The sequence below is a fragment of the Leucobacter sp. OH1287 genome, from assembly GCF_003859945.1.
Taxonomy (GTDB): domain Bacteria; phylum Actinomycetota; class Actinomycetes; order Actinomycetales; family Microbacteriaceae; genus Canibacter.
Map to the genome: position 1 here is coordinate 56,360 of NZ_RQYM01000006.1, position 57,062 is coordinate 113,421.

Annotated in this window: 55 protein-coding genes (1 of these 55 cut by a window edge); 19 read left to right on the forward strand and 36 right to left on the reverse strand. The window is 61.0% G+C overall.

Going from position 1 to position 57,062, the window contains the following annotated elements; translation table 11 throughout:
* Window positions 1-741, forward strand: partial view of an adenylosuccinate synthase gene (locus tag EII30_RS04575; protein ID WP_124886150.1) — the 3' portion only. 549 nt of this gene lie to the left of the window's left edge; the window shows 741 of its 1,290 coding nt (coding positions 550-1,290); its start codon lies beyond the left edge, outside the window; it ends in the stop codon at window positions 739-741.
* A gap of 32 nt (window positions 742-773) precedes the next feature.
* The gene (locus EII30_RS04580) at window positions 774-1,175 is read left to right on the forward strand and encodes a chorismate mutase (RefSeq protein ID WP_124886151.1); all 402 of its coding nucleotides are present in this window, start codon (window positions 774-776) and stop codon (window positions 1,173-1,175) included.
* Here the strand turns inward: EII30_RS04580 and EII30_RS04585 are convergent.
* On the reverse strand, window positions 1,172-2,080 hold the full coding sequence (locus EII30_RS04585) for a 3-methyladenine DNA glycosylase (protein WP_124886204.1): 909 nt from the start codon (window positions 2,078-2,080) through the stop codon (window positions 1,172-1,174). The two genes, EII30_RS04580 and EII30_RS04585, sit on opposite strands and share 4 nt — an antisense overlap.
* The gene (locus EII30_RS04590) at window positions 2,080-2,448 is read right to left on the reverse strand and encodes an RNA-binding S4 domain-containing protein (RefSeq protein WP_124886152.1); all 369 of its coding nucleotides are present in this window, start codon (window positions 2,446-2,448) and stop codon (window positions 2,080-2,082) included. Before EII30_RS04590 ends, EII30_RS04585 begins: the two co-directional genes overlap by 1 nt.
* Window positions 2,449-2,498: 50 nt before the next feature.
* On the opposite strand from EII30_RS04590, the gene EII30_RS04595 reads away from it, so the two are divergent.
* The 3 genes from EII30_RS04595 to EII30_RS04605 are packed head-to-tail and all read left to right on the forward strand — an operon-like array spanning window position 2,499 to window position 5,993.
* Window positions 2,499-3,122 (forward strand): YigZ family protein, encoded by a 624-nt coding sequence (locus EII30_RS04595; RefSeq protein WP_124886153.1) that lies wholly within the window; start codon window positions 2,499-2,501, stop codon window positions 3,120-3,122.
* Between the two features lie 45 nt (window positions 3,123-3,167).
* Entirely contained in the window at window positions 3,168-4,421 is a 1,254-nt protein-coding gene (locus EII30_RS04600) for a DNA polymerase III subunit delta' (protein WP_124886154.1), read from the forward strand.
* Window positions 4,422-4,427: 6 nt separating this feature from the next.
* Complete coding sequence (locus EII30_RS04605) at window positions 4,428-5,993, forward strand: alpha/beta hydrolase (RefSeq protein ID WP_124886155.1); 1,566 nt, start codon at window positions 4,428-4,430, stop codon at window positions 5,991-5,993.
* A gap of 155 nt (window positions 5,994-6,148) precedes the next feature.
* On the opposite strand, the gene EII30_RS04610 is transcribed toward EII30_RS04605, so the two are convergent.
* The 5 genes from EII30_RS04610 to galE form a co-directional block, all read right to left on the reverse strand.
* Window positions 6,149-8,986, reverse strand: a complete 2,838-nt coding sequence (locus tag EII30_RS04610) for a hypothetical protein (protein WP_124886156.1) — start codon at window positions 8,984-8,986, stop codon at window positions 6,149-6,151.
* Window positions 8,987-9,126: 140 nt separating this feature from the next.
* The gene (locus tag EII30_RS04615) at window positions 9,127-10,110 is read right to left on the reverse strand and encodes a glycosyltransferase (protein ID WP_124886157.1); all 984 of its coding nucleotides are present in this window, start codon (window positions 10,108-10,110) and stop codon (window positions 9,127-9,129) included.
* Between the two features lie 87 nt (window positions 10,111-10,197).
* The gene (locus EII30_RS04620) at window positions 10,198-11,187 is read right to left on the reverse strand and encodes a glycosyltransferase (RefSeq protein ID WP_124886158.1); all 990 of its coding nucleotides are present in this window, start codon (window positions 11,185-11,187) and stop codon (window positions 10,198-10,200) included.
* A gap of 26 nt (window positions 11,188-11,213) precedes the next feature.
* The gene (locus EII30_RS04625) at window positions 11,214-12,584 is read right to left on the reverse strand and encodes an LCP family protein (RefSeq protein ID WP_233569282.1); all 1,371 of its coding nucleotides are present in this window, start codon (window positions 12,582-12,584) and stop codon (window positions 11,214-11,216) included.
* Between the two features lie 11 nt (window positions 12,585-12,595).
* Entirely contained in the window at window positions 12,596-13,618 is a 1,023-nt protein-coding gene (galE, locus tag EII30_RS04630; RefSeq protein WP_124886159.1) for a UDP-glucose 4-epimerase GalE, read from the reverse strand.
* A gap of 123 nt (window positions 13,619-13,741) precedes the next feature.
* On the opposite strand from galE, the gene EII30_RS04635 reads away from it, so the two are divergent.
* The 4 genes from EII30_RS04635 (at window position 13,742) to EII30_RS04650 (ending at window position 16,704) form a co-directional block, all read left to right on the forward strand.
* Window positions 13,742-14,041 carry a Dabb family protein gene (locus EII30_RS04635; protein ID WP_124886160.1) on the forward strand — a complete coding sequence of 100 codons (300 nt, stop codon included), beginning with the start codon at window positions 13,742-13,744 and terminating at the stop codon, window positions 14,039-14,041.
* Between the two features lie 106 nt (window positions 14,042-14,147).
* Window positions 14,148-14,753: a LysE family translocator gene (locus EII30_RS04640; protein ID WP_199731570.1), complete on the forward strand. Its 606-nt coding sequence runs from the start codon at window positions 14,148-14,150 to the stop codon at window positions 14,751-14,753.
* 313 nt (window positions 14,754-15,066) lie between these two features.
* Window positions 15,067-15,345 carry an HU family DNA-binding protein gene (locus tag EII30_RS04645; RefSeq protein WP_124886161.1) on the forward strand — a complete coding sequence of 93 codons (279 nt, stop codon included), beginning with the start codon at window positions 15,067-15,069 and terminating at the stop codon, window positions 15,343-15,345.
* 141 nt (window positions 15,346-15,486) lie between these two features.
* Window positions 15,487-16,704, forward strand: a complete 1,218-nt coding sequence (locus EII30_RS04650) for a glycosyltransferase (protein WP_124886162.1) — start codon at window positions 15,487-15,489, stop codon at window positions 16,702-16,704.
* Window positions 16,705-16,820: 116 nt separating this feature from the next.
* Here EII30_RS04650 and EII30_RS04655 read toward each other — a convergent pair whose 3' ends face one another.
* Together EII30_RS04655 and EII30_RS04660 are read right to left on the reverse strand one after the other, a co-directional pair.
* The gene (locus EII30_RS04655; RefSeq protein ID WP_233569289.1) at window positions 16,821-17,438 is read right to left on the reverse strand and encodes a lipase; all 618 of its coding nucleotides are present in this window, start codon (window positions 17,436-17,438) and stop codon (window positions 16,821-16,823) included.
* Between the two features lie 272 nt (window positions 17,439-17,710).
* Window positions 17,711-19,195 carry an amidase gene (locus tag EII30_RS04660; RefSeq protein WP_124886164.1) on the reverse strand — a complete coding sequence of 495 codons (1,485 nt, stop codon included), beginning with the start codon at window positions 19,193-19,195 and terminating at the stop codon, window positions 17,711-17,713.
* A 143-nt stretch (window positions 19,196-19,338) separates the two neighbouring features.
* Here EII30_RS04660 and EII30_RS04665 point away from each other — a divergent pair, with 143 nt between their 5' ends.
* The gene (locus EII30_RS04665; protein ID WP_124886165.1) at window positions 19,339-20,640 is read left to right on the forward strand and encodes a hypothetical protein; all 1,302 of its coding nucleotides are present in this window, start codon (window positions 19,339-19,341) and stop codon (window positions 20,638-20,640) included.
* On the opposite strand, the gene EII30_RS08890 is transcribed toward EII30_RS04665, so the two are convergent.
* From EII30_RS08890 to EII30_RS04715, 11 genes are all read right to left on the reverse strand, one after another.
* The gene (locus tag EII30_RS08890) at window positions 20,637-20,786 is read right to left on the reverse strand and encodes a hypothetical protein (RefSeq protein ID WP_158608659.1); all 150 of its coding nucleotides are present in this window, start codon (window positions 20,784-20,786) and stop codon (window positions 20,637-20,639) included. The two genes, EII30_RS04665 and EII30_RS08890, sit on opposite strands and share 4 nt — an antisense overlap.
* Before the next feature lie 55 nt (window positions 20,787-20,841).
* Window positions 20,842-24,081, reverse strand: coding sequence for a fibronectin type III domain-containing protein (locus tag EII30_RS04670; RefSeq protein WP_124886166.1), 3,240 nt, complete (start codon window positions 24,079-24,081; stop codon window positions 20,842-20,844).
* Window positions 24,082-24,291: 210 nt separating this feature from the next.
* Window positions 24,292-25,104 (reverse strand): ABC transporter permease, encoded by an 813-nt coding sequence (locus tag EII30_RS04675; RefSeq protein ID WP_124886167.1) that lies wholly within the window; start codon window positions 25,102-25,104, stop codon window positions 24,292-24,294.
* Window position 25,105: 1 nt separating this feature from the next.
* A complete protein-coding gene (locus EII30_RS04680; protein ID WP_124886168.1) occupies window positions 25,106-25,876 on the reverse strand; it encodes an ABC transporter permease in 771 nt (256 codons plus the stop codon).
* The gene (locus tag EII30_RS04685) at window positions 25,869-26,918 is read right to left on the reverse strand and encodes an ABC transporter ATP-binding protein (RefSeq protein ID WP_124886169.1); all 1,050 of its coding nucleotides are present in this window, start codon (window positions 26,916-26,918) and stop codon (window positions 25,869-25,871) included. Before EII30_RS04685 ends, EII30_RS04680 begins: the two co-directional genes overlap by 8 nt.
* A gap of 149 nt (window positions 26,919-27,067) precedes the next feature.
* Window positions 27,068-27,847 carry an L-threonylcarbamoyladenylate synthase gene (locus EII30_RS04690; protein WP_124886170.1) on the reverse strand — a complete coding sequence of 260 codons (780 nt, stop codon included), beginning with the start codon at window positions 27,845-27,847 and terminating at the stop codon, window positions 27,068-27,070.
* A gap of 39 nt (window positions 27,848-27,886) precedes the next feature.
* Entirely contained in the window at window positions 27,887-28,279 is a 393-nt protein-coding gene (locus EII30_RS04695) for a hypothetical protein (protein ID WP_233569283.1), read from the reverse strand.
* Between the two features lie 59 nt (window positions 28,280-28,338).
* Entirely contained in the window at window positions 28,339-29,790 is a 1,452-nt protein-coding gene (locus tag EII30_RS04700) for a dihydrolipoamide acetyltransferase family protein (RefSeq protein ID WP_124886171.1), read from the reverse strand.
* A 52-nt stretch (window positions 29,791-29,842) separates the two neighbouring features.
* Complete coding sequence (locus EII30_RS04705) at window positions 29,843-30,865, reverse strand: alpha-ketoacid dehydrogenase subunit beta (protein ID WP_255409815.1); 1,023 nt, start codon at window positions 30,863-30,865, stop codon at window positions 29,843-29,845.
* Window positions 30,862-32,109 carry a thiamine pyrophosphate-dependent enzyme gene (locus tag EII30_RS04710; RefSeq protein WP_124886172.1) on the reverse strand — a complete coding sequence of 416 codons (1,248 nt, stop codon included), beginning with the start codon at window positions 32,107-32,109 and terminating at the stop codon, window positions 30,862-30,864. Before EII30_RS04710 ends, EII30_RS04705 begins: the two co-directional genes overlap by 4 nt.
* Window positions 32,093-33,196, reverse strand: coding sequence for a histidinol-phosphate transaminase (locus EII30_RS04715; RefSeq protein ID WP_124886173.1), 1,104 nt, complete (start codon window positions 33,194-33,196; stop codon window positions 32,093-32,095). The genes EII30_RS04710 and EII30_RS04715 overlap by 17 nt, the downstream gene beginning before the upstream one ends.
* 116 nt (window positions 33,197-33,312) lie before the next feature.
* On the opposite strand from EII30_RS04715, the gene purB reads away from it, so the two are divergent.
* Window positions 33,313-34,692 (forward strand): adenylosuccinate lyase, encoded by a 1,380-nt coding sequence (gene purB, locus EII30_RS04720; RefSeq protein WP_124886174.1) that lies wholly within the window; start codon window positions 33,313-33,315, stop codon window positions 34,690-34,692.
* On the opposite strand, the gene EII30_RS04725 is transcribed toward purB, so the two are convergent.
* A complete protein-coding gene (locus EII30_RS04725) occupies window positions 34,689-35,045 on the reverse strand; it encodes a hypothetical protein (RefSeq protein WP_124886175.1) in 357 nt (118 codons plus the stop codon). The two genes, purB and EII30_RS04725, sit on opposite strands and share 4 nt — an antisense overlap.
* 167 nt (window positions 35,046-35,212) lie before the next feature.
* Here EII30_RS04725 and EII30_RS04730 point away from each other — a divergent pair, with 167 nt between their 5' ends.
* Window positions 35,213-35,392, forward strand: a complete 180-nt coding sequence (locus EII30_RS04730) for a hypothetical protein (RefSeq protein WP_124886176.1) — start codon at window positions 35,213-35,215, stop codon at window positions 35,390-35,392.
* 115 nt (window positions 35,393-35,507) lie between these two features.
* Here the strand turns inward: EII30_RS04730 and EII30_RS04735 are convergent, their stop codons facing one another.
* The 10 genes from EII30_RS04735 to EII30_RS04780 all read right to left on the reverse strand — a co-directional run bounded on the left by EII30_RS04735 (window position 35,508) and on the right by EII30_RS04780 (window position 43,264).
* Complete coding sequence (locus EII30_RS04735) at window positions 35,508-36,161, reverse strand: ATP-binding cassette domain-containing protein (protein ID WP_124886177.1); 654 nt, start codon at window positions 36,159-36,161, stop codon at window positions 35,508-35,510.
* Between the two features lie 129 nt (window positions 36,162-36,290).
* Entirely contained in the window at window positions 36,291-36,611 is a 321-nt protein-coding gene (locus EII30_RS04740; protein WP_124886178.1) for an ABC transporter ATP-binding protein, read from the reverse strand.
* Between the two features lies 1 nt (window position 36,612).
* Window positions 36,613-37,167: a hypothetical protein gene (locus EII30_RS04745; RefSeq protein WP_124886179.1), complete on the reverse strand. Its 555-nt coding sequence runs from the start codon at window positions 37,165-37,167 to the stop codon at window positions 36,613-36,615.
* A gap of 98 nt (window positions 37,168-37,265) precedes the next feature.
* Entirely contained in the window at window positions 37,266-38,396 is a 1,131-nt protein-coding gene (locus EII30_RS04750) for an ABC transporter permease (protein ID WP_124886180.1), read from the reverse strand.
* On the reverse strand, window positions 38,393-39,583 hold the full coding sequence (locus tag EII30_RS08980; RefSeq protein ID WP_199731571.1) for an ABC transporter ATP-binding protein: 1,191 nt from the start codon (window positions 39,581-39,583) through the stop codon (window positions 38,393-38,395). Before EII30_RS08980 ends, EII30_RS04750 begins: the two co-directional genes overlap by 4 nt.
* Before the next feature lie 216 nt (window positions 39,584-39,799).
* Window positions 39,800-40,249, reverse strand: a complete 450-nt coding sequence (rplI, locus tag EII30_RS04760; protein ID WP_124886181.1) for a 50S ribosomal protein L9 — start codon at window positions 40,247-40,249, stop codon at window positions 39,800-39,802.
* Window positions 40,250-40,261: 12 nt separating this feature from the next.
* Window positions 40,262-40,519, reverse strand: a complete 258-nt coding sequence (gene rpsR, locus EII30_RS04765) for a 30S ribosomal protein S18 (RefSeq protein ID WP_124886182.1) — start codon at window positions 40,517-40,519, stop codon at window positions 40,262-40,264.
* Window positions 40,520-40,576: 57 nt separating this feature from the next.
* Window positions 40,577-41,140, reverse strand: coding sequence for a single-stranded DNA-binding protein (ssb, locus tag EII30_RS04770; RefSeq protein WP_370266982.1), 564 nt, complete (start codon window positions 41,138-41,140; stop codon window positions 40,577-40,579).
* On the reverse strand, window positions 41,141-41,500 hold the full coding sequence (gene rpsF, locus EII30_RS04775; RefSeq protein ID WP_233569284.1) for a 30S ribosomal protein S6: 360 nt from the start codon (window positions 41,498-41,500) through the stop codon (window positions 41,141-41,143).
* 231 nt (window positions 41,501-41,731) lie between these two features.
* Window positions 41,732-43,264, reverse strand: a complete 1,533-nt coding sequence (locus EII30_RS04780; protein WP_233569285.1) for a CCA tRNA nucleotidyltransferase — start codon at window positions 43,262-43,264, stop codon at window positions 41,732-41,734.
* Between the two features lie 69 nt (window positions 43,265-43,333).
* Here EII30_RS04780 and EII30_RS04785 point away from each other — a divergent pair, with 69 nt between their 5' ends.
* The 5 genes from EII30_RS04785 (at window position 43,334) to EII30_RS04805 (ending at window position 48,540) form a co-directional block, all read left to right on the forward strand.
* Entirely contained in the window at window positions 43,334-45,853 is a 2,520-nt protein-coding gene (locus EII30_RS04785) for a DUF6049 family protein (RefSeq protein WP_124886184.1), read from the forward strand.
* A 67-nt stretch (window positions 45,854-45,920) separates the two neighbouring features.
* Window positions 45,921-46,847 (forward strand): thioredoxin-disulfide reductase, encoded by a 927-nt coding sequence (gene trxB, locus EII30_RS04790; protein ID WP_124886185.1) that lies wholly within the window; start codon window positions 45,921-45,923, stop codon window positions 46,845-46,847.
* Window positions 46,840-47,217 (forward strand): thioredoxin, encoded by a 378-nt coding sequence (trxA, locus tag EII30_RS04795; RefSeq protein WP_255409817.1) that lies wholly within the window; start codon window positions 46,840-46,842, stop codon window positions 47,215-47,217. Before trxB ends, trxA begins: the two co-directional genes overlap by 8 nt.
* A gap of 422 nt (window positions 47,218-47,639) precedes the next feature.
* Window positions 47,640-48,365 (forward strand): ATP-binding protein, encoded by a 726-nt coding sequence (locus tag EII30_RS04800; RefSeq protein WP_124886187.1) that lies wholly within the window; start codon window positions 47,640-47,642, stop codon window positions 48,363-48,365.
* Complete coding sequence (locus tag EII30_RS04805) at window positions 48,340-48,540, forward strand: ArsR family transcriptional regulator (RefSeq protein ID WP_158608660.1); 201 nt, start codon at window positions 48,340-48,342, stop codon at window positions 48,538-48,540. The genes EII30_RS04800 and EII30_RS04805 overlap by 26 nt, the downstream gene beginning before the upstream one ends.
* A gap of 86 nt (window positions 48,541-48,626) precedes the next feature.
* Here EII30_RS04805 and nrdF read toward each other — a convergent pair whose 3' ends face one another.
* The 3 genes from nrdF to nrdI form a co-directional block, all read right to left on the reverse strand.
* Entirely contained in the window at window positions 48,627-49,649 is a 1,023-nt protein-coding gene (gene nrdF / locus EII30_RS04810; RefSeq protein WP_124886189.1) for a class 1b ribonucleoside-diphosphate reductase subunit beta, read from the reverse strand.
* Window positions 49,650-49,792: 143 nt separating this feature from the next.
* Entirely contained in the window at window positions 49,793-51,955 is a 2,163-nt protein-coding gene (gene nrdE / locus EII30_RS04815; protein WP_124886190.1) for a class 1b ribonucleoside-diphosphate reductase subunit alpha, read from the reverse strand.
* A gap of 148 nt (window positions 51,956-52,103) precedes the next feature.
* On the reverse strand, window positions 52,104-52,541 hold the full coding sequence (gene nrdI / locus EII30_RS04820; protein ID WP_370266983.1) for a class Ib ribonucleoside-diphosphate reductase assembly flavoprotein NrdI: 438 nt from the start codon (window positions 52,539-52,541) through the stop codon (window positions 52,104-52,106).
* A gap of 350 nt (window positions 52,542-52,891) precedes the next feature.
* On the opposite strand from nrdI, the gene EII30_RS04825 reads away from it, so the two are divergent.
* A complete protein-coding gene (locus EII30_RS04825; protein WP_124886192.1) occupies window positions 52,892-54,817 on the forward strand; it encodes a phosphoenolpyruvate carboxykinase (GTP) in 1,926 nt (641 codons plus the stop codon).
* Here EII30_RS04825 and EII30_RS04830 read toward each other — a convergent pair.
* A complete protein-coding gene (locus tag EII30_RS04830) occupies window positions 54,814-55,281 on the reverse strand; it encodes a thiol-disulfide oxidoreductase DCC family protein (protein ID WP_158608661.1) in 468 nt (155 codons plus the stop codon). The genes EII30_RS04825 and EII30_RS04830 overlap by 4 nt on opposite strands.
* Window positions 55,278-56,168: a hypothetical protein gene (locus EII30_RS04835; protein WP_124886194.1), complete on the reverse strand. Its 891-nt coding sequence runs from the start codon at window positions 56,166-56,168 to the stop codon at window positions 55,278-55,280. Before EII30_RS04835 ends, EII30_RS04830 begins: the two co-directional genes overlap by 4 nt.
* A gap of 237 nt (window positions 56,169-56,405) precedes the next feature.
* On the opposite strand from EII30_RS04835, the gene EII30_RS04840 reads away from it, so the two are divergent.
* Window positions 56,406-56,711 (forward strand): GNAT family N-acetyltransferase, encoded by a 306-nt coding sequence (locus EII30_RS04840; protein ID WP_124886195.1) that lies wholly within the window; start codon window positions 56,406-56,408, stop codon window positions 56,709-56,711.
* Window positions 56,712-57,062: the final 351 nt, after the last annotated feature.

Here is a 57,062-nt window from a genome sequence, read left to right on the forward strand (position 1 = left end):
GAGGTGATCGCCGACCTGCTGTCGTATCGGGAGCGGATCCGCCCAATGGTCTGTGACACCGGCCTGCTGCTGCACAACGCCCTGAAAGAGGGCAAAACCGTGCTCTATGAGGCAGGGCAGGCGACCATGCTCGACATCGACCACGGCACCTACCCGTTCGTTACCTCCTCGAACGCGACAAGCGGCGGCGCAATCACCGGATCCGGTGTCGCACCGCAGCATCTTGACCGGGTTATCGCGGTTGTGAAAGCGTATGCAACACGGGTTGGATCCGGGCCGTTCCCGACCGAGCTGTTCGACGAGTCTGGTGACTACCTGCGCAAACAGGGCTTCGAGTTTGGCACAACCACCGGCAGGCCACGCCGCTGCGGCTGGTATGACGCGCCAATCGCCCGCTACGCCGCGCGCATCAACGGTGTCACCGATTTTGTGCTCACCAAGCTGGACGTGCTCTCGGGGCTGGAAACAATCCCGGTGTGTGTTGGCTACGACGTCAAGGGTGAGCGTTTTGACGAGGTGCCAGTAAACCAGAGCGACTTCCACCACGCAACCCCGATCTATCAAGAGTTCCCGGGGTGGAGCGAAGACATCTCAAACTCCCGCGAGTTCTCTGACCTGCCAAAGAACGCGCAGGACTACATTCTCGCCCTTGAGGAGATGAGCGGCGCGCGCATCTCAGCAATCGGTGTCGGCCCGGAGCGGGAGCAGGTTGTTGTCCGCCACCCGCTAACCGACGACTAGCGGACACCCAGGTAAGAACCGTCAGGTGTGAAATGACCAAGGAAACAGACCGCGACGCCGGAGCGTCCGCGACTCCCCCGTCGGCCCAGGCTGCCCCGGCTGCCCCGGCTGCCCCGGCGCTTGACCCGGTTGCGGAGCTTGCCCGACTGCGCAGCAGCATCGACAACATTGACGCGGCGCTTGTGCACATGCTTGCCGAGCGTTTCCGCTGCACGCAGGCGGTTGGTAAGCTAAAAGCCGAGCACGCAATGCCGGCCAGCGACCCGGGCCGTGAGAAAGACCAGATTGCGAGGCTGCGCGAACTGGCGGCGAGCGCAAACCTTGACCCGGAGTTTGCCGAGAAGTGGTTTAACTTCGTGGTTTCTGAGGTGATCCGCCACCACCGCCAAATCGCCGACGCGGGCAGCGAGAACGCGGACGGCGAGAGCGACTAAATCGCTTCCCCGAGCTCCTCGCCCGCAACCCGGATGCTGTCGAGCACGCGCTCCCGGAGCCGGTTGCCGCGATCCGCAAACCCGCGCTGCAGCTGCGTGTACTGCGCCTTACCCGCAGCCGTCTCAATCGGGATCGCCTGATAGCCATAGTCGGTGACATCGTAGGGTGAGGCCTGCATGTCGACGAGGCGGATATCGCGTGCGAGCTCGAAGGCGTCAAGCACCAGTTCACCCGGCAAAAGCGGGGCGAGCTTAGTCGCCCACTTGTAAATGTCCATGCCGGCGTGCAGACAAGCGGACTGCTCAAAATCGGGCTGGGTTTCGCGGGTTGTCCGGATAATATTGAGCGGCGCCGCATCGGGTGTAAAGAACCGGTAGGCATCAAAGTGGCTGCAGCCGATCCGGTGCGCATCAACCACCTCATCGGTTGCCGCGTGGCCGAGCCGCAGTCGCAGACCGCGATGCCGCAGCTGTTCAGGGCTGAGGTGGTAAACCATCGCCCACTCGTGCAGCCCAAAACAACCGAACTGTGGTTTGCGCTCAAGCGTCTGCCGCAGCAGATTCGCGATATAGCGGACCGTGGCACCCCGGCGTTCCCAATACTCTGCGAGGTTGAGTGCGGCGGATCCGTCAGCTGCGACCGCGTAATATCTCACCGCGCTAAACTCCCCGGCGTCCCGCAAAACAACCCCAACCCCGGGGTACCAGCGGGCAAGCTGCGCGGGCGTGTGCGAATAGTAGGTGAACAGGAAGTCCCAGATCGGGTGTTTTTGGGCGCGGGCGCGACGCTCCAGGTGCGCGCTCGTCAGCGCTTTGGCGCGCTCTTGGTGGTTGCGCTGCAACCGCTGCCAGTCCGCACGCGCGAGCACGGTCGCACTGTGATCCGTGGCGGGGCGGGGCAGCATCACCGTTTAAACCCTCTCAGCTCGTCGAGTTTGCGGCGCTCCCGCTTGCTTGGGCGGCCAGCTCCCCGGTCGCGCACAACCGCAGCCGGTCGCTCCTCTTTCGGCAGCGGCGGCGGGGTGAGATCCTGAAACAGCTCGGCCGCCTCGGAGGCGCTGCCGCGTTTACTGGCAAACCCGGTGACCCGGTAGATCCGCTGGGTGCTGTGCTGGGTGGACAGCACCGTGTCACCGATTTTCAGCTGCTGGGCGGGTTTCGCGGTCTGGCCGTTCACCTTAATGTGCCCCGCCTTGCAGGCAGCGGTCGCCTGACTGCGGGTTTTTGCGAGCCTTGCCGCCCACACCCACACATCAACACGCACACCGCTCATAACCCTCTAATTTTAGCTCGCTTCGCTGTGCCTAGTGAGAGAATTAAAGGGTGCCCAGCTACAAAACCATTAAGCACCCGGTAACCGCGGAGATTGAGATCACCCGCTCCCGTTTCATCACCCGCCTGGAGCGGGTGAGTGACGAGGCGAGTGCCCGGGAGGTAATCGCCAGGGTTCGCGCGGAACACCCGAAGGCGCGCCACCACTGCACCGCCTTCGTCCTCGGGCCAGACCTGCGCACCCGCCGCCACAACGACGACGGTGAACCCGCAGGAACCGCCGGCGCCCCGATGCTGGAGGCGCTGCTCGCGGCCGAGGTGAGTGACGTGGTTGCCGTTGTCACCCGCTATTTTGGTGGAGTGCTGCTCGGGGCGGGCGGGCTCACTCGCGCCTACCGCTCCGCGGTTGCAACAGCGTTAAAGGAGGCGACGCCGCTGCTAAGGGAACTGCGCCAGAGCGTCACCGTCACAAGCGGTTACGAGCTGAGCACCGCGATTCAACACGAGGCGCGTCGCCGCGGCTTCGGGCTCGGATCCGCCGACTACGCAGAAACCGTTACACAGCAGTACCTGGTGCCGCCCAGCGACACCACCGGGTTTACCGCACTGGTTGCTGAGCTGAGCGCCGGCAGCGCGCTGGTTACGGCCGGCGACTCCGAGTACGTTGACCTGTAGCGTCAGCACTGTCTAAGTTCAGCATCACAGGGTAGAGTTTTTAGCATGAGTTTCTGGGGCGAGATAGTTGGCCAGGCGGACGCCGTCGAGCTGCTGCAGCGGGTTAGCTCCCCCGCTGGCAGGGCTGATTTAACGCACGCCTGGTTAATCACCGGCCCTCCCGGTTCTGGCAGGTTTAATGTTGCGCAGCGTTTTGCCGCCGCAATTGTCGCTGGTGGATCCGCCCCCGCCGCAGGCAGCAACGCCGCCCCAGGCAGCCCCACCGCCGATAGCAACCCCGCCGAGGCCCCCGAGGCTGGCCCCTCCGAGGAGGAGCTGACCGAGCAGCTGCGGCTCGTCACCGCCGGCACTCACCCGGATGTGAAAACCGTCCGCGCTGTCGGCAACGACATCAGCGTCGCCGCCATGCGTGAGGCGGTTGCCGGAGCCTACTTCGCGCCCGCCCAGTCTCAGCGCCGCGTCATCATCGTCGAGGACGCCGACCGCATGAACGTGCAGGCCGCAAACGCAACCCTGAAAGCCCTCGAAGAACCTCCGGCGACAACGGTGTGGATCCTCTGCGCACCCAGCGAGGCAGACCTGCTGCCGACGATCCGCTCCCGCACCCGCACTGTCCGCCTCACAACACCGAGCGTCGCCGAGGTGAGTTCACTGCTCGGCGAGCGCGACGGCATTGATCCGGCGCTGGCCGCCCAGGCGGCGAAACTCGCGCAGGGGCACATCGGCATGGCCAGGCACCTGGCGAGCTCACCGGAGGCGTTTGCGAGGCGCGCTGAGATTGTTGAGACGGTTTTGCGGATCCAAACCCTCGACGCCGCAATGGCCGCCGCCGCCACCGTTTTTAAGCTCGCAAAGGACGACGCCGCTGGCCTGCTTGAGGCGCAGGCGGAACAGAGCGAGCAAACGCTCAGGCAGAGTCTTGGGCTGAGCCCGACACAGGCGGTGCCGCGCGAGTTCCAGTCACACTTCCGGGCGCTCGCGGCCGACGAAAAACGCCGTCAGAGCCGCAGTATTCGTGACGCGGTGGATCGGATCCTGCTCGATATTTTGACGGTTTACCGTGACACCGTCTCGCTGCTCTTAGAAACAGCGCAGCCGCTGATTAACGAGCAGCACGAGAGCGCGATTAAACGGCACGCGGCCGATCTCACACTGCCGAAGGCGCTCGCGATCGCAACAGCTTTTGAAACCGCACGCACCCGACTGGCGCGCGGTATCACCCCCGAACTGACTCTGGAAGCGGCGTTTGCCAGTCAAATCGCGCTGCGGCACGGAGCTACTCTGGTAGAGAGAGGATAACCCTAAATGAAGCGAAAAATAGCTGCGGTTTTTGCGGCCGCTTGTGCGTTGAGTGTGGCGCTGAGCGGCTGTCACCTGTTTGTGCAGGAGAAGCGCGGGGATTCACAAAACGCCTTAGAGGACGCCTTTGACGGTGAGCTTCCCGCGTTTAACAGCTATGAGGGATACCAGTCACAGAAACTAAAGTGGGCTGAGTGTGACGAGTACAACCTGCAGTGTGCGAGCATTGCAGCGCCAGACAACTGGGATGAGATCGGCGAAAAACAGAGCATTCAGATCGCGCTTGCCCGGTTGAAGAGCTTCAGCAGCAAGCCCAGGGGATCCATTTTTATTAACCCGGGCGGGCCGGGCGTTAGCGCTATCGAGTTCCTCGAAAACAGCAACGACCTGTTCACCGAACTGCTGGAGGAATACGACATTGTGGCGTGGGATCCGCGCGGTGTTGGAAACTCAACCCCGGTTGACTGCCTGACTGACAAAGAACTCGACGACTATATTTTCTCTGACCCCAGTGAAACGGGTGAGCCGGGCACCGAAGAGTGGCTGAGCGAAATCGAACAGCAGAACCGGGAATACAGCGAGAAGTGTGGCGAGAACACCGACGCGCCATCGGGTGCCAGCCAGATGGACACAGTCTCGACAGTGAAGGATCTGGAGCTGCTGCGGATCATTGTCGGCGACGATAAACTCAACTACCTGGGCATGTCATACGGCACCTTTATTGGGGCGCTCTACGCGGATATTTTTCCGGAAAAGGTTGGCCACCTGGTGCTTGACGGCGCGGTTGACCCAACAACCTCTGTGCTCGACGTTGTAAAAACCCAAACCCTCGGTTTTGAAAACGCGCTCCGCAACTACTTCACCGCCTGCCTGGCAGAGGACAGCTGCGAAACCTTTAAGGGTAAAAGCGTCGATGAGGCGCTCGCCGGGGTGAGCCAGATCCTTGCCGATCTGGAGGCGAAACCGCTGCGGGGTTCTGACGGCCGCTTTGTTGGCCCGGAGGTGGCGTTTACCGCGATCGCAACCCCTCTCTACTCACAGGATTCATGGTTCTATCTTGACATGCTGTTCTCCAGCCTGCAGGAGGGGGATCCGAGCGTTGCCTTCACCCTCGCTGACTTCTACTATGACCGTGAATACGGCTCCTACAATAACAACTCAACCGAGGCGTTTACCGTGATTAACTGCCTTGACTACCCGCACGAGAAACCAGACCTCGCCGCAATGCAGAAGAACGCTGAGGAGCTTGCTGCGGTCGCGCCACTGTTTGGTAAGTATCAGGGTTACGCTGAGGTGAGCTGCTGGGGCTGGGAGGGCAAGTCACAGGACAACCGCCGCAGCGTCACCGGCGCTGGAGCCGACCCGATTCTGGTTGTTGGCACCGTCGGGGATCCGGCAACCCCTTACGAGTGGGCTGTGTCGCTCGCCAAACAGCTGGAGAGCGGAGTGCTTGTCACCTTTGAGGGTGAGGGCCATGTCGCTTACGGTTCAAGCGCCTGCACAACCGAGACTGTGAACGACTACTTTATCCGTGATGTTGTGCCGGAGGATGGTGTGCGCTGCTCCGACTAGCGGATCGCGTCTGTTAGGCCTGGTGGCCCAGCGGTGTTTTTGCCGCTGGGCCACCAGTCTTTCCCCCTGGCCGACGCTGTTTAGGCGCCCGCCTCACCGCCTTCACGGGCGGTGTTTTTACCTCACCGCCGTGTTTACGGGCGGTGTTCTCTGTCTCACCGCCTCTCACGGGCAGCGTTCTTCACTGTTCGGCGTCCCCCAATCAACAGCAGGGTTACCGCCGTCACCCCGAGCAGTGAGCTCAGTACAATCAGCGACAGTGAGCCGGCGGATCCGGTTGTTGCGAGTTTCGCCACCGGGCTTACAATCGTGGTTTCGTTCTTAATTCCGCACTTGCCGCGGTGCAGCTGTTTCGCTTCGCCGTCACCCTCGCTAATCCAGAGTGTTTCGACCCAGAACACTGGCCCGACGTGCTCATCACCAACCCCAAAGTAGTCACTGTAGTAGTCCCCCGGTTTGGTCACCCGCACCGGTCGTTTTTGTTCAAACACCCGGGTTTCTGGGGTGCAGTAGCTGTCGCTCGGCACAATCTCTTCTCTGCCGTCCACTGTCTGATATTTCAGTTCGCTACTAGGCGGCGCATACGCCTCAAAGGTTAGCTCGTATTTCACACTCGGATCGTCAGACAGTTTACCGCTGACGCTCGCAACGTCAAGGATCTGATCGCCCACAAACGCGGTTGGCGCCGCCTGCGTTTGCACCGTTGGCGGGGTTATCACCGTTGTTTCGTTGGGGAGACCACACTCACCCCTGTGCACCGCCACAAACTCACCGCTGACCGGGTCTTTCACCTCCAGGGTTTCAACCCAGAAGACGGTTCCGTAGCTGTTTGCGGTGACCTCCGGTGAACGGTAGTCGCCGGATTCTGTCACCTCCACGGGGGTGGTGACTGCGACGGGCTGCGCCTCACACAGCGCTGCCGGATCCACAAGCTCACGCTGCTGCCACATCACCGGCTCACCCGCCTCGCCGCTGACCTGCGCCCAAGCAGCATCGTATTTTGGGGTGCCAGCTGCTGGCTGCAGATAGGCGGTGAAGGTGAGGCGTCGCTGTTGCGGTGGCAGCGGTCCTGTCACCGTTGCTATATCGTGAATCACATCGCGGTAGGTTGCGGCTGCTTGCGCCTTGGTGACAACCGCGGGGCGGTTAACCTTCGCGGTTTCGCTCGGCACCGCGAAATCGTCACAGCCCTCTTGGATTCTGCCGCGCACCTCCTCCGGTTGATCGCCCGCGTGTAGGCACCAGACCATTGTGACGTAGCCGGTTGTGTTAAGCGGGATCAGCACCGGTACGCTAATCGCCGGTTCGTCGGGGCCGTTGACGGTGACCGTCACGGTTTCGCCCAACTGTTTCGCTGCCGTTGGCACGGTGGCTGAACGGGTTGGCGCGGCACCGTCAGTGGTTGTGATCTGGTAGAGGGTGCCGCGCAGCACCGCCGGGATCCGCTGCCCGTCTGAGCCCTGCAACCAGCCGCCGCTGCCCGCTGCAACGGTTGCCGAAACGGTGTCGGTGAGGGTTTCCCCAATGGTTATCTCGGTGTTTGACAGTTTTGTGTTGATCGTCAGGCGGCTCGGCGTTATCTGGGTTTCTCTGACCGTGCCGAAACCGTCACTGTAGCTGTAGTCTGCCGGCAGTGAGTCAAGGCCCTTAGCTTGGTCGGATTTTTTGATCTGCCAAACCCAGCTGTAGTAGCCGGCCTCGCGGGAGGTTTCGGTTGTTGTTACCTGATAGCTGCCGGGGCCTTTAGCCGGGTCGGTTACAACCGTTGCGGTTGCGGCAACTGGCGCACCCGCGGGCGGTTGAGCTGCCGGGTTTAGTGCGGGATCGCTGAGGAAGGGCCCGTAGAGGGTGCCAACCGCGGTGATCGGTGCGTAAACCCGCTCACCCTGCTCGCTCTGATACCACCGCCAGGGGTTTGAGCCGGCGGCGACGCTGAAACTGACGGTATCGCTGAAGGGTCCGCCCGTTTCAACAAACTCGCTCGGCACGGTGGTTGATAGCACCGGTGACCACAGCGTGTCCATGTCGATGAAGCTCGCCTTGAGTTTACCGTCAACCACAACCGTGTCGGTGTGGCGTCTCAGGTGAGGGCCAGCGATCCGCTGTGAGTTGCCGATTTTTGAGGTCATAACGCTGCTCGCGGTGACGCTGACGCGGGTCTGTTTTTTGCCGCTGAAGCTCACCCGGTAGTGCCGTTGAAAACCGTTTGCCTGCGGTGGCACACCACTAAAGCGCAGAACCGTCGCGGACTTGGTTCCTCCCTCAAAATGCACGATCTGCTGCTGTTTACCCGCGAACTCTAAAAGCCCGTTGGTTATCTGCAGCTCTACTGTGCCGGCTGGCACCTGAACGGTTCCCGTGTAGCCGTCGGTGACGGTGATTTTCAGCTCCTCATCGGCTGCGGCCTTGGCCAGCTGGTCCGCCTCGCTCTGCAACTGTGCGGCTGCCTGCGCGAGGATTGTCTGCATTTGCGCGGTCACACCGGGTGAGACAGTCTCGGCCGCGCTGATTTTGTAGGCGAGCATGTCCCGGTAGGACTTGGATGAGCCGGGTTCCCTGAGCTTCCACAGCGCCAGCTGCACAGCCGCCGCCTGCTGGTTGTCGCCCGTCTGCCCGCGCTGTTTCACTATCCAGTTCAGCTGTTTTAGTGTGTCGCCGCGCAGCTCTGGCGCGGTAATCGGCGGGTTAAAGCTCTGCCCCGTGTGCACGGTGAACCTGAGCGGCTGGTTAACCGCCTCTAGCATCGGCATCTCCTGCAGCGGTGTTGCGCTCGCCCGCTCGTCGATGACGATCGGCATTTCAACACAGTAGACGAGGGTGCCGCTTGTGTGCTGGTATGATCCGATGCTCTCTTCCGGGTTGATGTGGATCCCGGGCCCGAAGCTGTATGCTTGTGCCCGCTCACCCTGCCCGCCGGGTAGCCCGACCAGTACGGCCGCGCAGATAAACCCGGCAAGCAGCGAGGCAAGCAGCACGCGAATTTTATTTTGCATGTGTAACTCCTTTTTTGTTTAGAGTTACAAACTATTCGCTTACAGATAGGCCCTCAACGACTGTTAACAATTCCCGTGAGCGAGCTAAAAAACACCCCGGTTATCCACAGGCCAAAAACCCAGAAACCCACCGTGATCGGTTATTTTTTTGCCGCTGATGATTTGTCGCCGGGCAGTCCGCCGCTGATAAAACGCTCAAACAGAACCCGCTTAATCCCGGCCGGTAGAAGGCGGTAACCGCACTTCATAACAACGTTTCTAAGGTACTGCGGCAGCGTCACAAACCCGATCCGCAGCATCCGATACTGCAGCCTCGCCTCGGTTATCGCCTCCCGCCAGCCACCGCGCCTGCCGTATGCGCCGGCGGTGTTGTAGCCAACGAGCGGCTCAGCAACATTAGCAACCCGCGCCCCGCTGCTGATCACGCGGATCCCCAGCCAGTAGTCCTCCATCTTTCCGATGTCCTGGTAGCCACCAACCGCGAGCACGCGGCTGCGGCGATAGACCATGGTGGGGTGGTTGAACGGGTTGTGGGTGCGAGCGTGGTCGCGGATCCGCTCACCCCCGATAGGTGGCAGGCGCAGGCGCGCGCCCTCCGGCACCGCCCGCAGTTCTGTCAGCGACAGCGGCCGTGCGGTGTCGCTAAACTCGAACATTGCCGAACCAACCAGGTCATAGCCCTCGGCAACCAGCGGCAGCTGTTTTGCGAACCGCTCCGGCAGTGAGACATCGTCGGCGTCGATTCTGGCGACGATGTCGTGCGCGCACTCCCTGAGTCCCGCGTTTAAGGCCGCGGTCAGGCCACGATTCTCGGGCAGCAGCACAAGCTTCACCGGGATTTTCGCGCCGTGGGCGGCGGTGGATCCGGCCTCACCGGGCTTAGCAGCAGCGGCCTCACCGGGCTTCGCACCCTCGCCGCCAGCGCCGACCGCGCCCGGAACCGGAATCCCGTCGAGGTAGCGTTTCAGCACCCGCTGCAGCTCCGCGGACACAGGGCCGTCCTGCACAACCACAACCTGCGCGGGCCGCTGGCTTTGCTCGACCGTTGAGCTGAGCAGCGCCCGCTCGAACGCGGCGGGTTTATCCCCCGCGTAGACCGGCAGTAGCAGACTAAACTCAGTCATCTCAGCACCGCCTCCCGGGCCGCAATCAACAAAAGCTCCGTCTCCCGCGCCACGCACTGCACCGTGATCCACTCCATCACCGCACCATCACGCTTCCGCGCCGCGCAGAATAACCCGCATAACATCGTCTGGAACCCCGGCGGTGAGCAGCACCTCGGCGTTGTCGCGTGGCCTCGTCAGCGCCGCATCCCGCACTCCCCGCACCAGGCAGCGCAGCAGCACCTCACGCTGTGAGGAGGCCTTTAGTGTCCGCGCCCAGCGCCTGAGGCTTGCCGCAAAGTAGGCGAGTTTCTCCCACAGGTAGAGGGCTTGCGAGAAGCGGAACAGCCACAGTTTGTTGCGCACCTCAAAATAGAAACGCTCGCCCGGGTCGCTGTCGCTGGAACCGCGCTTTGCGGTTTTGTGTGTCACCAGCGAGCCCGGCAGGAAGATCGCGCGCGCACCCTTTGCCAGCCGCGCCGTGTATTCAAAGTCGTCGTTCCACAGGAAATAGTCGGCGATCGGCAGACCCAGTTGACGCACCCGTGAGACTCGCAGGAACGCTGAAACAAACGAGATTGAGCGGATCGCAACAACCCCCGCCGCGTCCGCCCGCTTAATCTCCGCCGCTGTCGCACCAAATTTCTGTTTCGGGGTGTTCATCGGGTGCTGGCTGCCGTCGATCCACTCAACGCGCGAACCCATTACCGCGACACTGTCGCGGCCGTGTTTGCAGAACTCCCGATACTCATTGAGAGCCGATTGCAGCGCGGTCGGATCCGGCACGGTGTCATCGTCCATAACCCAGATCCAGTCGCTGTTCTTGCCGTCGCTGTCGGGCAGCAGCGCCGCCGCAATCCCAACCGCGAAACCGCCAGCGCCGCCGGTGTTTTCTGTCAGCGGGATAAGCCTGCCCGCATCTCCCCACAGTTCCAGCCGATCCGCCGCAACCTCGTCACTGCCGTCTGTGCTCGCGTTATCAACCACGATCACCCGGTCGGGTCGGACCGTCTGGTCGCGCAGCGCGTCAAGCGCCTCAGCGAGCAACCCGGCTCGGTTGTAGGCGACAATCACGGCGGTAACGTGCGGACCTGGCATCAGACTCTCCTCGCTCTCTTAACAGACTATTCTTTCGCGGAGGTTGCTTCGGCGAGCGACGCCTCAACCAGCTCCAGCACCCGGTCATAATCCGGATCCTCGGTCACCACCTCCGGTGGGCTCAGCTCCAGCCGCACCGGCTCGTACTCTTTCGCCTTGGCTGCGAGGTCGATAAAGCGACCCACCATGCTCTGTGGAATATCTGTTTGGGCGAGGGCGGATCCGCTCGCCGCAATGTCTTGGAAGCGCGCGATCACATTGGACGGGGTCATCTGCTGCAGAATAGCCGCCTGTAGTTCACGCTGGCGTTCCATCCGGCTGTAGTCGCCAGCCGCTGAACCGTAGCGTGACCGGGCATACCAGAGCGCGTGGTAGCCGTCGAGGTGTTGCTGGCCGGGCTCCAGCCAGCCCTCAACGCCGTTGCCGTCCGCGTCGCCACCGATTGGGATCTGCTCGGTGACGTTAATGTCAACACCGCCGAGCGCGTTAATCAGCTCCTCGAAGCCCTCCATGTTGATCAGCACATAGAACTGCACCGTCAGTCCGGTAATGCCGCTGACCGCGTCTTTTGTTGCTTCAATACCGGGTGAGGAGCCCGCATCTAAGGCGTTTGGATAGAGCTCAGGCACGAAATACTCGCCCTCGCTGTAGAGGCCGTTGAGCCAGCAGCGGCCAACGTTACAGCCCTGTGTGACACCGAATCCGTGCGGGTGATCCTCAAACATTGGTGAGGTTTCGGGGAACGGCGCGTAAGCCATTTCGCGCGGCAGCCCGATAATCAGTGACTGCCCGGTTTTCGCGTCAACGCTCACGAGGGAGATCGAGTCTGGCCGCAAGCCCTCGCGATCCGCCCCGGAGTCTGCGCCGAGCAGCAGAATATTGTAACGGCCGTTAACCGGTTCGACGGCCGCGCGATCCACAAACAGGGTTGAGATCAGTTCACGGCCCGCGCCCATCTGGGTTCCCGCCCAGGCAGCGCCGAGCACCGGCACAATCGTCAAAATAATTGACAGCGCGGCAAGCGGTGCCCGCCAGTTCGCAGCAACCCTGCCGAGGCGGGTCAGCCGCAGCGTATCAAAACCTAGAATCAGCCAGATCAGCGCGTAAACAAACAGCGCAATCTGCATAACCAAAAGCACCCAGATGTTGGTGAGAATACTTAAGGTGGCCTCCGAGTTGACGAGCATCCCAACCAGCGCAGCAAGCCCGCCAAGCAGCAGCAGAATTGTCGCGGTTAGCCCGATTCTGCCGAGCTTCCGGTTTCCGGTGAGCACCTGTGCGCTGCCCGGCAGAATAAACCCGATGAGGATCAGCCATCTTCCCCGCTTCGACATGAAGTGCGGGGAGGCTGTGTCAGGGTGCCTGATCGGTTCAGATAGCTGCTGGTGCAGATTCAAGTGATGCCTTCCTACTCGCCCTGTTCCGCGTACCCGTTAGGGTTTGCTGACTGCCAGTTCCAGGAGTCTCGGCAGGCATCAGCCAGGGTTAGCTCGGTGCGCCAGCCCAGCTCGGTGTTTGCTTTGTGCGGATCCGCTACCATCTCGGCAACATCCCCGGCACGCGCCGGCACAATCCTGTAGTCAATTTTACGCCCACTGGCGGCCTCGAACGCCGCAACCACCTCCAGCACGCTCGATCCGGTGCCGGAGCCGAGATTGTAGGCGGCAACACCCGGTTTGCTGTTTTCGAGCGCCGCAACGTGGCCGGCAGCGAGATCCATCACGTGAATATAGTCGCGCACACCGGTTCCGTCAACGGTCGGATAGCTGTCACCGAACACGCTCAACTGCTCACGCTTACCCACCGCAACCTGCGCAACAAACGGCATCAGATTGTTTGGGATCCCGCTCGGATCCTCCCCGATCAGCCCGCTCGGGTGCGCCCCAACCGGATTAAAGTAGCGCAGCAGCACCGCCGCAAGCTCGGGGTGAATCTTTTGTGCGTCGCGGATAATCTGCTCGATCATTGCCTTCGTCCAACCGTAAGGGTTTGTGACGCCCACACCAACCCGGTGGCTCTCGTCAATCGGCAGCTTCTCCGGGTTACCGTAGACGGTTGCCGAGCTGGAGAACACCAGCCGGTTAATCCCCCGCTCCCGCATCTGATCGAGCACGTTAATCGTTGAGTCAATGTTGACGCGGTAATACCTGGTTGGTTCAGCAACCGACTCACCAACCGCTTTTAGGCCAGCGAAGTGGATCACGGCATCGGCGTCAAGCCCCGAGAACGCCGCGCGAGCTGCCTCGCGGTCTGCGAGATCCGCCTCAATAACCCGCACCTCTCGGCCAATAATTTCGGCGGTGCGCTGCAGCGCGACCGGCGACGAGTTAGAAAAATCGTCGATAACGGTTATTTCGTGCCCGCGCTCAGCGAGCACAACAGCCGTGTGGGTTCCAATGTAGCCGGCGCCGCCGGTGAGAATAACGTGCATAACATTTAAGTCTATTTTGTGTGCCTTGAAGCACGCTCTTAACCCGCTGATCACCGCAGAAACTTAGTGCCCCGACCGGTGCCGAAGCGCTATACTCGTTAGCAAAACTTAAAAGGAGATAGTTTGCTCAAGCACATTGTGACCTGGAAGATGAACGGCGAAACCGCTGCGGATCGCGCCCAGCAGGCGGGCGAGGTTGCTGCGGCTCTGCGCGGCATGGAGGGGAAAATCCCGCAGCTTAAACACCTGGAGGTGCACGTCAACGAGCTTGACGGCTACGACAACTGGGATGTTGCGCTGATCACCGAGTTTGCTGACGCGGACGCGCTCGCCGAGTATGTTGTGCACCCGGCTCACCAGGAGGTTGTTTCGATTGTGAAGGCGCGCTCTGCCGGTCGCGCGGGCGTTGACGCAACCGTCTAGCCGCCCGGCGCGGCTGCACTGCCCAGCGGCCCGGCTGCGCCGTCTGGCGACACCCGCTCGCCACACTATTTAACCGCCCTCGCTAACCCCGTTTTCTAGGTTCACCTTGCCAATCGACACCCTGCTCTCGCTGGCGTTTTACGCCTTCGTCACGTCGGTCACGCCCGGGCCGAACAACCTGATGCTGCTCGCGTCCGGGGTTAACTTCGGGCTGAAAAGAACCCTGCCCCACATTGCTGGGATCAGCGTCGGTTTTTTCGTGCTGGTGTTCGCGGTCGGTTTCGGTTTCGCTGAGCTGTTCCGCGCCTTCCCACCTCTCTACACGGTTGTTCGCATTGTTGGGGCGCTGTATCTAATCTGGCTTGCCTGGCGGATCGCGACAGCCCCCGCCCCGTCCGCTGGCGAGTCTCGGGGTAAACCCCTCGGCTTCCTCGGCGCTGCCCTGTTCCAGTGGGTTAACCCGAAAGGGTGGGTTATGGCAGTCGGCGCCTCCGCCAACTACCTGCCCGCGCAGGCGGACATCACGCTGCTTCTAATCGTCGCGCTAACCTACACGGTGGTTAACGCACCGAGCGTTGGTGTCTGGGCCGGGTTTGGGGCCGCTGTTCAGGGCTGGCTGCGTAACCCCCGCAACCTGCGCATCTTTAACATCACAATGGCGATTCTGCTGCTCGTATCTCTCTACCCGATGCTGACGGCGGAGCTCAAATAGCTGCGGCGGCGGCTCGCTCGCGGCGGGGTGTGCGGATCCACCAAGACCCCCTGGAATGGGGCGGATTTACGGCGGATTTGCCCGCTTAGCACCCCGAAACCCGCTGATTTGCTGGAAATTCGTGCAAAAATCCGCAAAAAACGTCCAAAAATCAGCCATTACTGCGGTTTTTGCTATAGATTAACTAGCGATCACAATAATGATCGACCCGTAAATGTCCCAAGATGTTTACCCCGGAAGCGTAACCTGCGTTTCTCGGGAGCGTGGGTCAAGAAGTCGATTCCGAGTATGCTCGGTACCGAAAGGACAAAACATGTCACTCAACAAGACTGAACTCGTAGCAAAGATCGCAGCTGAGACCGGCCAGAGCCAGTCAACTGTAAGCTCAGTTCTCGACGGTCTGTTCAAGGCTGTCTCTGAGACTGTTGCAGACGGCGGCAAGGTTTCAATCCCAGGCTGGATCGCTTTCGAAACAGTTGACACCGCTGCTCGCACCGGCCGCAACCCACAGACCGGCGAGACCATTCAGATTCCTGCTGGCAAGCGCGTAAAGGTTTCTGTTGGCAGCAAGCTTAAGGCTGCTGTTAAGTAATTTAACAACGCTAAAACACTGGCCTCGGGGTGAAAGATCACTCTCGGGGCCTTTGTTTTGCTCGTACTCGGGTATGACATTTGCTCCGACAGGGTGTTTAGGCTCCCCTAACGCCCGAAAACAGAATACGCTTGTATTGTTATGACTGAATCAAACGCAAACGCAGCATCGGACTCACAGGACTCTGCTCAAAAGCAGCAACCCCTTCGGATCCTGATGGGCTGCGATACGTTTATCCCAGATATTAACGGCGCTGCTCGCTTTGCTGAGCGTCTCGCCGCCGGGCTTGTGCAGCGGGGGCATGAGCTGCACATTGCCGCACCGTCCATCACACCGGGCCGCACAGGCGCTTTTGACGAGGTTGTTGAGGGCGAGCACATGACCGTGCATCGGCTGCGCGCCTACCGGATGCCGGTTCACGAGTGGCTGCGGTTTGTTTTGCCGTGGACGATCAACCGTAAAGCGGAGCGCGTCCTCGACACGGTGCGCCCGGACGCGGTGCACATCCACTCTCACATTGTGATCGGTCGCGGGCTCGCGAAGGCCGCTCAGCGCCGTGGTATCCCGGTTATCGCAACCAACCACATCATGCCCGAAAATATTATCGACCTGTTTGCGATGCCGGTGTGGCTGCGCAAAATCGTTTTGAAGTGGGGCTGGAACGACGCCTACAGCGTGCTGCGTCGCGCCGCCAACATCACAACCCCCACACAGCGAGCCGCCGACTTCCTGGAGCGGAACACGCGAGCCCGTGACGTGATCCCGGTCAGCTGCGGTATTGACGCATCCCAGTACACCCCCGATCTGACTGAGCGCACAGCTAAGCGGATCGTGTTTGTCGGCCGGATGACGCAGGAGAAACACGTTGATGTGCTGCTTCGCGCGCTCGCCCAGCTACCCGCTGAGATTGAGCTTGACCTGATCGGCCCCGGCGACCAGACCGACAATCTGAAGAAGCTGACCGCTGAGCTCGGCCTGAACGACCGTGTCACCTTCCACGGCCGAGCGAGCGATGAGACGCTGCGCAGCACCCTCACCCGCGCGAGCGTGTTCGCGATCGCGTCTATCGCTGAGCTGCAGTCGATTGCGACGATGGAGGCGATGGCGTCTGGTCTGCCGATTGTTGCGGCTGACGCGATGGCGCTGCCGCACCTGGTTGATGTCGGCAACAACGGTTTCCTGTTCCAGCCCGACTCACACGACGAGCTCGCAAAGCATCTCAGCCACATCCTGTCACTGCCGCACGATGAGTTTCAGCGGATGCAGCAGGCATCGCTCGATGGCGTGAAGGTGCACGATATTCAGCGCACCCTCGACGTGTTTGAGGAGCTCTACCGCGGCACCTACAAGCGCCGGTAGTTGGTGGGTGGATCCGCTACCCCCGCGACCCCGTGGCTCAGCGCCCGCAAGTAATTAAGGCGGGGTTTGTGGATCCGCTGCCCCCGCTGCTGTTTACAGCCCGCGGGGTTTGCGCGCTAGAAGCGCCAGATGACAGCGTGGAATCCGGCTGGCGGATCAGGTGTGAAGTGCTCTACTTCGCTAACGAGGCCGCTGCCGCCCGGTGAGTTTGACTGGATGATATGCAGGGTGCCGTCGTCGTTTACGCCAACAACCAGCATTGTGTGGACGCCGGTAACCCAGGAGGTTGGTGAGGCGACGAACTCGTACTGGATGATGTCGCCAGGGAGTGCGTCTTTTACGGTGAGGCGGGTTGCGCCGTTATAGTTTGCGACCGGGTTCCCGGAGCCAGTCCAGGCGCCGCCGCCGTGTTTAATCCAGCGCTGCGCAGACACGAGACACTCGCCCGGCTGGTTCCAACCGGTTGGGCGGCTGGTGCCGATCTCGCTCTTGGCGAGTGCGATGGTTTTGTCTACATCGAATCCGTGGGTGACCGCGCTTGATTCAACGGTGGTTGCCTCACTGATTGCCTGGATTGACTGCTGTGTCAGGTCGACATCGGTTGTGACGAGGGTTTGCCCGGTGAGCGCGGTTGGTGTGTAGCTTGAGTTTGCGTAGAAGTCGTAGGTTTCAGTGTTGGCCAGTGCCGGTGCGGTCCCTAGAGATACCGTTACTGCTGAAATCAACGCAACCACCGCTGCTTTACCGCTTAGCTTCAAGTTTGCCCCGTTCTTAGCCCTACAAAAAACACACAGCACCACTACAGCCGGTTTTTACACCGGCGGTTAGCAGTGATAAAAAATGGTGCATATCAAGTATGCGTTATCATTCCGTTATAAATCAAGTTACGAACCTGGGAATATTTTTTGCCCTCTGACCGGTGGTTTTTATTACCGATTATTACGGAATGGTAACTTTTGTAACGAAACACCCAGGCTATTTACAAACTTTCAAGCTCACCATGAGGCTAAAGGCGCCGGTCACGCGGCAACTCAATCTCGGCGGCGAGCGCCAGCAGCCGCAGCTCCGCCCCGTAATCACCCAGCAGCTGCACACTCACGGGCAGTCTGCTCTCTGCGTCACGCAGCACCGGCACCGAAACTGCTGGCACCCCGCTGACGTTAGCGATGGAGGTGTATGGCAGCCACTCACACTGCAGCGCAAAGTTTTCTGCCGGATCCACCCCCGCAAAGAACCCCACCTCGGGAGGCAGCCAGGCGTTTGTCGGCGTTAGCACCGCGTCAAACTCGCGCCACTGCTGCGAGACGGCCGCGCCGATCTGCCGCAGCCGCTGCCTGGAGCGCGCAGCCGCCAACTCGTTAACGCTTTTGCCCTCAAGATAGGAGTAGGCGGTGTATGGATCGAGCTGCTCCAGCTGTTCGGGGTTCAGCGGCAGCTGGGCGAAACTGTGCCGCCAGACACGGTTAAAGTCCTCGTAGTAGCCGCTCGGGTAGGCGAACGTTACCCACTCGACGCTGTGTCCGCGGGCGGCGAGCTGACCGGCCGCGTGCTCCAGAGCGGCGGCGGTTGCGGTGTCGAGGCGAATAGAATAGTCCCCGTCAAACACTGACTGAGCGGTCACGCCGATACGCAGCCGGGAGCGATCTCGGTCACGCTGCGGGTCACCGGCTCCGCGCTCCCGCTGAACGACGGTAACCGCGTCAAGGGCGGCGTGGCGGGTGGATCCGCCCGCACTAAACCCTGCGGCGATCACAGGATCCGCCCGCATCGCATCGAAGAGCAGCGCCGCGTCGGCGACCGTCCGGGCGAGCGGCCCCGAAACGCTCAGCTGCACGGCATCTGCCCCGCCGGGGGTTTGTTCCCGGTCAACCGCGAGCGCCCCGCGTGACGGCTTCAACCCGACAACACCGCAGGCGGCCGCGGGGATTCTGATTGAACCGCCAGCGTCTGACCCGGTTGCGAACGGCACCATCCCGGCAGCGACGGCAGCCGCGGCCCCGCCGCTTGACCCGCCAGCTGTCAGTGACGGGTTGTGCGGGTTTCTGGCCGGGGGTGCGAGCCGGTTTTCGGAATAACCGCTCAGCCCGAACTCCGGCACCTGTGTTTTACCGAGGTGCACCGCACCGGCCGCGCGGGTGACGGCGGCGAGCGGCGAGTCCTCAGTGGCGGCAGCCTGGTCCGCAAAAACCCGGGATCCGTGCGTTGTTATAAGACCCGCAACGTCGATTAGCTCCTTGTGCGCGATCGGCAAACCCCAGAGCAGTGGGGCGGCAGAGTCCGAGATGGCGGCGGGGGCGGATCCACGCACCGTGTCGAGCGCAGCTGCGGCGTCGAGCGCAGACCCATCAAGCTGTGTAAAAGCACCGATCAGGTGGTTTTGTGAGGCTATTTTGTCGAGAAAGTACTCGGTCACCTCAAGTGCTTTCAGCTCGCCGGTGAGCAGCAGCTGCCGCAGTTCGACCGCGGTAAAACGGGAGAGATCAACTGTCATGTTCTTACCCTAGACGGCGAAGCTGCACGATCCCACAAAAAAATCATCCTGCAGCATGAACGCAACGCCCAGCAAATAGCCGTAAACTAAACATAGATAGAAGATAACCTGACGAAAACGGCTGGAAAGGTGCGAGGCCCCGCATGGCGATTCTCAACATAATCGGAGAGACACACTCCGATTTTGAGCACGCTGTGAACCAGGCTGCGACGCTTGATTTGAGCCGCGCCCTGGCGGCCACCGCGCCGCGTGGTTGCGGTGTGCAGCACCTTGTTGCTCGCGAGCGGGAACTCCCACGGTTCAACAGTCCGCGTGTGCGCTCCCTCAACATGGGTGTGAGCGCCGCTGTTTTGGGCACACTCTGGCACACCAGGGCCGCCGCGAAACCGCTCGCCGGCTCACTTGTCCACTCCCTGACACCGCTTGTTCCGCTGGAGCCGCTGCGCAAACACACCAGCAGCGGCACCCAGACAACGGTCACGGTCGGCCACCTGCTGCCCTACACTCGCCCCGAGGTTTACGGCAAACTGCAGGCGCAGAGCATGCGCCGCTATATTAAACGCGCGATCAAACACGCGGACGCGGTGCTGGCTCCGAGCTTCGCCGTCGCCGCCGCAATCAAACAGCGTTTCCCCGGGGCGGATCCGCAGATTCTCACTCTCGCAGCCCCCAGCTCGCTGCTGGTCACCGACTCTTTTGAGACGTCGCAGGCGAAGCAGCGCCGCGCCGAACTGCAGCTGCCGAGCACCTACTTTGTTGCGATTAAAACCCCGCTCAACAGCGAAATCTTCGACGACCTGAGCGAGCTCGCACCACAGCACGCTGACGTTCCGATTGTGGTTATTGACACAACCCCCGAACCGGTTGCGAGGCCGCTTGTGGATCCGGCAGCCCCCGCCGCTGCTGCCTCCGGTGCCGAGTCTGGCGCGGGTGCTGAGTCTGGCGCGGGTGCTGGCATGGGTGCCGAGCAGTCTCCGCCTGTCGCCCCGGCTGGCTCTCGCCCGGAGGCGACGCTTGGGAACTCCGACACAACCGCGATTATCACCGTCCGCTCCGCAGAGCTGAGCGATATTGCCGCCGTGCTTGCAGGTTCGCTCGCCTACATTGCCGCTGGTATCGTGTTCAGTCAGGGGTACGACCTCTACGCTGCTCTGGCAGCGGGCAAGCCGATTATCTACTACACCGAGCCAAACAGCCCGTCTGGGCAGGACTCTGCTCCTCGCGAGGCTGAACAGCGTCCCGTGATTGAGCAGAACGTGGCCGCTGAGATTGCGCAGGAGGCTGGCATTCCCGTTGCGGGCAGCGCGGAGTTGTGGCAGAGCGTGATAAGTCTCCCAGGCAGCGAGAGGCTCGAAACCGCGACGGTGATCGCCGGTGACCGCAGCCAAATCTACAACTGGGAGAACACAGCGCGCGCACTCTGGCAGATCCATGCGGAACTCTAGCTCGCCGTCGATTTATCTTGCTCTTTGCCCGCCAGCAGGCTGAACGCGAGCACAGCGAGGAACGTCAGGATTGGCCACACCAGCAGCGGCACCCACATCGCCGTTAGATCCGCGAGCGCGCCAGCTGCTTTGCGCCGCAGCAACAAAAATGGTGGCCGACTCTTAAACAGAGCCGACCACCACTTAGGTTAGAGCGCTAGGCTATTTTGCTGCCTGTTTGCGGACACGCAGCAGGGCTGCGCCACCGCCGAGCAGCAGCAGGCCAACGAACATAACTGTTGTCAGCTCAGCGCCGGTCTTAGCGAGCTGCTTGCCCTGAGCATTTCCGCTCTGCTGGGCTGGCTTCTCGGCAGCTGGCTGCTTTGCGCCGTCACCGGCAGGCTGATCAGCTGCCGGTGCGCCCGGAGCAGCAGGTGCAGCAGGTGCTGGCTTAGCAGGCTCGGTTGGCAGTGCCGGGAGAACAGCCGCTGCTACCTTCCACGGCAGAACAATCGGTTTCGCCGCTGCGTCGCTGGCGCTGTAGAAGCGCAGCTCGTGGTCGCCAGCAACAAACTTGGCTGCCTGCTCAGCTGAAACAACCAGCTTCGCAGCGCCCTTATTGACTACCACCTCGCCCAGTGCAACCGGGTCTGAGTGCAGTGCCACACGGTACTTCGCGCCGTCAGCAGCGCCCTCAACAGCAAGGTCGATTGTTACTGCCTCACCAACGGTGAAGCTGTTAACAGGCTTGCCGTCCTTGGTTGCAGTGATCTTCACCTCGGCAGGCTGCTCAGGCTGCGGCGCTGGCTGTCCCGGCTGGGTTGGATCGGTCGCCTGGTTCTTCAGGGCGATCGCAACACCCGTGTCCAGGGTGCGGTCTGTGATTGCCAGACCGTGAGCCGCCATGGTGCCAATAACGTAGCTCTTGTTTGGATCGAGCGCGCCAGCTGGCACGGTGACGGTGACGGTGAAGCTACCGTTCTGCAGCTGGTGTGGGCGCACCCACTCAGCGGCTGCGAAACGTGATGTCTGGCTGGTTGTTGGGGCGTTGCCCGGGACCCAAACGCTCGGGTCAGCAACAACCACGTAGACACCGTTTGTGGCGGATCCACCAACGAAGCCGGAACCGGTAACCTTGATGGTGTTTTCAACCGCAGGATCAATGTTCTTGGTTGGGGTGGCGGTGATCTGTGGGTTTGGCACAACGGTTGGTTTGCCGATGTTGAACGGAGCTGATGAGATGATCTCGCTCTCGTGTGCGCCGCGAACCAGTTTCAGGCTGGCGATGTAGCTGCCCTGTGGCAGGTTCTTCACATTCCAGTACTCTGAGGTGATGGAGAGGTTCTCGAGACGGTTCTTGAAGCTCGGAGCGCAGTCTGCTGCGCAAGAGATACGCACGTGCCATGCTGCGTCAGCTGGCTCGTAACCGCTCCGATCCCACTGCACAACCGCGCTAGCGGTCTGCTCGTCAACCAGCACGTTAACCTCACTCGGCGGGGTTAGCGCGAAGGCTTCCTGATCCGCTGGGATGGTGACGCTGTTGCTTGGCTTGGACCACTCGCCCCAGCCGTCAGCGTTCTGTGCACGCACCTTAGCGGTGTAGGTAACGCCCGGGGTGAGGCCTTCAAACTTCACGTACTCGTCAAGGTTTGCGGCGTCAGTTGACTGCACGGTCTTTTCGTCACCGTTTGAACCGGTGAGCACAATCTCGTAACCGGTGATCTTGCCCTCTGGCGCGAACCAGAACAGCTCAATCGCGGTTGCGTTACCCTTAGCAAGGCGAGCGGTTACCGTCGAGGTGATCGCTGGACCCGCAGGGGTTTCAGGCTGCTGCTGTTTACCGAGCACAACACTCTCGGCGCTTCTCACAACTGCTGAACGGCGTGGGGTTGCTGACCACTCTGCTGTGTCGATCTGTGACACAACGGTTGCACGGTATTCACCGGCACCGAGGTTGTTGAACACTGCGCTGTTCAGCGCCTTGCCGCGCTCTGTGAAGGTCTGGTAAACCTCACGGCCGTTCTCAACCTTGAACAGCTGCACGTAGTAGCTGGTGATGCGCTTGTCGGTGGTTACCTTATCCCAGTTAACCTGCACTGACTTCTCACCGTTCTTGGTGATGGTCACGTTCTTTGGCGCTACCGGCGCAAACTCGAACTCGCTGCCCTTGTCGAGGCGGCGCTCTGAGTATTTTGCGTCACCCGCTGCGAGGGTTCCAACCAGGTACTCCTTGCCAAGGTCAACCTTGTCGGCTGCGGGATCCAGGGTGATCTCCGCGGTGAAGGAGCCGTTGTTCAGCTGGGCTGGGGTGATGTGAACAGTCTTCACGAAGTCGCTAACCGGGAATGTGCCCGGCTCCCACCACTCGGCGTCAGCGATAACCACGTCAACGCCGTATTTGCTTGCTGCGTCACCGGTGTATCCGGTTCCGGCAACGGTGAAGGTGGTTGGGGCGCTTGGGTTCAGCGCACCGAGCTGCTGGCCCGCTGGCACAGCAACGGTGAAACCAGGCTTCGGTGTTGGTGAGAGTGTCACCTCACCGAACTTGGCTGCTTTGTATGGACCGGTGCCCTTAGCGTTCTTTGCTGCAACCTCAACCAGGTAGGTTTTACCCGGGGTCAGGTTGCGCACCTCGGTTTGGAGGTTACGAAGCTCCTGCTGGCTTGTCACCTCTTTGATAATCGGCTGCTCGCCCTTCGGGGTGATGCGCACAACATAGCCGTTAACCGCTGAGTCGCCGCTCTTTTCTGGGCGCAGGAAGTTAACAACCAGGGCGCTGTCCTCGTAGATGTTTACCAGCACGTCCTGCGGAGCGCTTGGAGCACCAGCTGGAACCTCATCGGCTGGCTTTGGAGCCTCAGGAGTCTCAGGAGCAGGGGTTTCGCCGCCCGCACCCGGCTGAGTGCTGCCGCCCTCACCGCTGCCCGGCTCTGAGGTGCCAGGGGTTGCTGGGTCGCTTGGTTCAGCGCCGCCAGGGGTGCTGCCCTCGCCGCCAGCTGGTGGATCCGTTGGCTCCGCCGCAGGTGGCTGCGGCGTTGGGATCACAATCGGCTGCAAAACAACCTTTGATCCTGGCTCTTCAAATGTTTCAAAACGATCCATTGCATCAATGGATACCTCGTAGCTGCCGTCACCCTGGCTCTGTGGTTCTGTGAACTGCACAGAGGTTGCCTTGCTGTAAGACTGACGTACAATTCTGCCGTCTTTCTTCAATGTGACGCGGTAGCTGCTGGTGAAGCCTGGTGCTTTGTCCCAGGTCACCGTGATGGTTTTACCGTTCAGCGTCGCTTTAACGTTCTGTGCCGCGCTCGGGTGGGTTGCCTCGGTTGCTACACCAACAACCACATCATCCGCAGCGAACGCGGGCACGGTTGCGCCGCCGAACAGCAAAGCACCGGCGGTTGCTGCGATAACGCCGGTGCGAATCAGTTTATGGCTAGTTTGTTTTAGCCCAGTTCTCATTCTTTCTCCTACTTAAAGAAGCGCATAAAAACACGCCAAGGTGGAAATAGCCTCGACGTAGAGTTAAAGTAACCTCAACATAAGGTTAGGATAACCTTAATATAAAGAGTAAACGGTCAAAGCCTATACTTCAAGTTCTTTTAGACACGCCGCTTTTTTAGCGGGAAAAACCACCCGTCCACGCCCGACATCGCGCGAGGCCGACACACCCTACCAGAGCAGGCCGTGCACCTTGCCGGAACGCCAGCGCCGAATCACCCAGCGTGACAGCAGCGCCGTAACCAGCACCCAGGCAGCGAGCACAACCAGCTCACCGGCAAAGCCGATCAGCGCCTCGTTGCCCGCGGATCCACCCGCGCGATAACCCTCTATCAGCCAGGTGAACGGCAGCACCCGCCCGAGCACCTCAAACACAATCGGGTACTGTGAGATCGGCAGGATCACGCCGGTTGCGAGGCTCAGGGCAGCCGCCAGGAAGTTCGAGATCAAATACGGGTTGTTGCCGCCGAGCGTTAGCAGCGCCGCGCGCACACCAACCACAGCGCCCGAAACGCACACAGCGGGAAGCAGCGCGAGAGCACCCCAGAACAGTTCGAGGGTGGATCCGCCCCACAGCAGCGTCACACCGACAGTGCTGACGGTCGCAACCACGAAGGAGCTGACGAGGGGCACAAACACCTTGCTCAGCCAGTAACGCACCTGGAAGCTGCCGGAGAGCAGCACCGGCTGCAGCACCTCCAGGCTGCGATCGCGGGTTATCTCCTCAACCACGTCGAGCAGCACGCTCGTGCCGAACGCGACGATAACGCTGCTGTAGACAACGCGCGCGTCCGCCTCACCGGTGACGCCGATGCTGGCGAAAACGAGCAGCAGAATCTCGATCAGCGGAATAAACACGAGCGTTGTCAGCGCCGCCGGAGCGCTGCTCAGCGAGGTGCTGTTTTTTAGCGCAACCCGAAACAGCGTCGCAAAACTACCGGTGCCGCGTGTTTTTGCGGAATCTAGTGTGATGTTGTTTGACACCCTACTGCACCTCCAAACTACCGACACGGCTGACGCGGCGCAGCACAACCCTGGTCAACAGGGTCAGCGCAAGGCCGCAAACAATAACGCCAACGCCCCAGGCGATAAGGATCGGCAGCACCTCCGCCGTCGCGAGTTCACGCTGCAAAACCGCGGCCTCTAAAAGCCTGATCGGGGTGCCGATTGGGATCAGCGTGCCGATCGGTTCAAGCACCGGTTTCGTAACCTCCGGGTAACCGAAAATACCCGCGAGCAAAACAACCGGCATCGTCACCAGCGCCTCATAGGTGAGCGCGTTGGGGGTGAGCATGAAGAACAGCGCGATACAGAGGGCGAGGAGGGCGGATCCGCAAAAGAACATAGTGAGCGCCACGGCCGCCAACCAACCGTTGCCGAACCCGACCGGGAACCCGAGCACCGCCGCGAACCCAAGCGCGAGCGGGAAAGCGAGCATCCCAAACACAACACACGAGATAATCACCGGAAACAGCGAGCGGATCGCGCCAACCGGCGAGAATACGAGGCTCGCGAGCACACCCTGGTAGCGCTGGAATCCGAGGATGCCGGCGGCGGTGCAGGTGAGGGACCAGGATCCGACAATGCCGGCCCGCATCCACACCAGCTGGTCGGCGCCGCTGACCGTGCCGAAGGCGTTGCTCAGCAGCCACTGCAGGAGCACCGCGGTGAGCGTCACCGTGATCAGCGTCTGCACAAAATACGGCACCTTCGCAAATTGGACGACCTGGAATCCGAGCAGCCTGAGGTCACGCATCAGCCGCACCCGCCTCCGCCGGGGCGCTCTCCCCCGTAACCGGGGTGTTCTCCCCCGCAGCATTCCCCGCAGGGGCGCTCTCGCCCGCGCCGGTTTCGCTGAGTTCGGCAACCAGCGCCAAATACGCCTCCTCGATCGCCGGTGGCCTGGTCACCGTGTACTGGGCTTCGGGCAGGCACGCACCAACGGCGGCCTCGTTTGGATCCGCCCGCCAAAAACCGCTGATTTTATAGCCGGTTGCGTTGCCGACACAGCGAATATCGTAGAGCCCGAGCTCCTCGAGTCGCTGCTGAGCGCTGTCGCTCCAGTGGTCTGCGCCGATCTCAAGCTCGGTGACGGCGGTGAGATTTGCTGCCTGGAACAGCTCGGAGACTCGGCCGCTGAAACTGATTTTGCCGCCGGTGAGCAGATCCACGCTGTCGCACAGCTGCTGCACCTCACCGAGCAGATGCGTTGTTAACAGCACCGCGGTTCCCTGATTGGCGATTTCGCGGATCAGTTCACGCACGTCACGAGCAATATCGGGGTCGAGTCCCGCGGTCACCTCGTCGAGGATTAAAAGCGGCGGCCGGTGCAGCAGTCCACGCGCCAGGTGCAGTCGCTGTTTCATGCCGCGCGAATACTCGTTGACTTTCTTGTCGGCGCTGTCTGTTAGCTGCACAAGCTTAAGCACCTCCCAGGCGCGCGACCGCCGCTCCCGTGACGGCACTCCCTGCAGGTCAGCGAAGAACAGCAGGTTGTCGAGCGCGGTTGCGCGGTTGTAGAAACCGTAGTCGCCGCCGGTCACAAGCCCGAGCAGCGCACGCGCCCGCTTTGGTGATTTCACAACGTCAATGCCCGCGACGGTGACACTGCCACTGTCGGGCAGCAGCATCGCGCCAGCAATCTTTGAGAGCGTGGTTTTACCGGCACCGTTTGGCCCGAGCAACGCTTTAATCTCGCCCGGCGCAACCGTTAAACTTACGCCCTTTAGGACCTCAGCGCCGTTAAATGAGCGGCGCACCTCAGAAATTCGCAGAACCTGTTCAAGATTCGATCGCATTAAGAATAACCTATTTGTGTTTTCACTGATTTTTTCAGTGCCTTTAGCGCAAATCTATAATGAGACAACAAGAGGGTCAAGTAAAAACCTGACCCTCTTGCTGTTGAACCGGCGGCGATATTTCGCGGTTTACCAGCTTGGCTGGCGGTTTAGTAGTAGTGTCCGTGACGGAAGTCCCAGCTGTTGAAGCACTCCGACAGGTTCTCCAGAATCTGCGGCAGATAAACACCCTTGCGGATCAGAATCGGTGCCGGTGTGACATCGCGCTCACCGTGCTGCTCAGGCACAAGTTTGCCGTCCTCGTCAACAAACGACACCATAACACCCTGCTCGTAGCGGGTTTCCGGGGTTGCGTCTGGCTGAATAGAGGCAACATAGTCGTTGCCCTCAATAATCAGGTCTACGCCGTTCTCGATCTGCTCGCCGATACCCTCAACAACACCGCGGTTGCCCTTACCTGACGGGTTGGCTGATGACGCAAACGAGAGAGCGCCGCTCTTTGCCCAGCGCTCAGCAACGATCTGCTCACCGGGGGTTCCAAAGCGGATCACGAAACAGCTGGTGCCGCGCACGTCGGTCATCAGCTCCTCAGCGCCCTCCGGAATGTACTTGGCTTTCGCCTCCTCTTTCCACGGCAGAATGCAGCCCATCAGCACGTCCTGATCCCAGTGCAGCTGGTAGAATTTCTCAATCTCTGGAGTCATTTCGGCGAGCTCTTTTAGCTGCTCCATTGACCCGCACAGCACCACGCCAGGCTTGTTGCGCTTCCGGTTTTTCACCTCGAATTTGCGCTCCAGACCGGCAAGATCGGTTGTCATAATAATGTAGCCAACCTTGGTTGGGCTAACGATGATTTTACCGCCCTGGTCTAGCAGTTCAACAGCCTCGGTGGTTAGGTCACCGTTCCAGGTCACACGCTTGGTGCTCACTAAATGTCTCCTTGATTAGTGTTCTGTTAAAAACGACAGCTACTTCTTTTTCTTGCACACCCGCACGATCCGCGCTATAGCGCGGCCGAGTACGCAAACGAACGGGATAGCCACCGACAGCAGCGCGATTGTGTTTGGCTCAAAACGGGTGCGCCCGTCACGCTCCAGGTATGCGCCGATCGGCATAATAATGGTTCCACCGCCGCCGCCCTGGCTCACCCCGTCAGCGTCCGCGTGATCCTTCGAGGTGCTAACGATTTCACCGTCATGATCGGCGGTTACGGTTCCCGATGCGTCACCGCCGCCCCAGCCGCTCCAAACGGCAGCAACCGGCACAAGCTGTGTGTCGCTGAACTGATACGGCTTCGCGTAAGCGGTTTTCACGCCGATCTTCCCCATCACGGTTGAGATTGTTTGCAGTGCCTTGGTCATAGTCTTGCCTCCTTTAGTTAATTTTAGCAAGCGCCGCGGGGAGCTGCCACAAAAGACCACTAGTCGAGCAGCAGCGCCGGCTCCTCAATAACCGATGCAACATCCGCGATAAATCGGGAAATAACATCGCCGTCAACAACGCGGTGGTCGAAGGATCCACCCACCGTGGTCACCATGCGCGGCAGAATCTCACCGTCAACCACCCACGGTTTCGGTTTGATTGTGCCCATAGCCACAATCGCAACCTCGCCAGGGTTTAGGATCGGTGTGCCGGTATCCATCCCGAACACACCAATGTTTGTGATCGTGATGGTGCCGTCAGACATTTCTTCCGGTTTGGTGCGACCCTCGCGCGCGGTCAGGGTGAGCTGCTCGATCGCTTTCGCAAGCTCCAGCATCGACAGGTCCTGTGCGTCCTTCACGTTCGGCACAATCAGCCCACGCGGAGTTGCCGCGGCAATGCCGAGGTTTACGAAGTTGTGCACAATAATCTCTTTTTCGGTGAAGGTTGAGTTAACCATCGGGTTGCGTCGCACAGCCCAAATAATCGCCTTCGCCATCACCAAGAGCGGCGACACCTTCACGCCCGCAAAATCCGGTGATGCCTTCAACCGCTTCACATACTCCATGGTGCGGGTCGCGTCAATCTCGGTGAAAACGCTAACGTGCGGCGCGGTAAACGCGCTCTTCGACATCGCCTTCGCGATCTGCTTGCGAACGCCCTTAACCGGGATCCGCTCCTCGCGCTCACTGGCTGGCTCCGGGGTTTCGATGTTGCGGAAAACACTCGCCTGGCTGGCGTGCCGCACAACGTCGTCACGCAGAATCTCGCCGCCGATGCCCGTGCCGGTCACCGTCTCAAGATCAACGTTTAGGTCTTTCGCGAGTTTGCGGATCGGTGGCTTCGCGAGGATCGGGGTTGCCTCTGCGACCGGGATCACCGCCGAGTGCAAAAGCGGCTCGCCACCGCGACGGCGCCGCGACTTGGCGGGGCTGGCGTTACCGTAACCGACCAGCACAGCGCTATCGCTGCCCGCGCTCTCGGCGACGGGTTGGTTGCTGTCGGTTGCGGGGTTAGCGGCGGTTGCGGGGTTGGCGGCGGGGGCGGATCCACCCACCGCGGGCGCTGCGGCAGCTTGGCTCTCGGCCTGTTCAGCGAGCCCGGCAGACCCGGCGGCGAGCACCTCGGCGGCGGGCACCTCGGCGGCGGGCGCAGCAGTCTCGGCGGCCTGGGGCGCGGCGGCCGGTGCCGGGGTCTCTGGCGCGGCGTCTGCTGCCACAACGCGGAGAATCGGATCCCCCACGGGCACCGTCTGCCCCACCTGCGCGAGCAGTTCAACAACCCTGCCCGTGAACGGGGACGGCAGCTCAACAACCGATTTCGCGGTTTCAATGTCGCAGATCGGCTGGTTCAGCTGCACCTCATCGCCCGGTTTAATCAACCAGGTGACGATCTCGGCCTCGGTTAAACCCTCCCCAACGTCGGGCAGCGCAAAAACCATTTCTGTCATTTTCTAATCCTCCGGCAGCATATTCTTCGTTAGCCTGCTCGCTAAATTACGGCTAGTAGTGCATCGTCCTGTCAATGGCTTCAAGTATTCTATCCGCATCCGGCAAGAACACTCCCTCGAGCGCCGCGGGCGGGAACGGCACATCATAGCCGCTCACCCGCAACACCGGCGCCTGCAGCGAATAGAAGCAGTGCTCAGCAACCGTCGCGGTAATCTCGCTGCCGATGCTGACGTTGCCGCTCGCCTCCTGCGCGACAACAAGCCTGCCGGTTTTGCGAACCGAATCGAGCAGCGGTTCATAGTTGATCGGTGACAGTGAGCGCAGGTCGATAACCTCCAGGCTGGTTCCCTCGGTTTCTGCGATCTGCGCCGCCTGCAGCGCGGTTGTCACCATCGCACCCCAGGCTGCAACGGTTGCGTCAGTACCCTGGCGAGCAATTCTGGCGCTGTGCAGATCTGCGGCGGGGGCAGTAAGATCCACGTCACCCTTTTGCCAGTATTTCGACTTGGGCTCCATAAACACGATCGGGTCGGCAGACTCGATCGCCTGGCGCATCATCCAGTAGGCGTCGTTCGAGTTTGACGGCGCTACAACCCTGAGGCCCGCGGTGTGCGCAAAATACGCCTCTGGGCTTTCCTGGTGGTGTTCAACCGCGCCAATATGGCCGCCGTAGGGGATGCGAATCACAACCGGCACGGTCACCCGACCGTAAAGCCGGGCCCGCAGCTTCGCCAGCTGGCTGACGATCTGGTTGAACGCCGGATACACAAACCCGTCGAACTGGATCTCAACAACGGGCTTGTATCCGCGCATCGCAAGGCCGATGGCGGATCCGACAATCGCTGACTCTGCGAGCGGGGTGTCGAGCACACGAGCGGTTCCAAACTCGTCCTGCAGTGCGTCTGTGACACGGAAAACTCCACCGAGTTTGCCGATGTCTTCGCCTAGCATCAGCACCTTTGGATCCGCTGCCATCGCGTCGCGCAGCGCCTGGTTGATTGCCTTGCCGAGCGGCAGCTGCACGATATTGCTCTGGATGTCTGACACCGCAGTGTTGTTTACCTCGCCGTTCACGCTGCCTCCTCCGTGAATGATGACTCGTAGCGAGCAAGCCACTGCCGCTGCTCCGCGACCCGCGGGTGCGACTCGGCGTAGACGTGCGCAAACATCGAGTCGGGGTGCGGCTTTGGCAGCGCCAAAATATGTTCTCGACAGCGCTGAGCAAACTCTGCCGCGCGCGCATCAGCTTCGATGAAGAACTGCTCGGTGACTCCACTGTCCTGCAGGTACTTCTTAAATCTTTTTAGCGGATCCCGCCGCTCCCACTCAGCCGCCTCCGCGCTATCACGGTAACGCGTGGGGTCGTCGCTGGTTGTGTGAGCGCCCATTCTGTAGGTGAGCGCCTCAATGTAGTGCGGCCCGTGACCGGAGCGCGCCTGATCCATACTGTGTTTTGCAACGGCGTATGCGGCGAGCGGATCATTGCCGTCAATCTGCACCGCCGGCAGTCCGAAGCCGAGCGCCCGCCGATAGAGCGGGGTGCGCGACTGTCTCGCAACCGGTACAGAGATAGCCCACTGGTTATTCTGCACAATAAAAACAACCGGTGCCTGGTAGCTCGCGGCGAAAATCATCGACTCGTTCGCGTCGCCCTGACTGGTTGTGCCGTCACCGTAGAACACCATGGTTGCCTCGCCCGCTGGCGTGCCCGCCGCATCAGCCTCAAGCGAGCTGTCGCCGTTTTCCAGCTTTGCGTCAAGCATCTGGCCGAGCGCGTAACCAACCGCGTGGTGCGTCTGCGCACCCAGCACGAGCGTGTAGTTGTGCACATTGCCGTTTTTTGGATCCGTCGCGTCCCAGCCGCTGTTGGCCAGACCACGGAACACCTTGCCGAGCTCAACCAGGTCAACACCGCGCGCGTGCGCTATCACGTGCTCGCGGTATGACGGGAACATGTGATCCTGCGGTTCAGCGGCGTGCGCAAAACCGACCTGGCAGCCCTCCTGGCCGAGGCTTGGAACCCACAGCGCGAGCTGCCCCTGTCGCTGCAGATTGGTGCACTCGGTGTCAAAGGCTCGGGTCAGCAGCATATCGAGATACCACTGCTGTTTTGTTTCACGTGAAACATCGGCGAGATATCGCTCATACGGCGCCGCGCTGGCGCTCGGGCTCCAGTTGCCCTCGTCGTCCAAGAAGCGGATCGGTTCTGGATCATCACCCGCAAACAGCGCAGCCTTGCTCGCCTCGGGAGCCGGTGCGCTGGCCGCTGTTTTGCTGTCTAAAATGTCGCTGTCTGTTTCTCTACTGCTCGCCGTCATTCTCTCCCCCTAAAATCGCCGCAACAACCCCGCAGACAGCGGGGATGCTCTCGGCCTCTGCAACGGTGATCCGCACCCCGTGCCCCGGGAACGGGCGCACCAGAATACCCTCGGCCGCGCAGCTCTCAGCAAACTGCTGTGCCGTCACCGGCAGCTCAGTCTCTGGAATCCACACAAAATTGCCCTGCGCCTCGGGCACACTGATCCCCAGCCGTTGCAGCTCAGAAACCAACTGGGCGCGGCGACGATTCAGCTCCGCAACCTGCTCCGCGAGCTCCGCCTCCGCCTCGGGGGTTAGCGCGGCGAGCGCTGCGGCCTCGGCAACGAGCGAAACCGACATCGGGATCATCGTCGGGCGGGTCGCCTGCCAAATCTCGGGCCGAGCCAACCCATAGCCGATGCGCAGACCGGCGAGCCCGTACGCCTTCGCGAAGGTGCGCAGAACAACCAGGTTCGGGTAGCGCTGCAGAACCGCCGCGCCATTAACCGCTTCCTCGCGGTCAACAAACTCCGCGTATGCCTCGTCCAGCACCACCAGCGTGTCCGCCGGCACCCGCTCCATAAACTCCGCAAACTGACCCTCGGTTATCACCGGCCCTGTCGGGTTGTTCGGGCTACACAGCAGCACCGCCCGCGTCTCCGGGGTGATCGCGGCCGCCATCGCAGCAAGATCGTGGACCGCGGATCCACCGAGCGGCACCGCAATCGGTTCAGCGCCGCTCGCAATCCCGAGCAGCGGGTAAGCCTCGAAGCTCGGCCACGGGTGAATGTAGTTCTCGCCCGGCCCGGCGCACGCCTGCACTAGCTGGTAGAGGATCGAAACGGATCCGGCGCCGAGGTGCACCCAGTCGGCAGAGACGCCGAATTTCTCGCCGATCCGTGTTCGCAGCTCGGTTAGATCGGCTGCGGCGTAGCGGTTGAAACCGTCACAGCGCCCGACCGCGGCAGCGACCGGAGCAACCGGTGGGAAGGGGTTTTCGTTGCTGGAGAGCTTAAAACCCTGCTTTTTTGGCGCGCGTCCCTGGCGGTATGCCGGGAACGACAAAACGTCGGGTCGCACCCGCACGGGAACACTAGCATTATCCATTCGATCAAGTTTAGTCGTTAAAGCATGAAAAAACAGCATAAACAGCTAAGCAAAAACCGGCGGAAGAAATTAGAATATGTTTAGACAGTACTGCCCGAGCAGAAAGATTTAACGAAATGCCTTCTCTTCCTCCGCAACCGCTCAGCCCGCTCGACGGCCGCTACCGCAAAGCGGTCGGCAATCTCGGTGACTTTTTAAGCGAGGCCGGCCTCAACCGTGCACGAGTGCACGTCGAGGTTGAGTGGATCGCGTTCCTCACCGAGCGCAGCATGTTCGGATCCACCCCGCTCGCCCCGGAGCAGCTTGCGCAGCTGCGCGACTGGGCCGCGACCTTTGGGCAGGAGGAGATCGACCGGCTCGCCGAGATTGAGGCGGTCACCCAGCACGACGTGAAAGCGGTTGAGTACCTGGTGCGTGAGCAGCTCGACAGGCAGGGGCTGAGCAGCATTGCCGAGCTCACCCACATCTGCTGCACCAGCGAGGACATCAACAACCTCTCCTACGCGCTGACGATTAAACAGGCGGTCAGCGAGGTTTGGCAGCCAAAACTTGAGGCGGTTATCGGTGAGCTCGCGGAGCAGGCAAACAGGTATCGTGCGGTGCCGATGATGAGCCGCACCCACGGTCAGCCGGCAACCCCAACAACCCTCGGCAAGGAGCTCGCGGTGTTCGTACACCGTCTGCGCCGCCAGCTGCAGCAGCTTGACGGAATTGAATACCTGGGCAAATTCAGTGGCGCGACAGGCACTTTTGCCGCGCACCTGAGCGCTGACCCGGAGGCTGACTGGCGTGCGCTCGCGTCCGAGTTTGTGACCGGTCTCGGCCTCACCTTCAACCCGCTGACAACCCAGATCGAGTCGCACGACTGGCAGGCTGAGCTGTTTAGCCGGGTTATTCACACCAACCGGATCCTGCACAACCTCGCAACCGACATCTGGAGCTACATCTCAATCGGTTACTTTAGGCAGATCCCGGTTGCCGGCGCCACCGGCTCATCAACTATGCCGCACAAGGTTAACCCGATCCGCTTCGAGAACGCGGAGGCAAACCTGGAGCTGTCAAACGCGGTGCTCGGATCGCTCGCCGAAACCCTCGTCACCAGCCGCTGGCAGCGCGACCTCACCGACTCGTCAGCGCAGCGCAACATCGGTGTCGGATTCGGCCACTCAGCGCTCGCGCTCGACAACCTGCTGCGCGGCCTCGGCCAGATTGATGCCGCTAAGGAGGTGCTCGCAGCCGACCTCGACAGCAACTGGGAAGTGCTCGCAGAGGCCATCCAGACCGTTATCCGCGCGGAAGTAACTGCCGGTCGCAGCGATATTTCGGATCCATACGCAGCCCTTAAGGAGCTCACTCGCGGGCGGCGGATCGGCCAGCAGGAACTGCAAGAGTTCGTTAGCGGCCTAAACATCGGTGACGACGCAAAACAGCGACTGCTGAAGCTCACCCCGGCAACCTACACAGGGGTTGCCGAGGCGCTTGTTGAGCTGATCTAGCTGTTCAGCAGCCGGGCTGGGCGCATCTGCATGACGACGAAGAGGCGCACAGCAACCCAGGCGGCGAGCCAGCCACCCGCGGCTAACCAGGCGACCGGTTCCGGATCGATCCACTGCAGAGCAAACAGCCCGACAATCGCCAGCAGCGCGATCACAAACAGCAGTTTCGCGAGCAGCAGGAGTATCTGGCGCGCCATAATTCGCTGCTGTGACTGGGCAAGCATCTCGTATGCGAAGATCACCCTCGCCTGCAGCAGCTGCTGGTAGTAGCCGGCTGCGACGAATTGCAGGTAGACGAGGAACGCCAGCACAACCAGGATCATCGCGGCGAGCGGGAGCAGTGACTCCAGCACGAGGCGTGACAGGCTGAGACGGGATCCGGTCTGCCAGAACCAGAGGGCGATCTGCGTGGAGACCGAAAATAATCACCGCGCACACCGCGGCGAGCACACTCTCAAGCACTGAGATACCGAAGATTGTACGGCGCAGACCGAACTTGCTGGGGAGCCGCTGCTGTTCATTGCACGCAATCGGCACCGAAACCAGCACCGCGAGCACAATCACCGCCGCGAGCAGCAGCGTCTGCGGCAGATTCTCCGCTGTGCTGAGCAGCAGATTCACAACAATACCGGCGCCGAGCAATATGAGCCCGAGCGAGCTCTCTCGGATCGCCCACCCGATCCGCTGCACCCAGGTGTAGCCGAGAGCCCGCAGCAGGTTTTGAGTCCTAAGGCGGCTCGGCCGCAGCAGCAGCGCAACAACCAGGAGAGCGATCGTGAGGGATCTCAGCTGCCCCGGTTTAACACTACTTGTGCTCACAATTTCACCACTCTGTCAGCTATCTGCAGCAACACGTCATCGTGTGTGCCCAAAACAATGGCGACACCCCGCTCTTTCGCCTCTTGTAAGAGCTTTGAAACGGCTTTGGCCGCGACAATATCCAGCGCCGAAGTGGGCTCGTCGAGGATCAAAACGTCCGGGTGTTTAGCCATCGCGCGAGCCACCTGCACCCGCTGCCGTTCACCTCCCGACATTAGCTTCACCGGCTTACGCAGGTAATCCCCCAGCCCAAGCGCGGCCAGATACTGCTTAGCGTGCTCCTCGCTAGCGCCGCCCAGCATAACGTTCTGCAGCGCGGTTAGACTGTCTAGCACCTGCACCTCCTGCGAGCAAACGCCAAACTTTTCTCGACGCAGTGTTTGCCTGCGCTTTTCAGACAGCTCCGCGATGTTTTCGTCGTACCAAAACACCTGACCCGCGGATGGTTTCTGAAAGCCGTAACAGATGTTGAGCAGCGAGGACTTACCCGATCCGCTGCGTCCCGAGAGCACCACAATCTCACCACCGCCAATCGCGAGGTCAAGATCGCTAACGATCTGCTGCTCTCGATCATTCTGCTTGTAGGTGATGCTAATGTCCGTCAGCTTAATCGACGCGGATGCCTGCGGATGCTGCCCGTTGACCGCCATAACAATCTCCTTTGACGCTACCTGATAAGGCACTGCCTAAAATTGTTACAGACTCTACTCGGTTTCTAGCGGATCCGCAATCTCACCGCCTAAGCAAACAGGCGGGCGCTTGCTAGCTGTGGGCGCTTGCTAGCTGTGGGCGCCGTCGTTATCGCGGCGGTGCAGCTCGTCGAGCTCCTTACGGGCGGCGATGTCTTCGGGGTTTGGTTTGAAGCTGAGTCCGAGCAGCGCGATCACCAACAGCGCGATAATAAAGGCGACACCGCCAGCGATTGCGGCGCGGTAGAGCCAGTCGTCGGTGACATAGCCGACGACGGCGAACGCGAAGCCCGCTAAAACAGCTGACAGTAAGAGCATTTCAAGCGGCCGCAGCTTGTCGCGCTTGCTTGGGTTGTGCGCGTAGGCCTGCTCTAATTTAGACTGCTCTGAATTGCTTGAATCGCTGCTCATCTTAACCGGCGGTCTCCTGAGTTTGGACTTTGCTATCAAAGACTGGAATCAACCCAAAAACACCCGCTAGCACAGCGTGGGTGCCGTAGAGACCCGTCACCATCACCGGATCGTTAACGGCGAATAGCGAGGCGACCGCCAGCAGCCCGCTAAACCCGGCAAGCAGCCGCGCATCACGGCGCTGCGGCATTGATTTTGTGAGCAACAGGAACACAGCGTTGCACAGAGCCCAGCCCGCGATAATCAACGCGAGCGAGGCAGCGGAGGGTGCGATTAGGAGCGCAGCAACCAGCGCCAGCGGATGGGCGGGGTTAAACGCCCGCGGCACCGTGCCGCGCAGTTTTGGCACAAAAACGGTTAGCTGACTGATGGTCAGCGCGGCGCAGCCGACAACAAACAGCAACCTGTCAAAGCTCACACTCTCGTGATAGACAGCACTGAAACAGACGGCGAGACCGATTAACAGGTGAGACACTCCGACCAAGAAAATAGGCACACTGCGGCGCAGTTGCGCAGGCACGCTAACCGCTGAGTGATTCTTAGCCAATTTTGTCATACCGTGCCAAGTCTACCGCTTGTTTCGCGTCTGTGCAGAATAGGCACACCTAATCTGCCGCGACTAGCTCTCGAAAACCCGCTTACAGGGCGGGTGGATCACGCCACGCGAGTGCCCGGAGGCAGCTTCACCGCCGGGGTTCTCGTCCGCCGGTACGCCAACCAGACCAGGCCCGCAGCGAAGACTGTCTGGCCGCCTAACCCGATCCACCAGCTTGGGATGCCCTTTTGGTAGGTCTCGAGCGCGGTCTCGCTCGGTTCAGAATCGAGATCGTCGACGCGGCAGCTGTCCTCAATACTTAGCGTTTCAGGTTCCTGCTGCAGGAAGCGCTGACCGCTCGCGGTGAGCGCAAACAGTGACTCGGGGTTGCCAAACTTGTCGAACTCCGCTGGCACACCGTCTGCGAGGATCGAGAACGGGTTCATGGTTAAGAAGACCCAGCTCCTGTCGGTGCGGTAGTTCTCGTAGGTGCTTACGTCCCACGGTGTGCAGTATTCTGCCTCTTCCTCTGCGGTGTCGATTGTGAGCAGCTCACCGTCCCGGTTCGTGAGCTGACCGCTGTCGTTGAACTCAACCTTGGTCAGGTCAAGGTCCCGCCACTTGTAGGTTACCTCGACGCGGTCGCTGAGGGTTGTCAGGCCGAAGAAGATGACCGAGCCGATGCACAAAAGCGCCACGATCAGGTAGGTTGCAACAACCGAGATGAGTGATTTCGCGATCAGACCGGAGATTGCGACGCCGATAGCGGAGACGATCACAACCTCGATAACCAGCAGCAGCAGCGAGATAATCACAACAAACGGATTCAACCCGGTGGCGATTGCGACCGTCAGTAGGATCGGCAGCATCATCGCGATAAAGCAGATGCCCGTGATTGCCGCGGCGAGGATCTTGCCGAAGATAATCTCGGAGGTTGAGGCGGCCGTCAACTGCACGGACGCGAGCGTCGCGTTTTCGCGGTCACCGTTGATGGCGTTGCCGCTGAAAGCGGGCGCAACACAGAGCGCCAGGAACAGCGCCTCATAGAGCACGAAGCTGTAGAAGAAACCACCCTCTCCTGCCTCCGGATCCGCTGCCCTCGCCTCGGCGGAGATCAGACCAAACCCGAACCACGCGATCACGCCGGTGATGAGCATCATCAGGAAAACGATCGCCATGAGAACGATCCACGCCACCGACCGCATCCGCTGACGCAGTTCGATTGACGCGATAACATACGCCCGTCTCATCGCACACCTCCGTTACCAAGCTGCAAAAATGCCCGTTCCAGCCTTGATGACGTGGGCGTGAACTCGATTGTGCGGATCCCCGCCGCCAGCAGCTGCTCCAAAACCGCTGCGGCGCTTAGTTCGTCGGGGCAGTCCACCAAGAAACCGCCTCGCTCAGCGCGCACCCGGTAGGGCTTAACGGCGTTTGCTACCTCCTCCAGGGAGTGCGGCTGCAGCGTCATAATCCGCCAGCTGATCGCCTTCTCTGCCGGGTTTTGGGTGAGCGGATCCGCATAAATCACCGCCCGCTCAGCTCCCCCGCCGCCATCAGGCGCTGCTACGGCTGCGCTGGCGCCGCTGCCAGGGGCGGGCGCCTGAACTGCTGAGGCGCCCGGGGCTGGGCTGTCGCCGGGACCACCGGATACACCAGCGCCGGCAAAACCAGCGCCAGCGCCCACATCGGCGACAGCCCCCGCAGCTGGTGCGGTGCCCACGAGACTTGTTATGCTGGCGTTCTCGCGCAGCTGCGGCGCCGAGCCAGGGCTGCCGAGCAGCGCGGTCGGATCCACCAGGGTTTCACCCTCAAACATAAACACGGCGTTGTCAACCAGCTCGTCAAGCTCCGCGAGAATGTGACTAGAAACCAGGATCGCCTTGCCCTGCTTTGCAAAGCCCCGCAGCAGGTCGCGCAGGTGGATTCGCGCCGCCGGATCGAGGCCGGCAGCGGGTTCGTCAAGCAGCAGCAGCTGCGGGTCGTGCACGAGCGCACGAGCCAGGCCGAGCCGCTGCTTCTGGCCACGAGAAAGCACCCTGGCCGGTCGTTTTTCAAGCGCCTGCAGGTCGAGCATCGCGATCAGCTCGGTTGCTCGCGCCTCCGCGTTGACGCGGCTAAAGTCGTGCAGCAGCGCGGAGTAGACGAGGGTTTCGCGCACGGTGAGGCTCGCCCAGGTGCCGAGCACATCAGGCATCCAGCCAATATGCTGGCGCGCCTTGAACGGATCCGCAGCAACATCTATGCCGTTGATTTTAACCTGGCCGCTGTCGGGTGCGATCAGGGTTGCGAGCATCAACAGCAGCGTTGTTTTACCGGAACCGTTCGGCCCGATTAGCCCGGTCACGCTACCGGCGGCGACGCTCAGGCTGGCGTTCCGCACCGCGGGCACCTTGCCATAGTGCCGGCTGAGATTAGTAGCCTCTACAACTGTCATAGCTACTAATCTACGAGATTAAGCTGGGGTGTGCAGCCGTAAACGCGCTAATTCATACCCGAGTACTAGAGAATCTGGGCAGCACGGCACCGGGGTGTGTGAGCAGGGCGCGACCGCGCGGGCGGCGCGCCACCAACGGCAGCGGGGCCGGATCCACCCGGGAAACAAAAAACTCCCGAGCCAAACAGCTTAGCTCGGGAGTTTTGTTGGTTTTGTTTAGCGCGCGGAGATAACCTGCAGGGTTACCTCAGCATCAACGCCCTCGTGCAGGTGCACGATAACCGGGTAGTCACCGGTGCTTTTAATGGTTGGAACGGTGATTTTGCGCTTGTCAATCTCGCCGATTCCAGCCTCTGCAACAGCGTCAGCCACGTTTGCTGGGCGAACTGAACCGAACAGGCGTCCGCCGGTGCCGGTTTTCACCTGCAGGCGGATCTTGTTCTCTTCCAGTTTCGCTTTGAGTGCTTTAGCGTCCTCAACAGAGGCGATTGCGCGAGCCTCGCGTGCCTTACGGATCTGCTCAACCTGAGCCTCGCCACCGCGAGTCCAAGCTACCGCGTACCCCTGTGGCACAAGGTAGTTACGTGCGTAACCGTTTTTTACCTCAACAACGTCGCCTGCTGAGCCGAGACCCTGCACCTCGTGAGTCAGAATGATTTTAGCCATGATGATGTCTCCTTAGCGGCCTGAGCCTGAGTAAGGGAGCAGAGCCATCTCGCGGGCGTTCTTAACTGCCTTCGCGATTAGACGCTGTTCGTGCACTGAAACACCGGTGATACGGCGTGAGCGGATCTTGCCGCGCTCTGAAATGAACTTCCGCAGTGTCGCAACATCTTTATAGTCGATAACACCAACGGTCTGCTTTTTAGCCGGTGCGAGTGGCTTTACAGCCTTGCCACGGCCCTTGCGGCCTGCGCCGCCTGCTTTGCCTGCCATGTTTTTAATCTCTTTTCTTAAGTGTTTAGGTTTAGCGTCTGCGTTAACCGTTAACGGTTAGAACGCAGCGTCATCGAATGAGCCGCCGTTGCCGGTTGGATTGTTTTGCGCCGGAGCACCCCAGGCTGACTCAGCAGCCGGTTGCGATGGCGCAGCCCACGCCGACTCAGCGGCCGGCTGTGAAGGGGCGGCGGGTTGACCCCAAGCTGGCTGACCCTGCGGCGCTCCGCCACCGAATCCACCAACCTCACCGCGGCTAGCGGTTCTGGTCACCTGCGCGGTAGCGAACCTAAGGCTCGGGCCGATCTCATCAACCTCAAGCTCCAGGGAGGTGCGCTGCTGCCCCTGATTATCTGTGTAACTGCGCTGTGACAGTTTGCCCTGCACAACAACGCGGGTGCCCTTGGTGAGCGAGTTCGCAATGTTTTCTGCGTACTGCCCGTATGCGCGGCAACCCAGCCAGAGAGTTTCGCCATCAACCCACTCGTTTGACTGACGGTCACGGACTCGCGGAGTTGACGCGATCCGGAATGTCACCCAAGAGTTTCCACTCTGTGACATCCGCAGCTCTGGATCAGAGACCAGATTTCCAACAACTGTGATCTGTGGCTCATTCATGATTTAAGCGCCCGCGTCTGCTTTACGAGCTGCTTTCGCCTGCTCGTGACGTGCCTTAGCGGCCTTCTGGGCGATCAGCTCGTCAGCGCGCAGAACCTTGGTGCGCATAACTGACTCAGAAAGGTTGAGCTGACGATCAAGCTCGGCAACTGCTGCCGGGGTACCGTTGAAGTTCACAACAACGTAGATACCCTCGCTCTGCTTGTTGATCTCGTATGCCAGGCGGCGCTTGCCCCAAACATCTACGTTCTCAATCTCACCACCGTCAGCGGTCACAACAGCGAGGAACTTCTCGATGTTGGGCTGTACGGTGCGCTCATCAGTGCGGGGATCGAGGATCACCATTAGTTCATATGGATGCACTATTGACCCACCTCCTTCGGACTCTACGGCCACGGGATTTCCGTGACAGGAGGGCAAATGTGCCGTTATCTAAAGAGAAATAATAGACAACCTAACAAATCTATCATTTTTTTGCGGATCACACCACCGCCGATCTCGCAGGGAGCTGCTCGGGGCTGGTCACCGGCCGCGGCAAACGGGGGCGAACCCCCCGGGCGCCGGCGCGGCCCTGGCGCTTCGGTGGCGGATCCGCTAGTTGCGGTAGCTGCGGCGCGTCAACCGCTCCTGATCCTGTGTCGCCCACCACGCAAGCAGTTTCTCGGCGGCGGCATCTTCACCGAGCGGCCCCTCGTCAAGCCGCAGCTCCAGCAGGAACTTGTATGCAGCACCAACCGCCGGCCCCGCCTGCACCCCGAGCAGCTCCATAATCTGTTGGCCGTTCAGGTCAGGTCGCACGGCGGCGAGCTCCTCTGCGGCAGTAAGCTCTGCGATCCGCTGCTCTAGCTCGTCGTAGGCGCGTGCCAGCCTGGTTGCCTTGCGCTGATTCTGGGTTGTCACGTCCGCCCGCGTCAGAATGTGCAGGTTGTCGAGCACCTCGCCGCCGTCACGAACGTAGCGCCTAACCGCCGAGTCGGTCCACTCACTGTCGGAGTAGCCGAAGAACCGCAGGTGCAGCTCGATCAGCCGCGCCACCTGCTTTATCGTTTCGTTGTCGAACCGCAGCTGCCGCAGCCGTTTCTTCGCGAGCTTCGCACCCACCACATCGTGATGGTAGAAGGTGACACTCCCCCGTTCAAAGCGGCGTGTCGCGGGTTTGCCGATGTCGTGCAGCAGCGCTGCCAACCGCAGCACCGTATCAGGCGGGGTGTCACTACCGCGGCGGCGTTTTTCAAGCTCAATCGCCTGCTTAAGAACGGTCAGACTGTGCTCGTAAACATCCTTGTGCCGCTTGTGTACGTCCTGCGCCTCGCGCAGCAGCGGCAGCTCCGGCAAGAACTCGTCGGCGAGAGTGGTCTCAACCAAAAGCCGCAGTCCCGGCACCGGGTCATCACAGTTGATGAGCTTCACCAGTTCGTCGCGGATCCGCTCAGCACTAACAATCTCAAGTCGCTGTGCCAGCTGCTCCATCGCCTCTCGCACCCGCGGCACAACCGTAAAGCCGAGCTGCGAAGCAAACCTGGCGGCGCGCAGCATCCGCAGCGGATCGTCACTAAACGACTGCTCCGGCAGGCGCGGGGTGTTAAGGCGACCGGCGAGCAGATCCTCAACGCCGCCGGCAACGTCGACGAGCCGCATCTCGGGCAGCTTAAGCGCGATCGCGTTAACCGTGAAATCACGACGCACCAGGTCATCGTTGATACTGTCGCCGAAGGTCACCTCGGGTTTGCGCGAATCGTCCCGATAAATCTCTGACCGGTAGGTTGTCACCTCAATCGTGTGGCCGTCAACCTTCGCCGCGAGGGTTCCAAAGGTGCTGCCAAGATCCCACACCTTTGAGGCGACCGTCTCTAAAATCTCGCGCGTCTGATCCGGTCTCGCGCTGGTCGTAAAGTCGAGATCAACCTCGCCGCTCAGCACATCCCGGCCGAGCAGCACATCCCGGACGGGCCCGCCAACCAGCGCAAACTCTTGCCCGGCGGCGGCGAATGCGGCGGCGAGCTGCTTCACCGGGGAAGCTGACGCGATCCGCTGCAGCTCAGCGAGTGACTGGGCGAGCGGTCGAATCTGCTGCCGCGGTGCTGCGGGGGAACCACTGTTGGGACGCTCTTGGGCATTTGGACGCATGACTAATAGGTTACAGCGCAATTGCCCGCAACAATACAAATTACAGCTACGCCGCCTAAAATAGGAGAGATGATTCCACTCGTGCGCGCCCTTGGCACCATCACCGCAGCGCTGCTCAGCTTGCAGACGCTGGCCCCCGGCCTTGCGGTGCTGGGCGGTGACGCACACCCTGCCGCGAGCGAGCAAAGCCGGGCTTTTGTTACCGGGGTCACAGCCGCGAGCGGGTCGAATCACACCGGCAAAACAACCGGTCCTGCCTCGTTTGTCGAGGACGCTGGGCCGGCGGTGACGCTTCGCGTTGCGCCCGAAACCCCGCTCGTTACCAGCGCCGATGCGCCGGTGAGCTTCACCGTGCGGGTGACTAACGAGGGTGAGCGGGCGACGGATCCGCAAACCCTCACCCTGGAGATGGAGACCTCAAGACTCACCGCCGCAACACTCGAAACCCCGTTTGGGGAAAACAGTTCGGCGAGTGTGTCAACCAAGTCGCTTGCGCGGACGCGGATTCCGGCGATCGGCCCGGAGGAGACTCACGAGGCGAAGCTGACGGTTAACGCCGCGACGCTCAACCCCGGGATTGTGACGGTCGGGCCGGTTCCCGCGGACGGCGCCTATCGGGTGCGGGCGATGCTAGGTGCCCGGGATAGCGCAGCCGGCGAGGCAGCGGATAGCAGCACAGCGGGCGATGCAGCGGCGACCCGTGGCGGTGAGGCTACGAGCGGCGACGCGGCTGCGGGTAGCGACGCGGCCGGGGGTAGCGACGCGGCGAGCGCGAGCGGCAACAAAGCGGCTAGCACAGACGCTGCTGCGGGCAGTGACGCGGCGACGGCGAGCGACATCACCAGCATTGTTTGGCAGACGGGAGCGGCAGCGGGCACACCGGTTGCCTCCTCCGCAACTACCCTCGATGATGGCACCGTGGCTCACATCAACCCCGTGCAGCTCGCCGTGATTGTGCCGATTACACTGCCGTCCGAGATTACGCAGCTGCCGACGGCCGCTGAACTTGGCGATATTACCGCGTCGGGAGGCCCGCTCGACCGGCTGTTGTCCGCGGCGGAGCAGACACACGCAACCCTCGCGATTGATCCGCGCCTGATTGTCGCGATCCGCGGCCACGGCGAAAACGCCCCCGACAGCGCGACAGAGCTGCTGCAGCGTCTCGAATCGACCACGCTGCCAAGCTTTCTGCTGCAGTTTAACGACGCAGACCTAAGCACTCAGGCGGCGCTCGGTTACACGATCCCGCTGCAGCCGCTCGGCTTTACCGAACTAACCTCGTCAGGCGTTTTTGCCTCAGCCCCGCCAAGCGATGCGGAGCTTGTTTCGTGGACTGAAACCGCCGGCAAGATAGCATGGCCGGCCGCCGGTGCCCTCACCCCCGAGACCGTGAAACTCGCAGGTAACGCCGGTCACACCAAAATTATTAGCGACAGCAGCGCTGTCATCGCAGCCGACGGACCGCGCGGCACCCTGACCGTTGACGACGCACCGTTTGAGGTGCTCGTCGCCAACAGCGTCATCGCTGAAGCGGCGGCTAAGCTCAGTTCCGCGTCGACAACTCTGGACGCGCAGTCTGGCGCGGCAGAGCTCGCAACGCTGCTCGCGGTTGCCGGTGGCACGGCGGTGGGTGGATCCGCCAGCTCCCTGATAACGCTGGATCGCGCCACTCTCGCCAATGTCTCAAACCCGGAGGCGGTTTTGCAGACGCTGACCAGTCTCGACTGGGCGCAGTTCGTCACAACCGATCAGCTACTGCCGGGCACGGTCAGCCTCGCCGACGGCGGTGCTGTGACCAGCGGCGACGGCGCGGCGGGCGACGGTGAGGGCGGATCCACCCGCGACGCCGAAGAAACTGACTGGCGCAGCGACCGCCTCACGCAGCTGCAGGAGGTGTTTGCGAAAACGCCGGAGATTAACACCCGCGCCGGTGTGCTTGAACAGCCGGAGCTGTTGAACGCCGCCTGGCAGCTGGAGCAGTTGCAGCTGCTGAACGCGGGAGCGGCGGTGAGCGAGTCCGCCCATGAGGAGGCGCTTGCGCACACAAACGACTGGCTGCAGCAGATGCTGCACGGGATTAAACTGGTGAGCGCCGACCGGACGCAGCTGATCGGTACTAGCTCGCAGATTCCGTTGCAGATTAAAAACAGTATGCCGTATCGGGCGACGGTGAAGATTCATTTAGCGCTCGGGTCGAGTGCGCTGCTGCCCGCGCAAACAGATTTTGAGACGGTTTCGCTGCAGCCGAGCGGCACAACCACCGTGCTCGTGCCGGTGCAAAGCCGGATCGCCTCCGGCACCGCCAATATTGTGATCGACATCACCGACACGAGCGGCGAAATCCCGATCACAACGAAAACCCTGACCATTTTGATAACCAGTTTTGTGGAGAGCGTCAGCATTATTGTTGTGTCCGCCGCGGCGGTGCTGTTTATCGGGTTCGGGATCGTGCGAAGTGCCAGGCGCAAGAAACTGCTCGGTGCGCATGCCCAGGGTGGCGGTGACGCAGGCGGCTCGGACGGCGCTGGCGGCAGCGCCGACGACAGCCAGGGCAGCGACCAGAACAGCGGCAGCACCGACGACAGTTAAGCTAGCAGCGCAGTGGAATAAAACACACAGACGCGGTGTTTAGAATAGTAACCAAATGAGGAGAACCATGCATCACGTAGCAATTATTGGCTCGGGCCCCGCCGCTCTAACCGCGGCTATCTATACTGCGCGCGCCGGCCTAAAACCGGTGCTTTTTGCCAGCTCAGTCACCCCCGGCGGTGAGCTGATGAACACAACCGAGGTTGAGAACTTCCCCGGTTTCCCGGAGGGCATCCAGGGCCCGGATCTGATGGCGAAGATTCAGGAACAGGCTGAGAAGTTCGGCACCGAGGTGCGTTACGAGGATGTCGAAGAGCTGCGCCTTGACGGCGACGAGAAGGTTATTGTCACCGCCGACGGCACCGAGCACTCGGCTCACGCGATTATTTTCGCAACTGGATCCGCCTACCGTAAGCTCGGCATCGCAGACGAGGACCGTCTCTCCGGTCACGGTGTTTCCTGGTGTGCAACCTGTGACGGTTTCTTCTTCCGCGACAAGGTTATCGCGGTTGTTGGTGGCGGCGACTCGGCGATGGAGGAGGCAACCTTCCTCACCCGCTTCGCCAGCAAGGTGTATGTGATCCACCGCCGCGATTCGCTGCGTGCCTCAAAGATTATGCAGCAGCGTGCGCTTGATAACGAGAAGATCGAGTTCGTGTGGAACAGTGAGGTTAGCGCCCTGCACGGCGATGACGCGCTGACCGGCGTAACCCTCACCGACACGGTGACCGGCGACACCAGGCAGCTCGACCTTGACGGCCTGTTTATCGCGATCGGTAATGACCCACGCACACACCTCGTGCACGACAAGCTTGAGCTGACCTCCGGGGGCACAATCGCCGTTGACGGCCGCAGCTCCCGCACCAGCGTCGCCGGTGTTTTTGCTGCCGGCGATGTGATCGACCCGACCTACCGTCAGGCTATCACCGCGGCTGCGAGCGGCACCGTTGCAGCGCTTGACGCCGAACACTATCTGGCGGATCTCGCTGGTTAGATTTAACCCCCGTAATCAAGACAAATTTTTGAAAGGACACAATATGTCAAACGTGAAGAATGTTACCGAGGCAGATTTCCAGGCCGAGGTGTTGAACAGCGAAATCCCGGTGCTCGTTGATTTTTGGGCTGCCTGGTGCGGTCCATGCCGCGCGGTTGCACCGATCCTTGACGAGCTGAGCAGTGAACTCGACGGTAAACTGAAGATCGCTAAGCTAAACGTTGACGAGAACCCAAACCTTGCCGGCCAGTACCGCATCACCTCAATCCCAGCGATGAAGGTGTTCAAGGGCGGCGAAGAGGTGCACGAGATCATCGGCGCACTGCCAAAGCCAATCCTGCAGGCACAGCTCGCCCCATTCGTTGGCTAGTTCCGCTGAGGTTTTCGGCGGTTTAATAGCCCAGTGCCCTCGCGCCAAGCGCGAAGTCGGCAGCTTAAGCCGCTGAGTATAATAGCAGCTGTAAGGCGGCGGATCCGCACCTCCCGCGGAACCGCCGCCTTACTCTATCTCGGGGTTGTTCTGAGTGATGCGTAGTGAGCGAAACATTATTCACTTCGAGTTTTGCCTGTTATTACGGGGCTAAACAAAGATTTATGCCACATTTTTTGAGACTCTTATCGCAGCGGATGCAAGTCTAAGCCGTCACTCGATGATGTATCGCCGTCACTCAACATATCACTCGATGGCTTGACACATCACTCTACGCTTCACTCTATGTATTATTACAATCACTCTATGTTTTAGATAGAGATTTTGTAGAGTGATCGTCTGAATCGTGATAGCATTTTCGCGTGTTCCAGGAAGAAGAAGCGTACGACACCGCACCGGTCGCCGAGGCAAGCATCGACGATCTTAACGGGGAGAGTTATCACAGCGCTTTTGAGCGGATCATCCGCCAGGGCTCGAAGATGTTTACCGGCGCCGAAACTGACGCGGAACGACTCCACAAACTGCGCGTTTTAACCCGGTCAGGAGAGGTTACGCTGGCGGGTTATCTCACCTACTGCAACTACCCGCAGGAGCTGTTTCCAAAACTGGAGATCGATGTTGCGGTCTACCCGGGGACGCAAAAGTCAGACAGCTCCAAAATCAGGTTTGTAGATCGTAAGGTGTGTGACGGCGCGATCCCCGTGATGGTGCAGGACGCGGTGATAAAGGCGCTACAAAACCTGAAAACCACAACGCTTGTGAAGGGGGTCGCAGCTGAGGACGTGCCCGAAATCCCCGAAACTGTGCTGCGTGAGGCAATCACCAACGCGGTTATGCACCGCGACTACAGTCCAGCACGCCAAAACGAAGCCGTTAATGTTGAAATATATGCGGATCGCGTTGTGGTCACCAATCCAGGATCGCTGCTGCAGAATCAAACAGTTGAAAACCTGACCACCGACGCTAAGAGTGTTCTCCGAAACCCCTGCCGCGGAACTCGCGACCGAGAAAGCCGCTGCCCAAAAAGCCGCCGGAACACAGCTCACCGGTGCGCAACTAGCAGTGCTCAGCGAGCTCTCCGCTACTGAGCACCGGAACATTCACGACCTGGCAGAGCGGACCGCTAAATCCCCCGCAGCGCTGCGCCCACACCTGCAGCGACTCGTCAAGCTCGGTCTTATCGAGGCAAGCGCACAGGCAACCAGCAAGAACCGCGACTACCTGCTGACCCCGGCCGGGCAGGTCGCGCTGGGGCGCGGCTAAAAACACCGCACCCCGCGAGAGCACCCGGGCCAGCGAGATCCACACACCCACACAAACGACCCAGGCACCCACGCCAGCGGGATCCGCTAAAAATCCCAGTCGGTGTCGGCTGTGTCCTCAGCCTTGCCGATGACGTAGGAGGAACCGGATCCGCTAAAGAAATCGTGGTTTTCGTCAGCACCGGGTGCGAGTGCCGCGAGAATCTCCGGGTTAACCTCGGTCTCCTCGGGGGTGAAGCGGGCCGCGTAGCCGAGATTCATCAGCGCCTTGTTGGCATTGTAACGCACAAACACCGCGACATCGTCCATCAGGCCGAGCGGCTCATACAGCTCGCCCGAGTAGTCGAGCTCCAGTTTGTACAGTTCCTCCAGCAACTCGTATGTGAACTCCTCGGTTGCGCGCCGCACCGCCTCGCTTTTATCGTCGAGGCCGCGCTGCATTTTGTAACCGGAATAGTAGCCGTGCACCGCCTTGTCGCGCAGAATCAAGCGGATCATATCGGCCGTGTTGGTCAGGGTTGCGTGCACCGAAAAATGCAGCGGCAGATAGAATCCGGCATAGAGCAGCAGCGACGAGAGCAGGGTTGAGGCGATTTTGCGGCGCAGCGGATCCTCCCCGTAATAGTGTTCAAGCACCATCTTGCAACGGGTTTGCAGGAGGTCGTTTGCGACCGCCCACTGGTAGGCGGAATCGATCTCGGGTGTGCTCGCGAGCGTCGAAAACACTGACGAGTAGGAGCGCGCGTGCACCGACTGCATAAACGCGATATTCGTGTAAACCGCCTCCTCGTGTTCGGTGCGGGCGTCCTGAATCTGGCTGATCTCCCCAACCGTCGCCTGCACGGTGTCGAGCATAGTCAAGCCCGTGAAAACCCGCATCGTCAGCTGTCGCTCCTCCGCGGTTAGCGAGTTCCAGGCGCCGATATCGTTTGACAGCGGCACCTTCTCTGGCAGCCAAAAGTTCGCGGTCAGGCGGTTCCACACCTCCAGGTCTTTATCATCCTGCACCCGATTCCAGTTGATTGGGCGCAGTCGGGCGAGCGGATCCCGTCGGTAACCGGGCGGGGTCAGGGCGGGCTGGTCGAGCGGGGCGTGCTGTGGCTGAGTCATGGTTGTGTTCTTTCGTTATAGGTTAAGCGGTTGGTTAAGGGGTGCTGGCCGGGCTGGCGGCGCGGTTTCCCCGGGTTGCCCGGCTGCGGCGGGCCCGGGGCCGGCGCGGCGGGGAGCGGCGGGGTGCGGATCCGCCCCACAAGCTAGAGCTCGCAGGATACGCACCCGGCAATCTCGGTGCCGGTTAGTGCCTGCTGACGCAGCCGCACATAGTAGATGGTTTTGATGCCCTTGCGCCAGGCGTAGATTTGGGCGCGGTTAATGTCGCGGGTGGTTGCTGTGTCTCTAAAGAACAGCGTCAGCGACAGCCCCTGATCGACGTGCGGGGTTGCGGCCGCGTAGGTGTCGATGATTTTCTCAGGGCCGATCTCGTAGGCGTCCTCGAAATACTCCAGGTTGTCCTCCGCGAGGTGCGGCGCCGGGTAGTAGACCCTCCCGAGTTTCCCCTCTTTGCGGATCTCGATTTTCGCCGTGATCGGTAGTAACGACGCGGTTGCGTGGTTGATGTAGGAGATGGATCCGGTTGGCGCGACCGCCTGCAGGTAGGCGTTGTAGAGGCCGTGCTGCTTAACACTCTCGGCGAGCGCACGCCAGTCATCGACGGTGGGCAGCGTGATCTGCGCCCCCGCAAACAGCTCTGCCACGCGCGGCAGCTCAGGCAGCCACGACCGGCTTAGATACTGCGCAAAATATGAGCCGTCGGCGTAGCGCGATTCGCTAAAACCGTCGAAGGTTTTGCCGCGTTCGATGGCGAGCTCGTTTGAGGCCTGCAGCGCATGATAATTGACGAGCATGAAATAGCAGCTGACAAACTCGAGCGCCTCGGGGCTGCCGTAGCGGATCCGCTGCGACGCTAAATAGCCGTGCAGGTTCATCTGCCCCAGTCCGATTGCGTGGCTGGCGTTGTTACCCTCCTGCACAGACGGCACCGCGGCGATCGCGGTTTGTTCTGAGACGCTGGTGAGGGCGCGGATCGCGGTTGTCACCGTCGCCGCAAAGTCGCTGCTCGCCATTGCCTCCGCGATGTTTAGGGATCCGAGGTTGCAGGAGATATCGTGCCCGGTCACCAGGTATTCTCCCGCTGGCCCGTAGAGTGACGGGGTGTTGCTCTGCAGGATCTCGCTGCACAGGTTTGACATGTTGACGCGCCCGGCGATCGGGTTGGCACGGTTGACGGTGTCCTCGAACACAATATAGGGGTAGCCGGACTCGAACTGCAGCTCGGCTAGGGTGCGGAAGAAATCTCGCGCGCTGATCTGGGTTTTGCTGATGCGCGGGTTGGCGAGCAACTCGTCATACATGTCGGTGATTGAAATATCCGACATCGGAACCCCGTATTCCTGCTGAATATCGTAGGGGCTGAACAGGTGCATCGGCTGGTTTTCTTTTGCGAGCTGGAAGGTGACGTCCGGGATCACAACCCCGAGCGACAGTGTTTTGATGCGGATTTTCTCATCCGCGTTCTCCCGTTTCGTGTCGAGGAACCGCAGAATATCGGGGTGGTGTGCGTTCAGGTAGACCGCACCGGCACCCTGCCTGGCACCGAGCTGGTTGGCGTAGGAGAAGGCGTCCTCCAGGATTTTCATCACCGGGACAACCCCGGCGGCCTGGTTGTGGATCCGCTTAATCGGCGCCCCCATCTCGCGCAGGTTGGTGAGCAGCAGCGCCACCCCACCGCCCCGTTTTGAGAGCTGCAGCGACGAGTTGACCGCGCGGCCAACCGACTCCATATTGTCTTCGAGCCGCAGCAGGAAGCAGGACACGAGCTCGCCACGCTGCGCCTTACCGGCGTTTAAGAAGGTCGGCGTTGCCGGCTGGAACCGCCCGGTCAGCATCTCCTCGGTCAGCTGTTTCGCCAGTTTCGTGTCGCCGTTACCGAGCAGCAGCGCGGTTGCGATCACCCGGTCTGTGTAGTCTTCGAGGTAGCAGGATCCGTCAAAGCTCTTCAGCGCGTAGGCGTTGAAGAACTTGAACGCGCCGAGGAAGGTGCTAAACCCGTGGTCGATGCGGGCGGCATCGTGGTAGAGTTCGGCAATAAACTCGCTGCTGTAGCGGCCGAAACACCCCGCGTCATAGTAGTGGTTGTCGATCAGCCACTCAAGCCGGGTTGCAAGGTCGGGGAAGGTTTTGGTTTTCGGCGCAATCTCCTGCTGCAGGTACGCGCGCAGCGCCTCCTGATCTTTTTCGAGCTGCAGCCCGCCGGATTCGCTGAGCAGATTAAGCTGTGCGTTCAGCGCGGTAAACTCGCTGCGCTTGCCGATTCCGCCAGCTCGCGGCGGCGCGGCGGGAGTTAACACTTCAGACATGATTCTCCTGTGGTTGATTTAGGGTGGTTGGTTTGGGGTGGTTGGTTGTTGGTTACGGTGAGAGGCTGTTTGTCGCGGTGAGTGTTTGCGGGTTTTCGTGGGTTTTCGTGGGTGGATCGCGCGGGCGGGGCAGGATCCGCCGCATCTGCTACGGTGCTTGCTGCCAGAACCTGGCGAGCCCCTCACGCACCTGTGTGACGTCTCGTTGTGTGCCTAACAGCTCGAAGCGGAACAGCTCCGGCACCCGGCACTTGCGCGAAATAATTGGCCCGGCGAGGCAGAAATGCTCGCCAAAGTTGGTGTTGCCCGCGGTTATGACGCCGCGAATCAGCGAGCGGTTTTGTGGATCGTTGAGGAACTGGATCACCTGCTTCGGCACAGCGCCCGCTGCCTCTCCGCCGCCGTAGGTTGGCACGATCAGCACATAGGGGCGAGTGACGCGGATCATGCCCTCCCGGTGTGGGCGCAGCGGGATCCGCACCGCCGGAATGTCGAGTTTCTCGACGAAGCGTCTAGTGTTTTCGGAGACGCTAGAGAAATAAACGAGCTGCGGGCAGTCGGCCGGGGCGATCTCGCGGATCGGGATCTCGCGTGCTGTGCGGGAACGCGGTCTGGGGGCGGGTTGCGGACCAGCAGCGGTTGCAGTGTGGCTGGCGGCTGCGCGGGCTTCGGGGTGTGCTTCGGCTCGGACGGGGGCGGTTTGTGTTGACATGATTCTCCTGTCAAAGGCGCCGAACCACTATATATAGTGCCTCGGCGGCAAAAAAGTAGCATAAATAGTATTAGCAGCTAATCTGCGCGACATCACTACGACACGCCTAAACTTGTATCTTCGGTTTACCGAACAATAGAATTGTTTTACGATCGCGCGACACCGCTCAGGCCTGAATCCGACAGGCTCGTTAAGCACCCGGCGCCGCAGACAGGAGCAAACAGATGCACCAGACAGCAACCCAGCCCGTTCACCCGGAGAAGCCGGAGCAACCTGCGCAGTCGCAACAGCACGAGCAGCCGCTGCAGCCGGAGCAGACCGCCGCGGTTTTACGCGCCGCCGGCATCTCCAATCCTGCGATCCACGAGTTCGTCGCCGACTGGGCCGCTCTCACTACGCCCGCCGCTCTGACCGTGGTTTCAGCCGCTGACGGGGATAAACTCACCGCGGGGGCGCTGCAGAGCGGCAGGCTGTTGCCGGTTAGCGGCGGCAGGTTTTACGCAACCAGTCACCCGCGCGACACCGCCCGATCTGAGTCCCGCACCGTTGTCGCCAGCAGCGACCCCGCCGATCACGGCGTCTACAACAACTGGCGCGACGCTAAAACCGTGGTCGCCGCCCAGCGCGAGCAGATGGCGGGCGCACTCGCGGGCAAAACCATGTATGTTGTGCCGTATCTGATGGCGGTTCCGCACATGCCCCTCGCCCGCTACGCTGCCGGGGTGCAGCTAACCGACGACATCACGGTTGTTTTGCACCTGCTGCGCATGGCACGGGTGGGTGCCGAATATTTGGCGGATCTTGCGGATCCATCATTCTTCGTGCGCGGCGTGCACGTCACCGGCGAGCTGGACGAGCTCGAACAGGGCACCCCAAACGATCGCCGCCTGTTTGCAACTGTTGCCGATCAGCGGCTGATTCTGCACTTCGGTTCGGCATACGGTGGCAATGCGCTGCTCGGCAAGATCGCGCACGCGCTCCGCCAGGCAAGCTACGACGGCTGGCAGAGCGGCGAGTTTTTGGCCGAACAGTTTATGCTGCTCGGCATCATCGACAACGAAACCGGCAAACGCTACCATGTCTGCGGCGGCTTCCCGAGCGCGTCCGGCAAAACGAATCTGTCGATGACACTGGCGCCCGAGGGTCTCGGCGACCGCTACCGTGTCGAGTTTTACGGCGACGATATCGCCTGGATGTGGATCGGTGACGACGGCCGCATCTACGCCAGCAACCCAGAAAACGGGGTTTTCGGTGTCGCCAAGGACACGAACGAGACCACGAACCCGAGCGCGATGGCGGCGATGGCTGCCGGATCAGGCGCGATCTTCACGAACGTCGCCTACAATCCACTCACCGAGGAGGTGTGGTGGGAGGGTAAAACCCCTAAGCCACCCGCCGATGTTACCGGCTGGCGTGACTGGCAGGGCAAGCTGATTAGCGACCGCGATGCTGCGCAGCTGGCGGATCCGTGGGCCCACCCAAACAGCCGCTTCGCCACCGCCCTCACCCAGGTCCCGAACCTCGCCGGGGACGCGGCCGACCCGGCGGGCGTGCCAATCGACGCGATTATTTTCGGCGGCAGAACCCGAGACCGTGAGCCGCTGATTCGCGCAATCACCGATCTCGCGGAGGGTGTCTACGACGGTTTCACCCTCGGAGCGGAGGCAACCTTCGCCGCGGAGGGGCTCGACGGCCAGCTGCGCTATGACCCCATGTCGATGCGGCCGTTCATGTCCTACCCGGAGGGCGACTACCTGGAGCACTGGCTGCGTGTGCTCTCGCGGGCAAGCAAGCCACCGATTTTCGCGCACGTCAACTGGTTCCAGCGTGAACCGGAGACCGGGCGTTTCCTCTGGCCCGGTTACCGCGACAACCTGCGCGCGCTGCTTTGGTTGATCGACCTACAACACGGCAGGGCCGTCGGCCGTAAAACCCCGGCCGGCATTGTGCCCCTGCCGGAGGAACTGAATCTCACCGGCATGGACATCTCGGCTCCTGACCTGGCCCAGTTGCTCACCGTCGACGCGACCCGTTGGCTCACCGAGATGGAGCACCGCGAGGAACACCTCACCCAGTTTGCGGGCCTCCCGGAGGAGATCACGGCGGTGCATGAGCGGATCCGCGACGCCTTCCAGGCCGAGGCGGGTTAGAGCCTGCAGCTGGCGGATCCGCCCGGCAGCCGATGCCGCACTCTCGCCACCAGGTTGTAACCAATCTCGGCGAGCGCCCTGATGCCGGGGAGTTGCAGGATTCGCCCGGCCACTCGCCACGGCCTGCTCTCGCAGCCGGTGAGCAGCAGCGCGATCGCGGCGGCTCCGCTCGCGCGGGTGATTCCGGGGCGGCCGGGGGTGCGGCGGATAGCCCACACTCGCTCGTTCGCAAGTTCGGGGGTGAGCAGGTATTCGCTGAGGTCCAGCGCCTGCCATGACACGACTTCGAGTCCCGGTATCTGCTCTAGTTCCGGCACGATCTCTGAACGGTGTGCCTCTTTCGCTCGTGGCACACCCCAGCGGAACACTAGCCAGGTGACGCAGCGGCGACAGAATCCGCAATCGCCGTCATAGATTAACAGCGTCTGCTGCTCATCCACTGCGGTGAAAAGTGGACTGGTCACCACTGCCCCCCGATTTCATTGTAGACTCGCGTCCACTGTTCATTATCGGCCGGGCAGATGTGCTGGGTGCCGGCGAGCGTGAATGACATCATGTTTTGGATCGCCTGGTTCCGCTGTGACGAATCCACCCCCTGAAGCGCTAATTCGATGAGCGGTGAAGTGTTTGCGAAGGACCGCATCTCGTCCGCGTCAACATCGTGTTTCAGCAGAATCGCCGCCTCGCAGGCGTCAAGCGCGATGCTCAGCACAAACATCTGGTCGAACTCGCTCAGCCCCTGGCCGGTCTGCTGGATAATTCGCGCCTCAACCTCCGCCATCAGCGCCTGCTGTTGTGGTGTGACCGGGGTAACCTTTTCGGCGTTGAGCAGCTGCTGTGCCTCATGGTAGCTGCGCAGCTCGTCAATCACCTGCGCAATCTCCTGCGGTGTGCCGTCAATCTGCACGCCACCAAAATCATTGAACCCTTTCGGTGGGGTAACCGTCGTACCGTCACCCTTGTCAGTTTTGGTGCCCAGCTCAACCTCTTTCTTGCCGTTCTTCTTGGCGGATCCGCCATCACCGCCATCCTCCAGCTTCGGCGCCGCAGTGGTTTGCTCCCCCGCGGACGAGACCGCGCGCACAATCGAGCTGACGCCGAAAACCGAACCGACGAACAAGCTGAGCGCTAAAATCCCGCCGCCGATCATCGCGGCAATCGCAACGCCCGGCAGTTTTGGCTTCGGAGAGGCTGGCTGCTGGGGCGCGCCCTCGCCGTAGAACTGCGGCGCTGCCACATCAGGCTGCTGCGGCTGCTGAGGTGCGGCGTACGGCGCACCCTGTGGCGCGACCTGCGGGTATTGCTGTGAGGAGTTCTCCGGGGCTGGCTGGGGGGTGTTTGGCTGGTTCATGACACAGATCCTTCTGCTTGAAACTAACAAGCCCGACAGTTCCGGGCGGTTATGCACTAGCTTACTCCGCGCTAGATTCCCGCGTATAGTTTTCCACAGGTTTATTTCAGCGGTTGCTCCGGCGCCCCGACCGCGCTAGGCGCCGCACCCGCCGGATCCACCCGCCGCCCGCTGCCGTAGCCCGCCGCCGCCCGCTGCCGCTTCACAAACCCCGCCCGCGTACAATAGACTGCTGATATGCGTTACACAGATATTGCGGCCGCAAAAGCCGCCGGTTTTGATTTCGTGCACGAGCCAGAGCAGTCCAGGTTCGCCCTGCACTCCCTCGACGGCGTTCAGGGCGTCGCCGAGTACACTGTCCGCGGTGATGTTATCGACTTCGATCACACCGAGGTGGATCCGTCACTCCGCGGCACCGGCATCGCTGAACTGCTCGGCGACTACGCGCTGCGCAGCGACTTCGCGAACCAGTACACTCTCGCTGCAAGCTGCCGGTTCATTGTCGGGCTCGCCGAAAAAACCGGTATCGAGCTCAAACAGTAGCCGTTTAACATAGCGTAAGGTTTAAGTGTACCTGTTAGGCTGTGGCGCTTAATATGCGCCGCAACCTAACAGCGGAATTCGTGTGCGTAGCGGCAAGGAGGTGCAATGATGGAGGATCCTAACGTTGAGAACTTCGTTGCTGGGCAGGGATTCAGTCGTTCGGAAACTCCGGACAACTGCCGCTGACGGCAAACGTTACTCGGTTGCGCACTATAGATTTTTTGTTGGACACTCGACATTTTCAGTCGATTGTGTGGTCTACAGACCGAAGTGCCCGCTTCACGATGCGAGCGGTAGCAGCATTATCGTTTTCGGCAACCCACCTCTTGCACAGTGCTATAGCCCAGTCGG

Bases quoted from the DNA above. Each gene is read 5' to 3' on its own strand.
- EII30_RS04580 (WP_124886151.1), top strand. From the start codon at position 774: ATGACCAAGGAAACAGACCGCGACGCCGGAGCGTCCGCGACTCCCCCG.
- EII30_RS04585 (WP_124886204.1), bottom strand. From the start codon at position 2,080: ATGCTGCCCCGCCCCGCCACGGATCACAGTGCGACCGTGCTCGCGCGT.
- EII30_RS04590 (WP_124886152.1), bottom strand. From the start codon at position 2,448: ATGAGCGGTGTGCGTGTTGATGTGTGGGTGTGGGCGGCAAGGCTCGCA.
- EII30_RS04600 (WP_124886154.1), top strand. From the start codon at position 3,168: ATGAGTTTCTGGGGCGAGATAGTTGGCCAGGCGGACGCCGTCGAGCTG.
- EII30_RS04605 (WP_124886155.1), top strand. From the start codon at position 4,428: ATGAAGCGAAAAATAGCTGCGGTTTTTGCGGCCGCTTGTGCGTTGAGT.
- EII30_RS04610 (WP_124886156.1), bottom strand. From the start codon at position 8,986: ATGCAAAATAAAATTCGCGTGCTGCTTGCCTCGCTGCTTGCCGGGTTT.
- EII30_RS04615 (WP_124886157.1), bottom strand. From the start codon at position 10,110: ATGACTGAGTTTAGTCTGCTACTGCCGGTCTACGCGGGGGATAAACCC.
- EII30_RS04620 (WP_124886158.1), bottom strand. From the start codon at position 11,187: ATGCCAGGTCCGCACGTTACCGCCGTGATTGTCGCCTACAACCGAGCC.
- galE (WP_124886159.1), bottom strand. From the start codon at position 13,618: ATGCACGTTATTCTCACCGGCGGCGCCGGCTACATTGGAACCCACACG.
- EII30_RS04645 (WP_124886161.1), top strand. From the start codon at position 15,067: ATGTCACTCAACAAGACTGAACTCGTAGCAAAGATCGCAGCTGAGACC.
- EII30_RS04650 (WP_124886162.1), top strand. From the start codon at position 15,487: ATGACTGAATCAAACGCAAACGCAGCATCGGACTCACAGGACTCTGCT.
- EII30_RS04660 (WP_124886164.1), bottom strand. From the start codon at position 19,195: ATGACAGTTGATCTCTCCCGTTTTACCGCGGTCGAACTGCGGCAGCTG.
- EII30_RS04665 (WP_124886165.1), top strand. From the start codon at position 19,339: ATGGCGATTCTCAACATAATCGGAGAGACACACTCCGATTTTGAGCAC.
- EII30_RS04670 (WP_124886166.1), bottom strand. From the start codon at position 24,081: ATGAGAACTGGGCTAAAACAAACTAGCCATAAACTGATTCGCACCGGC.
- EII30_RS04680 (WP_124886168.1), bottom strand. From the start codon at position 25,876: ATGCGTGACCTCAGGCTGCTCGGATTCCAGGTCGTCCAATTTGCGAAG.
- EII30_RS04685 (WP_124886169.1), bottom strand. From the start codon at position 26,918: ATGCGATCGAATCTTGAACAGGTTCTGCGAATTTCTGAGGTGCGCCGC.
- EII30_RS04695 (WP_233569283.1), bottom strand. From the start codon at position 28,279: ATGACCAAGGCACTGCAAACAATCTCAACCGTGATGGGGAAGATCGGC.
- EII30_RS04700 (WP_124886171.1), bottom strand. From the start codon at position 29,790: ATGACAGAAATGGTTTTTGCGCTGCCCGACGTTGGGGAGGGTTTAACC.
- EII30_RS04710 (WP_124886172.1), bottom strand. From the start codon at position 32,109: ATGACGGCGAGCAGTAGAGAAACAGACAGCGACATTTTAGACAGCAAA.
- EII30_RS04715 (WP_124886173.1), bottom strand. From the start codon at position 33,196: ATGGATAATGCTAGTGTTCCCGTGCGGGTGCGACCCGACGTTTTGTCG.
- purB (WP_124886174.1), top strand. From the start codon at position 33,313: ATGCCTTCTCTTCCTCCGCAACCGCTCAGCCCGCTCGACGGCCGCTAC.
- EII30_RS04735 (WP_124886177.1), bottom strand. From the start codon at position 36,161: ATGGCGGTCAACGGGCAGCATCCGCAGGCATCCGCGTCGATTAAGCTG.
- EII30_RS04740 (WP_124886178.1), bottom strand. From the start codon at position 36,611: ATGAGCAGCGATTCAAGCAATTCAGAGCAGTCTAAATTAGAGCAGGCC.
- EII30_RS04745 (WP_124886179.1), bottom strand. From the start codon at position 37,167: ATGACAAAATTGGCTAAGAATCACTCAGCGGTTAGCGTGCCTGCGCAA.
- EII30_RS04750 (WP_124886180.1), bottom strand. From the start codon at position 38,396: ATGAGACGGGCGTATGTTATCGCGTCAATCGAACTGCGTCAGCGGATG.
- EII30_RS08980 (WP_199731571.1), bottom strand. From the start codon at position 39,583: ATGACAGTTGTAGAGGCTACTAATCTCAGCCGGCACTATGGCAAGGTG.
- rplI (WP_124886181.1), bottom strand. From the start codon at position 40,249: ATGGCTAAAATCATTCTGACTCACGAGGTGCAGGGTCTCGGCTCAGCA.
- rpsR (WP_124886182.1), bottom strand. From the start codon at position 40,519: ATGGCAGGCAAAGCAGGCGGCGCAGGCCGCAAGGGCCGTGGCAAGGCT.
- EII30_RS04780 (WP_233569285.1), bottom strand. From the start codon at position 43,264: ATGCGTCCAAATGCCCAAGAGCGTCCCAACAGTGGTTCCCCCGCAGCA.
- EII30_RS04785 (WP_124886184.1), top strand. From the start codon at position 43,334: ATGATTCCACTCGTGCGCGCCCTTGGCACCATCACCGCAGCGCTGCTC.
- trxB (WP_124886185.1), top strand. From the start codon at position 45,921: ATGCATCACGTAGCAATTATTGGCTCGGGCCCCGCCGCTCTAACCGCG.
- nrdF (WP_124886189.1), bottom strand. From the start codon at position 49,649: ATGACTCAGCCACAGCACGCCCCGCTCGACCAGCCCGCCCTGACCCCG.
- nrdE (WP_124886190.1), bottom strand. From the start codon at position 51,955: ATGTCTGAAGTGTTAACTCCCGCCGCGCCGCCGCGAGCTGGCGGAATC.
- EII30_RS04825 (WP_124886192.1), top strand. From the start codon at position 52,892: ATGCACCAGACAGCAACCCAGCCCGTTCACCCGGAGAAGCCGGAGCAA.
- EII30_RS04835 (WP_124886194.1), bottom strand. From the start codon at position 56,168: ATGAACCAGCCAAACACCCCCCAGCCAGCCCCGGAGAACTCCTCACAG.
- EII30_RS04840 (WP_124886195.1), top strand. From the start codon at position 56,406: ATGCGTTACACAGATATTGCGGCCGCAAAAGCCGCCGGTTTTGATTTC.